The sequence below is a fragment of the Aliifodinibius sp. S!AR15-10 genome (assembly GCF_031569985.1).
Taxonomy (GTDB): Bacteria; Bacteroidota; Rhodothermia; order Balneolales; family Balneolaceae; genus JAMQKA01.
Map to the genome: position 1 here is coordinate 1 of NZ_JAMQKA010000039.1, position 57,671 is coordinate 57,671.

Annotated in this window: 35 protein-coding genes and 1 pseudogene (1 of these 36 running past the window's edge); all 36 read right to left on the reverse strand. The window is 47.4% G+C overall.

Translation table 11 applies throughout. The features are described from left to right. Positions 1-100: 100 nt before the first annotated feature. The gene (locus tag NC796_RS19560; RefSeq protein WP_310686923.1) at positions 101-343 is read right to left on the reverse strand and encodes a hypothetical protein; all 243 of its coding nucleotides are present in this window, start codon (positions 341-343) and stop codon (positions 101-103) included. After that, complete coding sequence (locus tag NC796_RS19565) at positions 336-1,448, reverse strand: FecR domain-containing protein (protein ID WP_310686925.1); 1,113 nt, start codon at positions 1,446-1,448, stop codon at positions 336-338. The genes NC796_RS19560 and NC796_RS19565 overlap by 8 nt, the downstream gene beginning before the upstream one ends. Before the next feature lie 228 nt (positions 1,449-1,676). Then, positions 1,677-2,303, reverse strand: a complete 627-nt coding sequence (locus tag NC796_RS19570; RefSeq protein ID WP_310686927.1) for an RNA polymerase sigma-70 factor — start codon at positions 2,301-2,303, stop codon at positions 1,677-1,679. A 371-nt stretch (positions 2,304-2,674) separates the two neighbouring features. Next, positions 2,675-2,860, reverse strand: a complete 186-nt coding sequence (locus NC796_RS19575) for a hypothetical protein (protein WP_310686928.1) — start codon at positions 2,858-2,860, stop codon at positions 2,675-2,677. A gap of 386 nt (positions 2,861-3,246) precedes the next feature. After that, on the reverse strand, positions 3,247-4,269 hold the full coding sequence (locus NC796_RS19580; protein ID WP_310686930.1) for a zinc-binding alcohol dehydrogenase family protein: 1,023 nt from the start codon (positions 4,267-4,269) through the stop codon (positions 3,247-3,249). Between the two features lie 195 nt (positions 4,270-4,464). Further along, positions 4,465-5,427, reverse strand: coding sequence for a pectinesterase family protein (locus tag NC796_RS19585; protein ID WP_310686931.1), 963 nt, complete (start codon positions 5,425-5,427; stop codon positions 4,465-4,467). A 160-nt stretch (positions 5,428-5,587) separates the two neighbouring features. Beyond that, positions 5,588-6,560, reverse strand: a pseudogene (locus NC796_RS19590) (pectinesterase family protein). 124 nt (positions 6,561-6,684) lie between these two features. After that, positions 6,685-8,307 carry a glycoside hydrolase family 28 protein gene (locus NC796_RS19600; RefSeq protein ID WP_310686936.1) on the reverse strand — a complete coding sequence of 541 codons (1,623 nt, stop codon included), beginning with the start codon at positions 8,305-8,307 and terminating at the stop codon, positions 6,685-6,687. A gap of 253 nt (positions 8,308-8,560) precedes the next feature. Beyond that, positions 8,561-10,225 carry a glycoside hydrolase 43 family protein gene (locus NC796_RS19605; RefSeq protein ID WP_310686938.1) on the reverse strand — a complete coding sequence of 555 codons (1,665 nt, stop codon included), beginning with the start codon at positions 10,223-10,225 and terminating at the stop codon, positions 8,561-8,563. A 56-nt stretch (positions 10,226-10,281) separates the two neighbouring features. Then, entirely contained in the window at positions 10,282-11,652 is a 1,371-nt protein-coding gene (locus NC796_RS19610) for a hypothetical protein (RefSeq protein ID WP_310686939.1), read from the reverse strand. Beyond that, positions 11,636-14,134 (reverse strand): glycoside hydrolase family 95 protein, encoded by a 2,499-nt coding sequence (locus NC796_RS19615; protein ID WP_310686941.1) that lies wholly within the window; start codon positions 14,132-14,134, stop codon positions 11,636-11,638. The genes NC796_RS19610 and NC796_RS19615 overlap by 17 nt, the downstream gene beginning before the upstream one ends. A 282-nt stretch (positions 14,135-14,416) precedes the next feature. Continuing rightward, positions 14,417-16,420 (reverse strand): alpha/beta hydrolase family protein, encoded by a 2,004-nt coding sequence (locus NC796_RS19620; protein ID WP_310686942.1) that lies wholly within the window; start codon positions 16,418-16,420, stop codon positions 14,417-14,419. Positions 16,421-16,512: 92 nt separating this feature from the next. After that, positions 16,513-17,931 carry a glycoside hydrolase family 28 protein gene (locus NC796_RS19625; RefSeq protein ID WP_310686944.1) on the reverse strand — a complete coding sequence of 473 codons (1,419 nt, stop codon included), beginning with the start codon at positions 17,929-17,931 and terminating at the stop codon, positions 16,513-16,515. A 423-nt stretch (positions 17,932-18,354) separates the two neighbouring features. Then, positions 18,355-20,049, reverse strand: a complete 1,695-nt coding sequence (locus NC796_RS19630; protein ID WP_310686946.1) for a RagB/SusD family nutrient uptake outer membrane protein — start codon at positions 20,047-20,049, stop codon at positions 18,355-18,357. A gap of 31 nt (positions 20,050-20,080) precedes the next feature. Then, positions 20,081-23,518, reverse strand: a complete 3,438-nt coding sequence (locus NC796_RS19635) for a TonB-dependent receptor (RefSeq protein WP_310686957.1) — start codon at positions 23,516-23,518, stop codon at positions 20,081-20,083. A 25-nt stretch (positions 23,519-23,543) separates the two neighbouring features. Further along, positions 23,544-24,632, reverse strand: a complete 1,089-nt coding sequence (locus NC796_RS19640; protein ID WP_310686959.1) for a FecR domain-containing protein — start codon at positions 24,630-24,632, stop codon at positions 23,544-23,546. A gap of 277 nt (positions 24,633-24,909) precedes the next feature. Beyond that, the gene (locus NC796_RS19645) at positions 24,910-25,518 is read right to left on the reverse strand and encodes an RNA polymerase sigma-70 factor (RefSeq protein ID WP_310686961.1); all 609 of its coding nucleotides are present in this window, start codon (positions 25,516-25,518) and stop codon (positions 24,910-24,912) included. 283 nt (positions 25,519-25,801) lie between these two features. Next, positions 25,802-26,836, reverse strand: a complete 1,035-nt coding sequence (locus NC796_RS19650) for a LacI family DNA-binding transcriptional regulator (protein ID WP_310686962.1) — start codon at positions 26,834-26,836, stop codon at positions 25,802-25,804. 268 nt (positions 26,837-27,104) lie between these two features. Continuing rightward, positions 27,105-27,269, reverse strand: coding sequence for a hypothetical protein (locus NC796_RS19655; protein ID WP_310686964.1), 165 nt, complete (start codon positions 27,267-27,269; stop codon positions 27,105-27,107). Positions 27,270-27,916: 647 nt separating this feature from the next. After that, the gene (locus tag NC796_RS26875) at positions 27,917-28,144 is read right to left on the reverse strand and encodes a DUF4469 domain-containing protein (RefSeq protein ID WP_409070397.1); all 228 of its coding nucleotides are present in this window, start codon (positions 28,142-28,144) and stop codon (positions 27,917-27,919) included. 67 nt (positions 28,145-28,211) lie between these two features. After that, positions 28,212-29,306, reverse strand: coding sequence for an SGNH/GDSL hydrolase family protein (locus tag NC796_RS19665; RefSeq protein WP_310686968.1), 1,095 nt, complete (start codon positions 29,304-29,306; stop codon positions 28,212-28,214). A 254-nt stretch (positions 29,307-29,560) separates the two neighbouring features. Continuing rightward, on the reverse strand, positions 29,561-30,796 hold the full coding sequence (locus NC796_RS19670) for a hypothetical protein (protein WP_310686969.1): 1,236 nt from the start codon (positions 30,794-30,796) through the stop codon (positions 29,561-29,563). Between the two features lie 117 nt (positions 30,797-30,913). After that, the gene (locus NC796_RS19675) at positions 30,914-31,336 is read right to left on the reverse strand and encodes a hypothetical protein (protein WP_310686971.1); all 423 of its coding nucleotides are present in this window, start codon (positions 31,334-31,336) and stop codon (positions 30,914-30,916) included. A gap of 46 nt (positions 31,337-31,382) precedes the next feature. Continuing rightward, a complete protein-coding gene (locus NC796_RS19680) occupies positions 31,383-32,243 on the reverse strand; it encodes an alpha/beta hydrolase-fold protein (protein WP_310686972.1) in 861 nt (286 codons plus the stop codon). 336 nt (positions 32,244-32,579) lie between these two features. After that, complete coding sequence (locus NC796_RS19685) at positions 32,580-34,220, reverse strand: glycoside hydrolase family 43 protein (protein WP_310686974.1); 1,641 nt, start codon at positions 34,218-34,220, stop codon at positions 32,580-32,582. A gap of 545 nt (positions 34,221-34,765) precedes the next feature. After that, positions 34,766-37,345, reverse strand: coding sequence for a glycosyl hydrolase 115 family protein (locus tag NC796_RS19690; RefSeq protein WP_310686975.1), 2,580 nt, complete (start codon positions 37,343-37,345; stop codon positions 34,766-34,768). 40 nt (positions 37,346-37,385) lie between these two features. Further along, entirely contained in the window at positions 37,386-38,792 is a 1,407-nt protein-coding gene (locus NC796_RS19695) for a nucleoside hydrolase-like domain-containing protein (RefSeq protein WP_310686977.1), read from the reverse strand. Between the two features lie 145 nt (positions 38,793-38,937). Then, positions 38,938-40,149, reverse strand: a complete 1,212-nt coding sequence (locus NC796_RS19700) for an endo-1,4-beta-xylanase (RefSeq protein WP_310686978.1) — start codon at positions 40,147-40,149, stop codon at positions 38,938-38,940. Between the two features lie 155 nt (positions 40,150-40,304). Beyond that, complete coding sequence (locus tag NC796_RS19705; protein ID WP_310686980.1) at positions 40,305-44,048, reverse strand: FG-GAP-like repeat-containing protein; 3,744 nt, start codon at positions 44,046-44,048, stop codon at positions 40,305-40,307. 291 nt (positions 44,049-44,339) lie between these two features. Further along, positions 44,340-46,043: an endo-1,4-beta-xylanase gene (locus tag NC796_RS19710; protein ID WP_310686981.1), complete on the reverse strand. Its 1,704-nt coding sequence runs from the start codon at positions 46,041-46,043 to the stop codon at positions 44,340-44,342. Positions 46,044-46,074: 31 nt separating this feature from the next. Then, positions 46,075-47,127, reverse strand: coding sequence for a DUF5627 domain-containing protein (locus tag NC796_RS19715; protein WP_310686983.1), 1,053 nt, complete (start codon positions 47,125-47,127; stop codon positions 46,075-46,077). A 49-nt stretch (positions 47,128-47,176) separates the two neighbouring features. Next, positions 47,177-48,949 (reverse strand): RagB/SusD family nutrient uptake outer membrane protein, encoded by a 1,773-nt coding sequence (locus NC796_RS19720; protein ID WP_310686989.1) that lies wholly within the window; start codon positions 48,947-48,949, stop codon positions 47,177-47,179. Positions 48,950-48,974: 25 nt separating this feature from the next. Then, a complete protein-coding gene (locus tag NC796_RS19725) occupies positions 48,975-51,806 on the reverse strand; it encodes a SusC/RagA family TonB-linked outer membrane protein (RefSeq protein ID WP_310686999.1) in 2,832 nt (943 codons plus the stop codon). An 87-nt stretch (positions 51,807-51,893) separates the two neighbouring features. After that, positions 51,894-53,777, reverse strand: a complete 1,884-nt coding sequence (locus NC796_RS19730; RefSeq protein ID WP_310687001.1) for a RagB/SusD family nutrient uptake outer membrane protein — start codon at positions 53,775-53,777, stop codon at positions 51,894-51,896. A gap of 10 nt (positions 53,778-53,787) precedes the next feature. Further along, a complete protein-coding gene (locus NC796_RS19735; RefSeq protein WP_310687005.1) occupies positions 53,788-57,225 on the reverse strand; it encodes a TonB-dependent receptor in 3,438 nt (1,145 codons plus the stop codon). Positions 57,226-57,281: 56 nt separating this feature from the next. Continuing rightward, a protein-coding gene (locus NC796_RS19740) for a FecR domain-containing protein (RefSeq protein ID WP_310687007.1) crosses the window boundary here: on the reverse strand, positions 57,282-57,671 show its final stretch. It continues 687 nt past the right edge of the window; 390 of the gene's 1,077 nt are visible here — the last part of the coding sequence; the start codon falls outside the window, past its right edge; its stop codon occupies positions 57,282-57,284.

The window sequence follows — 57,671 nt, forward strand, 5'->3', positions numbered from 1 at the left end:
CACTCCCGGCAGCAGCTGGTCGATCAACTCATGAGCTACATCAAAGACTATAACCAGAAGAACGCAAAACCATTCAACTGGACCTATGGAAAAGAGTACCTCACGAATTAAGTGGTAATGACACTAGGTGAAATTTCAGCGTGACCTTTTTAGAGCTTAAATCCACATCTGTTGCCTGGAGCCCCAGGTCACTGATCTCGGCATTAGCCAACGACCCCAATGCGGCATTAGATTGCGCCTTGGCTTCCAGCGAACTGCCGGTTGCCATTAAGACAAAGATCAAAAGCAGAGCTCTTGAAACCTTCCAGCATGTTTCCCTAACGTGTTTGTGTCGATTATTCATTGCGAGTTCCCTTAGTTTTGGATTTGAAAATTACGGTATCTCCTTGCAGCTCATAGTCTATCCCCAGAGAAAAGGAGATAATCCCCAACACTTTCTCTGGTGTCTCTCTTTTAAATGAAGCTTTCAAACGTTCAGAAAGCAGTGTTGAATCTTGTACTTCGATATTCAGATCATAGACCCTTTCAAGTCGTTGAATAACATCTCGCATAGGCGTGCCTTCAAAAATCATGCGACCGTTAACCCACGCCAAGTACGGCGACAACGAGACATTTTGGGGATTTGTCGGCAATTGGCCCTCCTTAACGAGTGTTTGCTGACCTTTTGTTAGAATAACTTCAGATGGGCGATCTTCTTTATCTTCATTTCCTCTATTCCCATGTTCATTTAGCTTATTTTGCTTGACAGCGACCTTGCCGTCCCGGACTACGACTTCGACAGCCTCATCTTCTTTATATCCGTTTACATTGAATTCAGTACCCAGAACCTGCACTGCCACCCCGTTTGAATGCACGATGAACGGGGCATCCTCATTATGTTCTACTTTAAAAAAGGCCTCCCCCTCCAGATATATCTCACGGGTGGCACCTTTAAACTGCTCGGGAAACCGAACGGAACTCATGGAGTTAAGGGTAATCTGGCTGCCGTCACTGAACTCCATGCTGGCCCGTTCTCCCCTGGCGGTCTCAATTTTTTTCATCACCATTTCAACAGTGGTCGTTTCTTCCGAACTATTACCTAAATCGGAAAAGTAGAACGCCGGCACTGCTACAATCAGAACAACGGCCGCCACACGAAGCAAATAGGCAAGTGTGTTTCCACTTGAAGTTTTTGCCGTACCATGTTTTGCAAAGACTGGCTGAGGTTTTGAAGTAGGAGATTCATCCATCTCAATACCCAATCGCCGACTAATGCGCTTCCACTCCTCTTCAAAGTCCACTTCCACATCGTGACCGGGCGCTACATCCCACACTTTCTTTACCGCATTAAAATACTCCCGGTGATCGGCATCCTCAGCCAACCATTTCTCAAGTGTTTGCTCTTCCTGCGGCGTACACTCTTCGGAAAGGTATCGACGAATTAGATTTAACATTTTATGTTCTTCCATATTCTTATATAGCTCTTTTCAGATTTTTTGAAGTTGTGAGATCGTATGTGATAAAACTTCCCGAAATAATAAATTTCCCTTACAAAATCTTCTTCACCCATATAGATCCACGCCAAAACGGGTACCCTGTAATTTTTTTGAGAAAAATTTTACAGGTAGGGAATACCAGGTGGAAAAGGGAGTATCAAAGGCTCAATAACGACCGTATACACCGTCCTATGGCACTTTTTAATGTAAAACCGGTTCTAAAAGAATATATAAAATCAGTATGGGAAGGAAGGAGGATAGCTGATCTCGCAGTATTTTCAGGGCCCGGCCAATCTGAGATTCCACGGTTTTGTGCGAGATCTCCATCACCTGCGCAATCTCTTTGTAGGTCAGGCCATCCCGGCGGTGCAGTTTATAGGCCATTCGGGCTCGTTCGGGCAACTCCTGGATAGCACGTTGAACGGCTTGCTTGAATTTTTCTGGTTCGTCCATCTCTTTTGGAACAATCTTTCTTTTCTCCTGCTCTTCAATATAAGCTTCTATATATTTTTGCTCTGTTTTTTGATCCCGTACGTGTTTCAGCGCCTCATTTTTAACCGACTGGTACAGGTACATTTTTAGTGACTGGGTGGGATTCCAAGAGGATCTCCTCTCCCAGATATTGGCAAACACATCTTGCACTACATCTTTTGCCGTATGAGAGGACTTGACGTATTGATAGGCGAAGCCGGCTAGCTCCTTAAAGTACTCTCTCATGAGGTGTTTAAAAGCGCGGGGATCTCCGCCTTGTATTTCTTGAATAAGTTGCTCTTCCTTTTCAAATGGATTGCTTCCATTTTCAAAGAAATCGCTTGTGTTATTATTCATTATTTATGTTGCTCAAACCAATCCCCTGTTTAAATGACTTTACAAGAAAATCAATACTATCATTAAAACCAATTGCAGTTAATTTAACCTCAGTTCGAGATAAATAAATAGGGCTTCCTCAGACAGACTCTAAGTCATGATTTACCAGTCCCATACAAGGCTAAATTAGCGATTCAAATGCAAGGTTTTCCGTTAATTTCTCCAAAGACCTTGCATTTGCTACGGTTGTGGCAGACACCTTGAATCCCACCGTAAGATAACACCTCATAACCAGCGAAATGGGTGTTCATTTTTTCGGTGAGGAAAATCTGCCGGTGGGCGGACTGAAGAACTTCCACCGCAACACTCACCAGAGCATCCCAGATATTGTGCTATCTTGCTGCCAACCAGTCGGTTGCTTTGGAACGGTCCTCCCTTTTGGGCAAGCCGGCTGCAGGGGTGCTCTGGACTCGGGGGCAGCGACCATAGTTATCCTGGATCGCCCACTCCTCCGGCCTTGGATTTGTTCGCCGCCCGGGCAAACGAAGCGAAGGCGTGAAGAAAGAAATCTTGCTCAACTATTTCTTTAGGATCATGAATGTGGAAACCCTCTTTAACTAAAAAAGCACAAACCGTGAATATCTTGATTTCTTTTAGCCAGAGCGGAGGGCAGCCAGGCGAAGAAATCCCCCGACGGTGATTTTTTGGGTTCTTTTTTGTTCACACAAAAAGGAACACCTCTGACCACGAAAAAGGTTAACGGGACTTTTTGAGCAAGCCCTAAATAACTGTCACCAGTAGGGATTCAGCGACCATCGGGATCCCGACAGCTGAACAGAAAACGGACGGGGAGATCGCCACGTCGACCTCATCGTTGAGTCCAAAAGTATCAACAAAAGCCTCCTCGCGATGACAGCTATGTTTATGGATAGTCTTTATGTCGAACTGACGTTAGATTAGATTATCAGGTCAGCTCCACCATCGCTTTAATCACCCCGGACTCCGGCTTCAACCAGCTATCAAATTCCCCGATCATCTCATCGAAGCGGGCCCGGTGGGTAATCCAGGGATCGGTATCGATGGCCCCCTGTTCCACGAAGCGGATAATCTGCCGGAAATCTTCTGCCAGGGCGTTGCGGCTTGCCATAAGGGTCAGCTCCTTTTTGTGGAAGTCCGGGTCATGGAAAGTCACGTCTCCCTGAAAGAGTCCTACATAAACCAACCGCCCGCCGTGAGCCACCAGGTCGAATGCGTTCTCCATTGACTGCTTGTTGCCGGTGGCGTCCAGCACCACCGAGGGCAGGTTGCCACCAAACAGAGCGCGCAGCTGTTCTTTGGCATCTTCCTGGAGTGGATTCACTCCACCGGCCAGGTCAAATGACTCCCGGCAGAATGCCATCCGCCCCTCATCGATCTCCATAACGGCCACCTCGGCGTCGGCCGCGAGGGCAAACTGCAGGGCTCCAAGCCCAATCGGTCCGGCCCCAACAACAAGTACTCGGTCTTCTGAGGTAATATTTGCACGGTTTACCGCGTGGCAACCGATACCCAACGGTTCCATCAGCGCAAGCTGATCGTAGGTTAGCTCTTCTGAGGGGTGTAAGAATTTGGCCGGGAACTTGAAATACTCTCGCATTCCCCCATCCTCATGGACGCCCAGTACCGACATTCGTTCGGCGCAATTGGGCTTTCCACTTTTAACGGCCTGGTCTTCGGGGTAATACCGGTAGGGCTCGACCGAGCAGCGGTCGCCGACCGATACATTTTCCACTTTCGACCCGGTTTCGACCACCTCCACTCCCAGCTCATGGCCCAGGATGCGTGGGTAACTAAAAAACGGTTGCTCACCGGCATAGGCGTGCAGGTCGGTTCCACAAATGCCAATCCGGTGAACCTTCAGAAGAGCTTCGCCCGGTTCAAGGTTCAAATCAAACTCTTTTTGAGTTTGCTTAAAATCACCTGGTTCCTGTAAAATAATTGTATTCATTTACTTACTTGGTTTGAAAAGATTCTTATAAAAACTCAGCATAAAGAAGAACTGCCGAGAGCCATTAATTATCTCTTTTGCAATGGCTGTGGAGTGTATCAAATATAACCTATGTTTTCCAGCGGTATAAGGGATAAGCGCAGTCTCATAAAACAACTGCTTAGGGTACCTAGAAATACGAGAAATAAAGTGATGTTATCTGTTTGTTATTTCCCAATCTCCAAAAACGGACTCCAAACTATAGTTTTTGGCCTGCTCAGGGGTTAAAATGTGGGTCCATTCGGCCCGTTTGCCCGGCTGGTAGCCCGGACCCTTGTTACCATACTCCCCGTAAAATACCGTCTGTTCTGCTTCTGGCTTGCCCCAGTTGTTCCAGCCTACCGGACGAATATGGTCGCCCATGTAGCAGTTCAGAAAGACTGTGCGGGCAAAGTTGCGCCATGGTCGGCCCAGGTAAACTTCGGTCACATCCTCAGCAGCTGTTAATCTGCAATTTTTGAAGATAAAACCGTGCTCAACGCTCTTGGCTGTGGAAGCGGCCGTGATGTAGGAGTTACTCTTGGAATGGATGGTGCAATCTTCGAATACCGCTGTGGCTTCCCCAAAAATAAAGTCGGTGGTTCCCTCGATGTAACACTCCTTAAAATACTGGCGGTCTCCTTCCCCGGCGGCATATATCGTATCCTGGTCACCCAGAATCCGGCAGCTTTCAAACGAGGCGCGGTCAGCTTCTACATGCAGAGCCACCGCCTGTCCCACAGGACCGGCCGTATTACGTATCGTCAGGTTTTCCGCGTGGAAATCGTTGCCATCCACCAGCAGGGTGTAGGTATGAAAGGTACTGTTACGCCCGCGGTCAATCTTGTCAAAATAGTCATCGTAAGTGATGATGGTGTTTTCTTTGCTTTCTCCCACCAATGAGAGCTTTGTATTCCAGGAGTGCACCTTTACCTTCTCGCGGTACACCCCATCTTTGATCTGGATCGTAATGCGCTCGTAGGGAAACGACTTGCTGGCATCGATCGCCGCCTGGATGCTGGTAAAATCACCACTCCCGTCCTTGGCGACTACGAATTCAGTTTCGTAATCCTGGGCGGTGGCGCCGACGGCGAACACTCCCAATAACAACAAAAATACTCCGATAACCTTGCTTGACATATTATTTTGATTATGTGATATAATTTGAATGGTTTGGCGACAGATTCACACAAGTAAACCAGATTTAATCCGCTCACTTTCGTGTAAATCTGCGGCTCAGTTACGTTACAAATTACTGGCATGCACTCTGGACACTACCCCACAAATTGTTAAATCCGATTTACTCGATACGCTCCAGGGGATTCCAGCCATCAAAAATGTTTTCCAGTGTGTATTTGGCCGCTTTTTCTTCCGTAAGCTGCTGCGACCAAGATACCCGTTCGCTCGGCTGGTAGCCCGGTCCCTTGTTGTCGTATTCTGCATACAAAACGGTCTCTTCTCGCTCAGGCTCACCCCAGTTGTGCCACCCTTCGGGCTTGATGACACTTTCCAGGTAGCTGTTCATCACAACCACCTGTGCGTATGATCGCCAAGGGCGTCCGAAGTAAAATGAACCTTTGGGCGCATCGCCCGTAATGCGGCTATTCATGATTACGTATCCGAACTCCTTCTCTTCGGGGGTAGAGGCTGCCGTGAGATAGCTCCCGCCCTTTTTGCAGTAAATTTCACAGTTATCAAACACAGCTGTTGAGGAACCGAAAATGAAATCCGTAGCCCCTTCGATGTAGCTGTCTTTATAATATTGGCGGCTGTCATCGGCGTGCGTATACAGGGTGTCCTGGAATCCCAGGAACCGACAGTTCACAAATACGGCTTTGTCACCATCTACCCGGAGGGCTACGGCCTGCCCGACATCTCCCGCCGAGTTTTCAAACGTGATATTGCGGGCCGTAAAATTATCTCCGAACAGGAAAAAGCTGGAGGAACCCGTCGTACCCAACTCTTCCCCGAACCGGTTCTTTTTGGATGCGTAGTCATCATAGGTCAGGATCGTCTCCTCAACATCTTCCCCAACAAGGGTGACGTTGGTTTTAGACTGTGGCAGCACGAGCTTCTCCTTATAGACGCCTTTCTTTATAAATATTGTTAGTTTCCTTATCCCGGAAATCAGGCACGGACAGGATCGCTTCCTGGACGGTGGTAAAATCACCGCTTCCGTCTTTGGCAACAACAAAATCGTAGCTTTCCTGCCCGTAACAGTTGGTAACAAGTAAAAGCAATAAGAGGTAACCGATAGACTTAACTTTGATCATAACGTTGGTGGTTAATAGTTTGAAAAATCATTGAATAATCTTGCCATTATCCGAGGTTATATCATTCAAGTCATCCCCCTAAATCCCCCTTCAAAGGGAGATTCCTTAAGCTTTTTAATTTGTTTTACTTTACAATTTCTGTTTCCTCTACATTGGGACCGACGCTCAGGTTTTCGCTCGTGTTTGTAAATGAAATGCCAGACAGATCCAGGGCTTCGGTGAAGGGGCCTACAATTCTGAGTCCGGTGCCAGCATCTGCTGACTCTTCATATCCCAGGGTTACCTCTTCCAGACCCAGGTTATGAACATTATTGAGGTACAGGATCGGCCCATGACTTACACGCACATCCACATTCTTCATACTGATCTGATCCGCATCCATAATCATACCGCCACGATCGGAGGTAAATTCCACGTTTTCTATGCTGACATTTTGCACGTTCATCTCGGGCAATCCCTGGATCCAGAGAGCCGTTTCCGAATCGTAAGAGTAGATATTCCTGATGCGAATATTTCGAAATTGCGGCGTTTCCTCAGTTACTTCCGGGAGTTGCTTGCGTATCGCTTCCTTATCTACTACTTCCGCATTCTGATCGGGAGAAGGAGCCTCCCCGCCATAATACAGGTTAAACCGCAGCGGCTCGGTGACGATATCCTGCATGTAGATGTTGTGGATATCAATATTTTCAACTACTCCACCACGACCGCGCGTGCTTTTAAAACGAATGCCGGTATCCGTACCAATAAAATTCATGTCTGATACCGCAATATTGCGAACACCACCGGACATCTCGCTGCCGACCACAAACCCGCCGTGGGCCTTATACACCGTGTTTTCCCGTATAATCACATTTTCAGTGGGTATCCCACGCCGGCGACCATCTTCATTCTTGCCCGATTTAATGCAGATCGCATCATCGCCAACGTCAAAGCTGTTGTTGTAGATCACCGCATTCTTAGAGGATTCCAGGTCGACGCCGTCCCCATTCCAGGAATACTCCGGGTTCCTGACTGTAAGGTTACGGATGATCACATTTTCACTCATCAGCGGGTGCAACATCCAGGCCGGTGAGTTTTGAAAAGTCGGCCCGTCGAACAGTACATTTTTACTTTCCCGGATGCTGACCATCACGGGACGCAGAAAATCTTTGTAGGGCTGGTGATCTTCCCTGGTCTCCAGGTCAGCCGGTACATTGGAGTCAAACTTTTGATGAGACAGGCGATATTCTTCGCTGGGATACCACGTTTCCCCATCTTCTGAGAGCACACCACCGGAGACTACTTGCTCCTCCCATTGATATTCATTCATATCTGATTTATTGACGCCCCGCCAGGTATGACCGGAACCATCGAAAATGCCCTCCCCGGTAATAGCCACATTCGTCAACCCTTTACCGTAGATCGGAGACATCACCCGCCAGGTATCGAGTCCCTCGAAACTGGTATCGACCAGCGGATACAGCTCCTTATCGCCACTGAATATGACCAGCGCTCCTTTTTCCGCATGCAGGTTAATGTTGCTCTGTAATGTGATGGGCCCGGTCTTCCAGATACCCTGGGGAATAACCACACGTCCGCCCCCCTGCTCCGCCACATGCGCGATAGCTTTGCGGAATGCCTCCGTGTTGAGCGTGTTTCCATCCGGTACGGCCCCAAACTCTTCGATATTTACAGAATAATCGGGAAATTCCGGTACCGGAACTTTGGGCATATCAAAAGAGATGCCCTCATAAAACGAATCAGGCACCGGTTTAAAATAGTCCGATTCTTTTGGCGGCTTTTCTGCCGAGCAACTGATGAAAATTGCAGTTAAAAGCAGTAAAGAAAAAACTTTTGCGGAAGGTGATATCATTTATTGAAGCATCTATTAATTTGAACAGTAACTGTAGGTGCGACGCACTTCAAAAGTGCGTCGCACCTTTGGGAATTAGACCTCTTATTAACCTACCTTGATTCTTTAGATATTTTGAGTCGTTAACTTCTTCACCGATCCAGCTCGGTTACTCATTTTCTGTTACACGGAACCAGTCAAAATCGGCAAAGCCGGAATCGTAATTTTCATATGGACGGGAGGCAAACAGTCCCACCTTTGCCCCAATCCAGCCGCCGGGCCGGGCCTGGAATTCTTCTCCGATTTCGGTAAAGTTTTCACCATCCGTACTGTAACTGAAGCGGCACTGCACGTCGCCCTTTTCGCCGCTCACTTCCACTCGAAACCAAAGCTGGTTACTGTCGACAAACTCACCAGTTATTTCTTGCTCGTGACCTCCACCATCTGCCTCATGGGCTACGGTTTGCGATACGTAGAGACCTTCCTCGTCCCGGTCTGTCACCGACAAGTAGGAGTAGTCGCGGCCCATAACAATGAGCCCCGTCTGTTCACCGATCTCTTCATTCGAGGGATGGAACTCCAGCTTCGTGGTAGCCGTAAAGTTTTGAGCCGGCAGCTTCTGCAGCAGCAGGTGTGGTACGTCCCAATAGTTGGTAAAATCTTCCGGCACCCTGGTGGAATAGAGGCGCAAAACGTCTTCATTGCCATGCGGAAAGCCCCAGAACACTTCCGGGTTGGCATGCCACTGCCACTGTAGGCCAAGCGTATTTGAATCAAACTCGTCAGATTCTATCGGCGTTTGTACAGGATAGCCTTGCCCCACATCCGGTTTCTTGTGGGTAATAACCGGCTCACCAATGCCATCATTATTTTTGTCTTCGCCCATCATCGGCCAGCCATCTTCCCAATGGATCGGGTTCAGGTGCACGATACGCCCGTAGGCGCCCTGGTCACTAAAGTGCACGAACCAGGATTCCCCGGTCTGCGTCTCCACCATCCCACCCTGGTGCGGGCCATTGATGTCGGTATTGCCCTGGTGCATTACGACCTTTTCTTCATACGGGCCCAGCGGATTCTTTGAACGCATCGCCAATTGCCAGCCGAACTCCACACCCCCGGCCGGTGCCAGGATATAATAGTAGTCGCCCCGCTTGTAAAACTTCGGACCTTCCACCGTAGGATGCTCTTCGTGTCCGTCAAAAACAATTACCGGCTCATCAAGCAGCTCAGTTCCGTTGGGACTCATCGGCTGGGCTACCAAAATACTGTTGATGCCGGCCCGGCTGCGTGCAAAGGCGTGCACCAGGTAGGCCTTTCCGTCGGAGTCCCACAGCGGGGAGGGATCGATCAGGCCCTTGCCTTCCTTGACCAGGGTCGGTTTGCTCCACGGGCCGGCCGGGTCGGTAGCCTTCACCATGTAAATGCCAAAATCCGGGTCACCCCAGTAGATGTAAAACTCACCATCGTGGTAGCGAAAGCTCGGGGCCCACACGCCCTCCTCATGCCGGGGCTCCTTAAAATGTTCTTTCGGATAGAGTCGCGGCAGGGCGTGGCCGATCAGCTCCCAGTTGACGAGGTCTTTGGAGTGAAGAATCGGCAGGCCCGGCACGGTGTTGAAGCTGGAGGAGGTCATGTAATAATCATCACCAACGCGTACCACATCCGGGTCGGAATAGTCAGCGTGGATAATCGGGTTGGTGTAGGTGCCGTCCCCATTGTCGCCCACCCAGACATCAGAGACGTAGCTACCAGCTGACTGATCCTGCGACTGGGCCAGCGAAGTTGCTGCCATCAGCAGTAACAACATTGAAAATGTAGCTGTAAAACGTATCATAAACTTTTTCAAGTGGAACATAAATAGTCCTGGTGTTAAGTAGGGATTATGGCAATTCATTTGCTTAAACTGGGTTCTGTTATCGGGTTAACTAATTCATTTAGATAGACTTCTACATTGGTGTAGTCCTTATGGAGTGTAAATTCTTTGCCGTCGGAAGTGTCGGTCGCATCCAGACCATGCTTTCTCTCCCACTTGTCCGGCATGCCATCGCGGTCGCTATCTTTGGGAGCAGGTTCTGATTGAAGTTTGGGCCACCCGCCCACTTCATCCTGGGAGTCTATGATCCCCGGTTTTTGACTCCGAGAACCATGGTATCTAGCTGTTCCCGTGCGCACTTCCCTAATGACTCTGGTATCCAGCGGGTCTCGCTGCAGGCTGGCACCTGCATATTCGAGTACTTTATTGAAAACGACTTCAGGCTCATGTTCAGTGATAGGGGCATAGTCGAACGGGGTGGCATGATAGGCGGAATCGGGATGTTCGCATTGCACACCGCCTGCCCAGTTGTCTTCCGTGACTTCAGGGTATCCTTCCACAAAATTATCGGCCACATAAAACTTGCCATAGGGTCGGGATGGATTTACTATTCGATCGGCAACATCTTCTTGCGTAGCCGGACCGGGTTTAAAATAATTTTTCACCATGTTATGCTCGCCATCTTCTCCCCCATAAATACTATTGTCTCCCCAGTTATATATCACATTGTTACGAAAATCGACCTGTCGGTTTGGAATGTCACTCTCATAATTGGAACCAGAAAAACGGGGATTCCGGCTGGTGTGATGGGCAATCAGGTTATGGTGAAAACTGCCTCTCACCGCCCCCCAGATGCCGCCGTACCCGTGATCTCCCTTTTCGTGATGGGAATAGTTCAGGCTCTCAGAGATGATGTTCCATTGCAGGGTCACATCTTCGTTGGTATAGAATGAGGCGGCCTCATCAATGGCCCAGCTGACAGAGCAGTGATCCAAGATAAAATTTTTGATTCCCCGGCCTCCGATGGCGTCGCTCTCCAGCTGGTTCACATCGCCAAGACGAAACCGCATGTACCTTATTATGACATTATCTGCATCCACAATCACGGGGTAATCTTTGACGGTTATGCCATCACCCGGGGCAGACTGACCAGCCAGGGTCAAATCTCCGTGCTCAATTTGCAGCTCGGACTTAAGCGCAATATTCCCGGATACCCCAAAGACGACGATCCGTGGCCCTTCGGTTTCGATGGCAGCCCGCAGGCTACCGGGACCACTGTCATTAAGATTTGTCACGTAGATGACCTCACCTCCTCGCCCCCCAGTGGTAAACCTCCCGTAGCCTTCTGCACCAGGGAAAGCCAGCGACTGAGCATTTCCAACTTGGCTCAGCAGCACCATTAAACTGGCCAACGCTGCCGAAAATGTTATCTTAGAAACTGATCTCATAGGTATTCCCTGCTTCCGTTTGAATATCATATTCATAGACTTTGCGAAGATCTAGATCCTCAAGATCAGCCTCCGGAGATACCAGCGGTTCTTTGATATCGGTTGGATTGTTCAGATCATTGGGATTTTCTCCTTTTGCTAACGTCAGTTTTGCATTTGAGACAGATGCCGGCTTCCAGTATGAACGAATGCGTAAATTACCGCCCAGCCTGGAATGGATCACCGCTTTAGTGGGCTTGCTGTCTTCCCAGTGCAGGTTGATCTCAAATCCACCCCGTGCTACCAAGCCATGAATCTTTCCTTCCGGCCACGCATCGGGCAGTGCCGGCAGTAGGTGGATAGCTCCATCATGGCTCTGCATCAACATCTCTGCGATCCCGGCAGTGGCCCCGAAGTTGCCATCGATCTGGAACGGGGGATGCGCATCAAACAGGTTGGGATAGGTGCCGCCGCGTTCCTCCCCGTCTGGCAATATGGCAGGCTTGATCTGATCCTCAAGAAGTTTATAAGCGTGATTACCATCGAGCAGCCGGGCCCACCAGTTCACCTTCCAGCCCATCGACCAGCCGGTGGACTCGTCGCCGCGGGCTATCAGCGAAGTACGTGCCGCCTGGAACAGCTCCGGATTCCGGTAGGGTGATATCTGGTTGCTGGGATGCAGTCCATACAAGTGCGAAACATGACGATGATTGTTCTCCGGGTCATCCCAGTCTTTGAGCCACTCCTGCAGTTGCCCCCAATGACCGATCTGCATCGGGGGGATGCGCTCTTTCTTGGCTTTAACCGTATCTATAAATGCCTGGTCCCGTTTCAAGATATCCGCGGCCTTGATAATGTTGGAAAACACGTCATTGACCAGCTGGTTGTCCATGGTAGTACCGGCGGCCATAGAAACGCCTTTTACATGCGAATTTTCCGGTGACATGGAGGGAGCCACGACCAGCCAATTGTTTTCCGGATATTCCTGCAGCACATCCACATAGAAAAGAGCGGCTCCTTTAAGTACCGGGTAAACCTCGGCCAGAAATTCTTCATCCCCGGTGTGCAGGTAATGCTGCCAGAGATGCTGTGACAGCCATGCACCACCCATCGGCCACATGCCGTAATGAGCACCATCAATAGGCCCTGTCATCCGCCATATATCGGTATTATGATGGGTATTCCAGCCACGCGCACCGTACATTTTAGTTGCACTTTCCTGCCCGGTTTTGGACAGGTCCTTCAACATGGAAAACAGCGGTTGGTGCATCTCGGAGAGATTGGTGAGCTCCGCCGGCCAGTAGTTCATTTCGGTGTTAATGTTGATCGTGTATTTGCTATCCCAAGGGGGAGCTGTCTCTCTGTTCCAAATACCCTGCAGGTTGGCTGGTTGTCCACCGGGCTGCGAACTGGAGATCAGCAGGTAGCGGCCATACTGGAAAAACAGTTCTGCCATCTGTGGATCATCTGATGTTTTAAACTCCTCAACACGAACATCGGTTGTTTTAAGAGCTTGGGCGGTCCCCCCAAGGTCAAGTGAAACCCGGTCAAAATATTTTTGGTAATTCTTAATATGATCCGCTTTGAGCTCTTCGTAGGTTTTATATTTAGCTTTTTCCAAATACTGTTCGGCTCGCAGCGACTCGTTGCCTGTCAGATCTTTGTAGCTGTTAAAATTAGTACCTATCGAAATATACAGGATTACCCTGTCTGCTCCCTGAACGCTTACCGTGCTGTCGTTGGGAACTACCTTGCCCCCCTTAACCTCAGGTTCGACGATGGTATGGAATTCTACTTTCCCGTCTTTGTTCTCCCGGTCTCCAGATCTTCCCGAAAATATCAACTGGTTGTTTTTGGGATGCACCCGGAACGTCTCCATCGGGCTGTCAGCACCCATGGTGAACGTTATACTCCCTGGTTTGTCGGCGGAGAGTCGAACTACCATCACATCATCGGTCAGGGAGGAGAATATTTCTCGCTGGAAGGTGACGCCTCCTTTCTTATAAGAGACCGATGCAACAGCTCGGTCGATATCCAGATCACGGTAGTAATCGCTCACATCCTGGTGACCCGGAAATTCCAGGAACAGGCTCCCCACGGTTTGATACGGCATACCGTAATTATTACCCTCAGGCGCGTGCCGCGGCAAGTATTCGAATGTAAGTTCAGACGCCTCCTCATTTTTACCGGCAAATAGCAACTCGCGAATTTTCGGTAGGGCTTCTTTCAGGCCGTTTTTAACATTATTGCCCGGCTCCCCGGCCCAGACCGTCTCTTCATTAAGCTGTATCTCCTCGCGATGGGGCTTTCCGTAAATCATTGCGCCAAGTTGACCGTTGCCGACGGGCAGTGCTTCATCCCAAATTTCAGCCGCTTCATCATACCACAGTTTGAGATCATCCGAGGGTTGGGCCCATGAAACCTGGACAGAACCAAAAAATAGAAACAGGATAACTACTGTTATCCACAACTGAATATTATTACTATATCCTTTGAATTGCATATCTGTTGGTTGATTTGAAATTGATGCCAATAATCGGTCAATCTCCCTAAATCCCTCTTACCGCCAGTGGTCGGTCACGGCTCCAAGAGTGACTAAGAAGAGATACTCCAATCTTTAATTCGCTTCTAATGTTCTCTATAAGTTCCTGCTTGGAGAAGAGCCTGTCCGCCCACTGGCGGAAGGACTGGAGGATTGAGCCAGTTATTTAAAAATTCATAGTTCATTATCAGTTTATAACCCGCAAACATGTTTGTTTTCTACATTATTAATTGTTGAATAACATTATTGAATACCATTCGAAACATACTTCACCTTTCCTGTCCCTAGAATCTCAATCAAATCGGGCAGGTCATAGTATTTAAGGGCATTGGGGATGACGTATCCATAGCTGTTTTTCGTGGTCGGAGTTTCAAGAATCTGCATATATGACCGGAGCGTGTTGGAAAGGATCAACCGGTCGATTCCATTATCGAAAACTGCTGCATGCAGCGCCGGTGCCCCTGCCAGGCCGGTTGCGTGAATTTCTAGCTGATCGGCATCAAGTGCTTCATCCTGTCTAACAAAATCAAGCACCGTCATCACATCACCTGTCCGCTGGCCCACCACTGGTTTGCCGATGTGCAGGGAGATCATATCGTTGCGGTATTGGCTGTCATAATATTTATCGTCATTGAACCGTGCAGGATCTTCGGTTTCTCCCATCCCGCGCTGGTCAGCCAAAATGATAGCGTGCCCGGAATCTGCCTCTGCTCTCCAGCGACTGGCATCTTCGACGATAGATCCCTTCCCTTCTTCCGAAAACCAAAGAATCGTTTTACCAGAGACTTTCTTTTCAGGGGGATATAGCACCAGTGCCGGTACAGGAAGCCGACCATCTTTGCGGAGAATAACTTTTTCCCAATGGTATCCATCCTGCTGAAGTGAACCCCCGAATTCCGGCTGAACAGGGTTGTTATTACGTTGAAAGCCGAGCAATGATCTCAACTTCTCCTTGATTTCGACCGGGCCGTGTGTTTGTTGAAATGCTTCCCGCTGGGATTCCATCTCTTTGGCCAGATCCAGATTGCGCTGTTGAATGGTATATTCATCTTCAAAACTGCTGTTTACCTGGCCGGTCTCAGTAACCTGCAACTGATCTTCCGAGAGTACCGGTATTTCTCCCTCCTCTACGTTACTGCTGTCATCATAAAACCAATGGTTAAACCACTCGACGGCCACTTCCCGCTTGGGCTTGGAGATACCGTGCCCATCCGCCCGGCTAAAGAGTTTTACCTTATCGGGCTGCTCCAGGATTGAATGAAATTTTTCGATCTCCTCAAAAGCATTGTGTGTCCCCACGTAATCAAAAAAATCGTACTTACCGGCCAGCGCCAGTATAGGGATTGGGGCATTCATCAACAGGAAATCATTAATCTCCAACCGCTCCCGACCCTCGAAGGGAATCCACTGGCAGCCATCCTGCGGACCCAGAATTTCGAGCGAACGCTTTCGCGTAGTATAAAAGCTGGCCACTGCCGCCGCTTTTACCTTCTTATTCAGGCTGGTAAAATAGGTTGTCATCGTCCCGCCCCCCGAGTTGCCGATTGCGGCGATTCGGGTGGAATCCACCTCAGGACGTGTAACCAGGTAATCGAGTCCGCGCTTGTTATCCCAGTACTGGTAATTCATCACATTTGTGCCGACGAGGTTGGATCCGGCATTCAGCAGCGTATGCTCGGTGGTTCCACCACGTGTTAATGGCTTACCATTTTTATCGGTCAGCTGGAAGCGCTCGGCCTGCGATATCGGGTCGATCACCAGCGTTACAAAGCCATGCCTTGCCAGCTGGATCGCCGTTCGCTGGTATGAAGGCGTGGCTTTAGCTTCCCGCTCGTGCCCGCAAAACAACAGCACGCCTGGGAACTGACCTTCTCCTTCCGGCACGTACAGGTTAGCGGTCACATGGTGGTTGGAAAAGCTTTCGTAAACGATCTTCTCAATATGGTATCCCTCTTGTTGAATAGTGCCGGCCACCTGTGCATTCAGAGGTGACGTTCCGGGAAAACTTCCCAAGATATCCTGGTAGCGGTTTCGGATCTCCCGTTGATAGGCTTTGGCCTCTTTTTCAGAGCTGAAGGCTTCCTTAATTTCTTCTTCGCGCTGGTCATACTGCCAGTGCATCTGTTGTATCAAATGCTTGTGCCAAGTGAGTTCGCTCTGCCAGCCCAGCACTTCCGTATTTACCTGCGTATAGCCCAAAACAGGAAGCAGAAGCATCAATGATATCCATACAGTGTATCTAATCATAAATTCATTGAAGGTTAAATTTGAACGTTGAAGGTTGTCTGGCAGCTTGAAACGGTTAACCTGTAACCTTCAACATTCTAAACTCATTGCTTTCACGGTGTGACCGCTGTCCCGTTAATCTGAAAGTTCTCGAAATGGAGACCGATGGCGTGGTTGATCTTGGTCGGAGTTTCGACTCCGTTGATAGAGCTGTTGATAACCTTCAGGTTGGCCACTGGCGATTCTTCGTAGGCCTCGATCAGGATGCCGTATTCACCGCCATCTTCCACCTGCAGGTTTTCGACCACAATATTGCGAATCGTTGGCATGAAATCCCCGGGCGGCTCGTAAAACATGTTGGCGCGTATGGCTGCCTCTTTGTACTGGCCGACCTCAATATCTTTCAGGTAGATGTTCTCAGTAGTCCCCCCGCGCCGGGAGCTGGTCTTGATCCGCAGCACACGATCAAGGTTGGGGCTGTCCATTTGAAGGTTTCTGGCAAACACATTTCTCACCCCGCCAGAAATTTCACTGCCCATCACGATGCCGCCGTGTCCGTCCTTCATCACAGAGTTTTCTATTACGATATTCTCCGACGGCACCCCGATGCGCCGCCCGTCTTGGTTGCGGCCCGATTTGATAGCAATACAGTCGTCGCCGGTGTCAAAGTAGGTATTTGTAATCAGCACATTTTTAGAGGATTCCGGGTCGATGCCGTCATTATTCGGTCCCAGCGTCTCGATGCGTATCCCGTCGATGGTGATGTTTTCGCTCAGTACCGGGTGGATGTTCCACATCGGGGAACGCACCAGTGTGACTCCGGAGACCAGGATATTCTTGCTGTTGTAGAATTGCACGAAGTTGGGCCGCAGATAATGACCTTCCCCAAATATACGCTCCTCCGGCGGGACTTGATCGGCGTTCATCTGGTGCAGGGAATCGCGGTCGGCGTCCTGGTTGGGCATGCCTTCTTCCCAGCCATCTTCCTTGTCTCCCTTCCAGGGCCACCAGTGCTCGAGCGTGGCATTTCCATCTAAAGTGCCATTTCCAGTTATGGCGATATTTTCTTCCCCATTAGCGTAGATGAAGGGCGAATAGTTCATCAGTTCCATACCTTCCCACCGGGTGAAGACCACCGGCAAGTAGTCCGCAGGGTCCCGGCTGAACAGGATCGTTGCCCCTTCGGCCAGGTGCAGGTTCACGTTGCTTTGCAGGTGGATCGCGCCGGTCAGGAATGTTCCCTCAGGGACCAACACCTTTCCCCCGCCGGCCTCGTGTGCGGCAGCAATAGCCTTACGGAAAGCTTCGGTGTTTTTGGTCTCCCCACCTTCCACCGCCCCATAATCAGCTATATTGAATGTCGTGTCAGGAAACTCTGGAACTGTAATGGCGGCTTTGATCTGCTCGGCTTGCTGCCAGGGATTGGCAGTACTTTGCTCACCTTTCTCAGCACAACCCAATATTACAGATGAGGCTATAATCGAAAGGAAGAATAAGCGATTAAAATTAAGCATGCATATTTTTTTGTTCATAACTACTTCGCTCAATATTTCCAATTTGTTTGTCGGCCGTGCATAATCATCAATAATGATTTTCGTGCGTAAATAAGAAGGATGACCATCTTGGTCAAAAATGCACGACATATTCTATGTCAGCTCCATACTACTATACCCAAAATTAACCTCTTACCCTGACACTCTTAATACTTTTAATAGTAGAACGACTTTCTAATATAACCGGTAGTAGCTCTGAGAAAAATCGAGCAATAGCTATAATTTGGAACAAGCTACATACAGTAAATCTGCATGTAGCTGTTCCAGGGATAATAGTAAGTACCTTAGCAAGGGGAACATTACCAAGGAATATTACTATGGGATTATTGGTAAGAATTTTCCCACCTGTACTGTTTCGTTTATACAGGTGGGAAATATGGGTTGGGTTAGAACCTTAAATTACTAGTTATAACCTTCTGTTTGTTCTACACTGCTTTTGTTAATCTCGTCCCGTGGTATGGGAAGTTTATAGTACTTTGTATCCCACTGTTCCGGGCGATCCAAGACTCTCTTTCTTTCAAATACGATCTCGCCATTTGATTTTTTTCTATAGATATCAATCCCCTCTATATCGTGAGTCTCAACTTCTGGAGCTATTTCCCATCGGCGAATATCCCAGAATCTGTGACCTTCGAACACCAGTTCTATTCGTCTTTCATGACGAATTCTTTCAAGCAGTTCCTGCCCGGTTAGGGTGTCATCCAAGTCTGGCATACCCGCACGATTTCTAACCATATCTACATAATCCCTGGCCTCATCTGGATTGCCCAGGTGGTACTGTGCCTCGGCATAATTCAGATAGATCTCGGCAAGACGAAACAGAGGCCATGGCTGAGTATAATTCTGGCTCCGGCTGATGGGCACACTCATATTCTGCTCAATGAATTTCTTCATATTATAACCGGTTACTGAGTTATCTCCAGTCACCTTATAGTTGGCGTTACCCCGTACCCCGGTGAATGTGGTGTCACCACCAGCAATTTCAATTTCCTCGGAATAATCAAGTTCTACTTCACGGAATGTAGTTCCATGGTGCAGGATACTTGCGTAAAACCGGGGATCTCTGTCCACATAGGGATTTTGGGGATCGTAGCCAGAAGATTGATTGATCGTTCCGTCATCGTTAAAAATCATCTCGCCATTGGCCATTTCATAAGCATCGACCAAATTTTGGGAAGGACAGTTTGAACCACCCCATCCGCCATAACCACCATATGGTCTTGGGAGATTGAGGAATGAGGCATTATGGCCATTTGTGGAGCTGAAGTTTCGCGCAAAAATCAACTCATTGTTCACACTCTGAAATACCTGCCCATAATCAGGTTCCAGGGAATAGGCCTGCTCATCAATGAGCGCCTTCGCAGCATCAGATGCTTGTTGCCATTTGGCCTGATCATTATTTGGATTATTCAGTGCACTGGCATCATAGAGATAGACCCTCGATTTCAACGCCATGGCTGCATGCTTGGTTGCTCGACCATAGTTTGAGTCGCTTGTCTCATATTTTTCTGCCAGTTCAGGCATTGCTTCATCAAGGAGCGTGATGATATGGTTGAAGGTCTCCTGGTAACTGGCCCGGCTGAACTCATTATCAGCCCCATCCAGTTCATAAACCTCTTCAACAATAGGCACACCACCATATCTCCACAATAAGTTGGCATAGGTGTATGCCCTTAAAAACTTGACCTCAGCTGTCAGAGAAGCTTTTTCAGCATCTGATAGCGGAGCAGAATCGATATTACTCATGAATACATTGTACCTTCTGATATACTGGAAGGCCTCCTGGTAATAATCCAGGTAATTGAAGTCTTCGCCATAGTTGCCAATATCATCGGCACCTACTTCGCCTTCCAGCCAGTCACCATTACCATAGGCTTCATCAGTCAGCTTATTCCACATATGCCTGTTAAGGCCGTGCGGAATACCCTTGTACAGGTCATTGACATACAGTTTCACCAAATTGGCATCGGTCCATACCTGGTTTTCGGTTATCCTATCCTGCGGAGTGATTGACAAAAAGTTGTCTTGGCATCCGCTTAACCAGATAGTACAGGTCAGTACTACAGAAGCCGTGAATATTCTTATGTATTTCCTCATAATAAAATTCCTCACTTAATTTCTTTTTTATTTAAAAGGTAACTTCAATACCCGCATTAACAGATGTCAATTGAGGATAGTAGTTTGCATCGGTCCGGGTAGAATTGGGATCGCTTCCATCGCCGCGACCTTCCGGATCTAAACCTTTCAATTCACTTATTGTAAAGAGATTATATCCACTCAAATACAAGCGCAGGTTGTCTACATTTAACCTGGAAAGCAGCCTATTGGGGACATTATAACTCAGTTCAAGCGTCTTGAGCCGTACCCAGGGATTATCATACATATTCATTTCACTGAATTGCTCGAAATCTGCACCTGCTTTGGGCATTGAGCCATCCCTGTTATCGGGCGTCCAACGATCCTCAGCTCGTACTTTGGCAAAGTTTCCACCGCCACCAAGGTCCGTAATCCCGGGGAAGTAGGCCGAATTCGCTGCACCCTGGAAGAAAGAGGTAAGCGTAAAATTCTTATACGCCACACTCAGGTTCAGACCGAATACATATTCTGGAGTTGAGGATTTGTCCAGCCTGTACTGATCATCCAGGTTAATGGCTCCGTCCCCATTTTTGTCAACGTACCTGACGTCGCCGGGCTCGGCGGGCTCACCATCCTTGAATGGCCGGCCATCAGCAATGGCTTGGTCAATCTCTTCCTGTGATCTCCAGATGCCGTCGGTTGGCCATACCAAAGGAGCGCCAATGGGGTGTCCCGTTTGATTCTGGTAGGCTTCCGCTTCTGGCACCTCATCGAAGAATACATACTTGTTTTTGGCGTATGACACATTACCTCGAACATTATATGAGAAATCGCCACGTGTGTCTCTATGCGATAATACCAGCTCAAACCCTTTATTTTCTACTTTACCAATATTCTCAGGTGGCAGGCCGGGGAATCCGAAGGTGTTGGATATGCTCAGGTTTCGTTGCGCCAGGATACTTGATCGATCTTGCTTAAACAGGTCAAAGGTTATACCCAGCTGGTCGTCCCAGAGAGAAGCATCCAATCCAATATTGGCAGACTTAAGTACCTCCCAAGTGTAATTTGAGTTGGGCAAGACGCCTGGCTGCAGGCCAAGAACATCGGTTCCTCCGATATTGTATCCGTAACCGATATAGTAGGTGCTTAAGTACGCATACTCATTTGACACATTATCATTCCCCAGCTCACCATAAGAAGCTCTTAACTTCAAATCATCCAGGAAATCCACATCCTGCATAAAAGCCTCTTCTGAGATCCTCCAGCCAATAGAACCTCCGGGAAAGAATCCGTATCGCTTACCCTCGGGGAAAATGGGTGAGCCATCATACCTGAACTGAACTTCTGCCAGGTATCTCTCGTCGAAATTGTAGCTCAGTCTACCGAAGTAATTATCCCTGCGGAACATACTGGAAGATCCCGAATTTGCCTGGTCTTCCGGAGCGGAACTACCAAAATTGAGATCCGTCAGAGAACTGGTTGGAAAGTTTTTACGGAACGCTTCAAGGTAATTGCTCTTTGTTTCCGTACGCTCAGCTCCCAGCATCAAGTCAAAGTTGTGACTGGCAAGTTGCTTCTGGTAATTGGCCCGCAAGTTATAGGTACTACTTCTGTACCGATTGAAATAATCTTCCACACTGAGACTGGAATAAAACCGGGATTGCTGCTCCATATACTCACCAGTTTGGACATCATAGTCTGTGTAAGTGTATGGCCTCTGAATTGTTTTGTTGAAATCAAAGGTCATATCATAATTATAGGATCCGTTAAAAGACAGACCTGATATAAATGTGGGTTCATACTTAATGTTCAGCCCGGTCCGGATAGGATAACTCGTCTGATTATCCGTTCCCACCCTGTCTCTCAAGAGCGGATTTTCTTCCAGGCGACCGGGAGCAATACTTCCGTTGGGCCACCGGGCTACCAGGGTCGGATTGGCATCCAGAATGTTTAACATATTCACCCAGGTACCCGTTGAAGGATAGGTCCTGTCTTCAATTCTACCTGATGCTTTTAACCCAACCGTAAGGTTATCGGTTATATAGGCATCCACATTTGCGCGCATATTAAACTGCCGGTAGTGGGTAGGATTATTTTTAAAGTGACCATCCTGGTTCTGCATACCGAATAGCAGGAAGTAACGCACACTTTCGCTACCCGCACTTACTGACAGATTCATTTTGTTCTGCGGGGCCCAGGGCTTAACCGTCTCTTCCACCCAATCGGTACTGGCGTATCCATCCAGGGGATCACCGTCTGCAAATTCCTGGAGCTCCTGTTCAGAATAGGTTGGATCAAAGCCATCAAGAACGCGCGATTCGTTATTAATTTGCGCCCACTCATACCCATTCATGACATCCATCATTCTTGTGGGACGCGTATAACTCTGGTTAAAGGTGAAGTTGAATTCCGGGTCACCCAGCACGCCCTGCTTTGTCTCAACGAGGATCACACCGTTTGCGGCCCGGGCTCCATAAATGGCGGCAGATGCATCCTTGAGTACCGTAATATTAGCAATTGCTTTGGGATCAATTCTACCCAAGTCGGCATTTGGACGCGGAACTCCATCCACAACAATAAGTGGATTACTGTTGCCAAACGTACTTTTACCGCGAATCAAGATCTCAGAGTCATCGCGGCCCGGCTCACCCGTCCTGCTCGGAGCGATAATGCCCGGAATTTGACCCTGAAGTGTCTTTGTAACGTTTGTGACCGGTGCTTTTTCAATATCTTCGCCACTGGTACTTGCAATTGACCCCGTAAGTGTCTCTTTACGCTTTTCTCCGTATCCTACAACAACAAGCTCTTCACCTTCAATAGCTTGCGACTGCATTGTGACATCAATATTGGTTCTTCCATTTATCGGCACTTCTGTTGTTTCGTAGCCAATAAAGGAAAACATCAATGTATCATTTAATGAAGGGACGGTTAAAGAGTATTGCCCCTGGCCATTGCTTGATGTTCCCCGGGTCGTACCCTTTACCGAGATGTTTACTCCCGGAAGCACATCACCACTCTCAGCATCTGTCACGACTCCTTCGACAGTTTCCATCACAGTGGAACGCTTCTTCTCATGTCTTTCCATAAAGAACAGTTGCCCACTTGGCGATATACCAAAACGGTAACCGGTACCCTCTAAAACCTTCCAAAGGGCGGCTTTTACTGTAATTTCTGCCTCCTTTACATTAATCTTTTTTTCCAAGGGGATAAGCTGCTCACTGTAGGATAGCTCAAGACCAGCCTGGGAGGCTATGTTCTCGAGCGCTGCCTTCAGCTGCATCTGTCCTCCCTGAAGCTTAATTATCTTCATTAGCTTTTGGGAGGAAGCATTTGCGTCTTGCAGGTGCTCTGACTTTGTCTCATCCAGCCCGACCAACAAGCCATTACTGTTCTGTGCTAATCCACTGCTTATATTGTAACTAACTACCAGTAACAGCGCCCCTAAGAACTTCAGAAACTGCTGCTGTAGTATCTTTTTCCCTTCCATCATATTTCTCCTTATTTGGTTGATTAACTCAGTGATTTATTTTTTCCCTAGTATCATTGAAAATTATATCTCGTCCCTGACGGGTATATGATACATCCATTGAAACAGATAAAACCTTTAACACCTCACTCATGGGCATACCATCGTAGGTAGCCGTCAAAGTTCGTTTATTAAGCATATTGACAGGCCCTTTTATCTCGCACTCTATATCATACCACCGCTCCAAACGTTCTATGACTTCCTGAAAAGGAGTATTTCGGAATACGAGTTTTCCTTCCGCCCATCCAAAGTGTGTATCCATATACTCCACATCGGAAACGGTAAGCCCGCCGACCTCTTTTAAAACCCCCAGCTTCCCGGGAGTTAACTCAACAATCTCTTTTTGAGGACTGCCTTCTACTACTTTACCCATAGAAACCAGGCCTTCCCTTACAGCTACTTCTATACTGCTGGAATCATATGCTGTCACATTGAACTGGGTCCCCAGATCTTTGGTATAGGTTTGATGAGAAACGACAAGGAATGGATTCTCTTCATCGTGCCTTACCTCAAAAAAGGCTTCTCCCTCCAGGTATAACGTGCGGGTTCCCTTCCCATAGTTTTCAGGTATTCGCAACGTACTGCTGGAATTCAGAACAACCTTTGAGCCATCACTCAATTTTAGATTGGTTCGTTGTCCTCTTACCGTTGTTATCTCCTGGTAGGACTCTTGTTGCTTTGGAGTGGTACTATCAGAAAAATTGAACTGGCGAACAACAAAAACCAGTGCGATAAGCAGCAACACTACAGCGGCCGAAGCATATGACCAATACAAAACGTTGGTCCTGTTAGATCTTCTATTGGCTTCAGGAGTTCCAATCACCTGGCCCAAAAAATCTGAGGAGTCTCCACCGGACTCATTTCCCGAATCCGTTTCCAAATTTTTTTCCCGAAATTTGTCCCACTCAGCCCGTGCGTCAGTATCAAACTCGATAGCTTCCTTTTCTCCCCACTCTTCGACAAAAGAGATGAAAAAGTCTTCATTAGCCTGATTCTTATTAAGCCAAACTCCCAACTGGCGGAGCTCTTCTTCATCACATTTACCTTCGATGTAGTTATATAATATTTTCCAATTCATAGACTTTTCTGACTTTATTTAGGGTGGGTTACAACTGAGAATTCGGCTACCCTTACATTTTTTTCAAAAAAATATTTATAAGGATAAAACGACCTGGAAATCTTTTGGAGTTAGATAAATTCCAAACCTTAAAATGGAGAGATACTTCTTGGAAAAGCGATATTTACAGGACATTCAGTTTTACAAGGGCTTCTTAATGCGTTGTAGAAATGAAACTATATTTCAGGATTCCTTGACTTAATCTAACAGGGGAAGGACAATTGCTTTTAAAACACTATTACCCAATGATATCCAAAAACTTCCATATTATTCCGCTTAGGATAACTGTGGATACATATTTTGAGAGGCTGTCTCTTAGTTTTTGGAATGTTCTCCTCATATGGGTCTCCACTGTTTTTATAGAGATATCCAAATATTCTGATATTTCTGCGTAGGTAAGACCCTCGTTTCTGTTTAGCTCAAATATTTGGCGTCCACGAGGAGGGAGATTGCTTATGGACTCTTCAATCGCCCCACTGAAGTCTTTATAATTTTTCTCTTCATGATGTTTATCTATATATAACTCCTGCTTTTTTTGCTCTCTTGCCTCCGCTATGTACTGATCTGCAATTTCTTGATGTTTAATGCGATTCAATGCCTTATTCCGGGCAACTTCATATATAAAACCACGAAGGTGGCCCGAAGGATCTAAATTTTCCCTGTTTTCCCAAATATCTGCGAATACTTCTTGAGCAATCTCTTTTGCCAATTCTTCAGACCGAACATACTGCCATAAATATCGACACAAAGGAGTGTGATACTTGAGGAACGTAATTTCAAAGGCATATTCTTCCCCTTCTCTTATCCTTTGAATTAATAACAATTCACCTTCTGATCCCCTACCCATGGCAGATATCAACTAAATTTTTGAGACTGGATAACTCATGCTCCGATTAAAACCAAACCTACATCAGCTTTAAAGTATTGGGGATGGCAGTCAACAAGCTAATCGACTCATGCCTTGGCACGAGGTTCCTTCTAAATGCAAACTTTCCCTACCCATTTTTACTATGAACCAAAGCTATTACTGCAACCCCACTGTTTGAATGAATACTTTAAATATAAAAATACTCTCATTAATGCAAGCGCTTGCACAAATAATTTTACCCTTGGAATTGATTAGGCAGGAATCATATCCCTTTCCTTAGGGAGGACTCTCTGATCATAAGTTTAGGAGTAAGCACAATTTTTTGGGGCACGGTTTCACCCTCCTCCTTATCACCGACCTGTTTAAGAAACAGATCTGATGCAATGCGTCCCATACGGGTACTATACTGCTCCACGCTGGTCAATGAAGGAGTTACAAACGAGGCAAATGCTTCGTTACTAAAGCCAACAAGTGCCACCTGCCCTGGTATCTCAATATCATTTCCCTTCAATGTTTGCATCGCACCCATCGCAACATGATCACTGGCACAAAATATGGCGTCAGGCAAAGTATCGCGCTCCAGGAGCTGCTCTGCCAGCTCCCGGCCTTGCTCCAGTTTCATATTACTTTCAAAGACCAAATCGGGATTATAGGCAATGCCATTATCTTCAAGAGCTTGCTTATACCCCCTCAAGCGTTCACTGTATATTTTGACATGCTTTAAACCGGAAAAATGGGCAATTTCCTCACACCCCTGTTTTATCAGATGCTCAACGGCGCGGTAAGCTCCCAAATAATCATCAATAGCAACAACATCTGCTTCCAAAGCCTCATCATACCGGTCAAAAAGCACCAGCGGAATATTTTTGTCTATAATTTTTTGATAGTGCTCAAATCTTCTTGTCTCCATAGCCAGGGAAGCCAGTATTCCATCCACATGTGTTTCAAGAAGGGTTTTTATATTGTCTTCTTCATCAGAAATGGAATCATTCGATTGGGATATAAGTATCTTGTACCCATTGTCTTTAGCTGTTTTTTCAATTCCTTTGATGACGGATGCAAAAAAGTTTTCTCCCGTACTTGGAACGATCACTCCAATCACATTGGTTTTTCCTCTGGCCAAAGCGGAAGCGATGCTATTGGGATAGTAGTTCAGCTTTTTAGCTGTTTTAATGACTTTCTCTTTGGTTGCATCACTGATTCCCGGATGATCTTTTAACGCCCTGGAGACGGTTGAAATATTTATATCCAGCTCCTCGGCGATATCCGAAATCGTTGTATTCTTTTTTTCACTCATTTCTTGGTTTTTCCCTTTGGTAATCTATTCTATGTAAAACGGCTACTTCACAGCAGTAAATGATTAAAACCCATCTGTTTGGTACCGCTTGAACCATACCTCATATTTGGCATTATAAAATATATAGGAATGCAAGCGCTTGCAATATTTTTAGGTATGCAGTGAAATTTAGTTAAAAAATGTGGTGGCGTTGGGCTTTGACGGTTCTTTGCAAACACTCTGTTGTAGATCAATCCAAATATTACCTATTTGCCTGTTTTGATATGATTTACCCGTTGGGGGACCCGCCCCTGTCCCCTCCCTCAACAAAAACCCGCTGTCGCAGGCAGGGGAACCCTTTGATTAAGTTTAGAGGCACGAAAATAAAACTGTGCTTTTCAATCTCATTCTGCAGCAACAGCTCATCACTCATCAAGGCCTCGATTGTGCTCAAAGAATTTCCCTCCCTGATTCATTGGGAGCCTGTTTCGAAGGCTTTCGGAAAGGGATTCAAGCTTGCTCTACAAAACATGCCTTCGCATAAAGCCTCGGTATGTAAACCTTGGACGTAGTAGAGGATGGGTCAATGGAGGGCAAAAACCTAAACAAAACACTCCACCTGTTTTTTACATTAGCTGCCCCTGCGGGGACCCACTCTTGCTCTCTCCCTACCGGTAGGGAGAGAGACGCGTTTATTGAGTTTAGAGGTAGAAATTCAAACTGTTCTTTTCAAACTCATTCAGTCCTAACAGCAATAACTCATCATCAAGGCCTCGATTTAGTTCAAGGAGTTTCCCTCCCTGATTATTAGGAGCCTGTTCCGACCACTGTCGGAAAGGGATTCAAGGGTGGGTCAACAAAGGGCTATACACCAAATCAAAACGAATCATATTCCTCATATTCTTGGCTTTTAGCCCTTTATTTCGAGAACATCGGACTGCCACCTTGTCGCCGCTCTTAGCCCCTTATAGGGCCTATATAGTAAAGTAGACCACTTCAGGGTCGTGAAACAGGGTACTTCAGGAAGGTAAAGTCACCTACTTCAGGGTAGTGAAATGGCCTACTTCAGGAAGGAGAATTAATGCGACAAAATGTCGCTCTTTATTCCACCGTCAATTCGGTGGTAAAGAGGCCGCTTCGCAGCGTATCGCTGTTATAGGCTGTATTACGTACCTCAATACGGTAGGGACCAGCGGCCAGGCTTTCCGGGATACGCAGGGTCAGCGTCTTTGGCTCGTTGGTGCGGACCTGCTCCGCTTTGGCCTCGGGATCATCGGACTGGCTGACAAAGTAGACGCCCTCCTCTTCCAGGGTACCGTTGAGCTTCAGGTGGCATCGAAGTCTCCCGCGTTAGCAATAGAAGCCTTTTCGCCACTCGTAACTTCAAAGATATATCTCAGGAATTTTCTTTTTCTATGATAAATAGCGATAAATCAACCGCCTCCGCTATCAACCGGTGTCCCGTTTCATTGGGATGCAGGTGGTCACCGGTATCAGCGGCCGGTAGCAACTGGGATGGATTATCCGGATCGCGCAGCGCCTTGTCCAGATCTATCACCGCATCGAACGCCCCGCTGTTGCGAATCCACTCATTGACTTTTTGCCGGGCCTGTTCTCGTTCCGGGCCATCATAGAATGAGCCACCGAACGGCATCAGGGTGGCTCCGTATACCTTGATATTTTGACTGTGGGCCTGGTTAATCATCTTTTGATACGCATTGATCAGATCCTGCGCCACTTGTTCTGCCGCTTTAGCTCCCTTTGCCTGACCGATATCATTGATGCCCTCCAGGATAATCAGCCAGCTTACCCCGGTTTGGTTCAAGACGTCCCGCTGGAATCTAGACAGGCCCGCCGGTCCCAGGCAATCCCGAAGCACACAGTTGCCCCCGATACCCTGGTTTAGCACAGCCACGTGTTGCGTGTGTGGATTGTTCTGCAGGCGTCGAGCAAGTTCGTCCGGCCAGCGATTTTGCTGATTGGTGCCAGAGCCGCGTCCGTCTGTAATGGAATTCCCCAGGGTGGCAACAGCGGCAGCGGAATCCGGTGCCATTACGTCAATGGCATCAATAATGTACCAATGTTCGGTCTGTGCGGCATCGGGCATTTCAGGTGCAGAAACATGATTCCCGGTTTGAATGTACGAAGTAGTTCTGGAACCCGGGTGCCCAGTGACATCCGACGATATTTTACTGATATGCAAGGTAAGGGCTACGTTGGACAGCGGCTCAAGGTTGAACGAAAAGGGATCCGATAGTACGGCTTCTCCCGGCGGTATGGTTATGGCGGATTCACCGTCAAATTCAAGCGCCTGATCGGTATCAGGTTTGATAGCACTTCCCCCGTCTGAGGCAGCAATTTGTGCAGCAGTTATTGAGACCGGCTCTGTGCCAAATTCATTGGACAACCGCACCCGCAATCGGTCACCCCCCAAGGAAACATGTACCACCTGGCGGAGCGTGTTACCATTCAAACCCGGTTCAGGTGGCATATTACGGGGTTCTGTTAGTTGTTGCGATGTACTCCAGGTGCCCTGCCATTCCGTCTCCACCCGAGGCTTTTCGCCTGATCCAGATCTGCCGCATGCTATTATCAACAATGCAAAATATAAAGTAGCTATTACAGGTACAGTTAAAGTTGATCGGAGAGACAGGCGTATAAAATTGAAAGAATACATGTAATTGTAATTGAGATTTTCAAAGTGACCGAACAGTTTCGTTTTTGGAATTAAACTATGCCATTGGGCTACATGGCAAGCTCCGGAGTTTGCCATGTAATCCACGGTGAGAGATCGGTATTGTATGGACTCCTTGCGATGTTCGTATCAGCGCTTTCATTGCCGAGCAGAAACTTTTCCACAAAGGCTGCCACTTCCGGCACCTGGTTTTCTGGCAGCTGGCAGTGCTTATGTCCGCCAACCTTGGAAAAGCCGAATCGGTCGGACACCCCCAGCGCATTCCATACCTCCTGTGCAGCCTTGCATGCCACATGACCTGACTCTTCAGCCAGCCATTCATAATCGGGATTCCCAAGAACCAGCAGTGCTCTTGGGGCAATCATATCCATTAACTCGTGATGGTCGTACGGCAGCTTTGTGACCGCATCGTTGAACCGGCTCAGATTCTCGCGATACCAGGGGGCGCCCTGGGCGTTGCCCAGGGTTTCCCGTTTACCTTCCAGGGTTTCCGTTACGCGCCAAGCGGCGTCACCACCACCGCCCGGCTCCTGGGCAATCGTCAGGGCTATACGCTCGTCAAAAGCACCAGAAAACAGTGCAATTTTCCCAGCGAATGAACAACCGGTTAACGCGAGTCTCGATGTGTCAATATTATGGCCCGAAGCCTTCTCCAATCCATCGATAATGCGGCTTACACCCCAAGCCCACGCTGCAAAGAAGCCTGCTTTTGAGTTCGGGTAGAGGTCATAAAATCCTCCGGCTCCCCGCTCTACATCAAATCCCCACGGGGCCAACTCCCCGAAATTGTATTGGACAGTTGCGATTCCCCGGCTGGTAAAAATATCGGGTGGCAGGCTGCCCGCACCTGAGAATCCCACTCCGATGACGGCCGGAAAGGGGCCTTCGCCCTCAGGAATAGTTATAGAGGCAGTCATGGCGAGTGTGTCATCACCAACTTCAACTGTCACCTTCAGGGTAGTATCACCAGTAAAACTGGCATCCAGGTTGGTGGGCGGGGCCGGTTTACTTCCCAATTCATACCGCTGGATCTCGGCGCCAATCTCGGCTCGGCGGCACCGCCAGTCAGAGCGACTTGTAATACGGCCGCGGGTAGTGTCGGACCACGCAAACGGGTTGGGCAGGGCGTTGATGGTCGGAAGTTCGCTGAACGAAGGAAGCGGTGGCTCCGGGCAGTCCGCGCCTGTATTCTCCACATCATAGACTAGCGGTATATCCTGTGCGGATACTTTGACAAATCCACTTGTGATCAACAATAACACTATCAGGATTATCTGTTTTTCCATTTTGACACTCTTTTAAATTTGAAGAGGCATCTGGATCTATAGGAGTCTTTTGTTTCCTTTTAAAACAACAACTACTCTCGAGATACCCATTATTTATGTATTCGGTAAAATAACAGATCATTCAAGCAACTTGTCTATCTCTGCAAACAGCAATTTAGCGTAGTCTATTCTCTGGTCAGTGGGGGTACCATAATTATAATCCGGGTTATCCACTCTTATTGCTACAGCATCAGCGGTGTCCACCTTTGCCAAATGAACGTACGTTTGCATGGAGCTCACCATCTGTTGTCCGGCAGTCGATCTATTTACAAAAGTAATGGTCGTCCTTCGGCTTGACTCTCGCCTCTGTTGAATATTGGTTACGCTATACCCCTTGTTATGGATCGCATCCCGGGATATTTCAACCATTTTGTCAATGCTCTCGTAGTAAATTCTGACGTCATCTCCTCTCATGCCACCCATCCCGGCGCAGGCTTGCATAGTGATGAATACAGTAATGGCTAATAAAAGTCCAAAAAATGGATTGTTCGTAATATTCATAATTATTGGATTTCAGAGTTAAATTGAATGTCACATTTGTCTATACTCAATCGTAATTTCCTCTTTTCTTTGCTGGTTTAAACAGAAGCTGTGAAAATATATACAGATCGTTCTTCCAGACTTCGAAGTCGTGCCCACCCGGCTCTGTATGAAAAATATGGGGTACGCTGTGCTGTTCCAGGTATTCGTGAGTGCGTTTACTAATGCGCATCAGGTCGTCCTCGTCTCCACAGGAAATCCAGAGCAGCTTTAATTGATCTTTCGCTTGTTGGGGATCGGGCAGGAGCTGCTGAGGCTCTTTGGTGTTGGGTGCCGAAGAAAATCCACCCACCCAAGCGAAGGCATCGAGATTTGCCAGCCCAAAATTCAGCGATTGCCCGCCGCCCATCGACAACCCGGCCAGCGCGCGGTGCTCACGATCTTCAATAGCGGGATAGTTACGCTCGATAAATGGAATCAAGTCATTCAACAGATCCTGCTCAAAGGTGGCAAAGGCCTCTATTTTATCATCGGCAAAAACATTACCGACAGCACGGTCATCCTTCATGGCCCGGCCGTTAGGCATGACAACAATCATGGGCTCTATTTTATCCCTGGCATAAAGGTTATTTAATACCACATTTGCTCTCCCATTTTTAAGCCATGCGTATTCATCACCACCAATCCCATGCAGCAGGTACAGGACCGGATATGTGTTGTTTTCGGAATAGCCCGGTGGGGTATAGATGGTGGCGGCCCGTTCGGTACCAACGGTTTCAGAGGCATAGGTTACCGTATCAACCGTTCCCCGCTGAATGCCAGGCTTTTTAACATCAAAGCCTTCCGGGGCTTGTTTCTCTAAATTTTGTGCATTGGCGTATATGCTCAACACCAAGAGACCGAATATTATCAGTGGTAGTTTCTTCATAGGGGTTATTTTGGGATTTTGTTTGAGGTTTTAAGGAAACCGCTGACTTCCTCAAAACTTATAAAGGTGAATTCGAGATAAACGAAACTGATATTAGTTTCTAATTTAATATTGAACTTGTAGCTATGGCCTATTTTTGACCCACTCCTGTCCTCTCTCTGATAATTAAGGAGAGGAACTTTTTAACAGATTTAGCTGCCAAATCAACGAGTTTCTTCCCCTAAGGCCTTAGGGGAAGAACAAGAAGGGGTCAAACAGTAGGCAGTATGTAGAAAGTAAAGATTCATTTGTGAAGACATTTTATCCAGCAAGGTTCTTTAGTCGAGCTCAAGTTAACTATTCAGAAGTGTAAGCATACATGCCGATGACGGTGCCTACAAAGCCACCGGCTTTGGTGGTGCTGAGAATCGTTCCGTCGGCTCCCTGGAACAAGGGTTGCCAGTCATCTTCGCTGAGCCCGTAAAAGAAATCATAGTCGGCGCCCCGGGCCTGAATTTTCAGGTAATATTCATTGTCCGGGTTGTCTTCGATCACCTCAGAAGCAATGATCTCTTTTTGATTGCCTTCTGATTTCTCCAGGTAGATCTCTTTTTGGCCTCCTTCATTTGCCGTTACGCCAAGCAGGTAGTAGTAATTTTCTCCCTGGAAAGCCACCAGACCAGCCACATTGCCTTCTACTTCAGGGTCGAATGTCATTTTTGTGGATACCGTAGCATAAGCGTTTTTTTGCCGTTTCCCGATAAACGAAGGATTCCCACGACCACTGATTATTTCCGACCGAGACTCAATCTCAAGCTGTCCATCCTCCGAAATATTCCACCATTCTGATTGCGGAGTACGGATCATGGTCCAATAGTCGGCCAGTTCCGGGCTGTCAAAGTCATCGGTGTAAGTAAAGTTGCCATTGTTTGGCGGTACGGGTTCTTCACTCAGCGGCAGGTCCGGCCGCTCCAGTTTTACCGGTACGGTTTCATCACCTTCCAGAATGGTTGGCCAGTTGTCTTCCGTCCAGGTAACAGGCAGTAGGAACGTCTCGCGACCTGTGTTAAAATTGGACCCATCATAGGGACGTACACCCAAAAATATGGTCCACCACTCGTCGTTTTGGGTTTTCACCATGTCGGCGTGACCAACATATTCCACGGGAAATTCACGGTTGGGTGAAATGTGGCGCTGGGTCAGAATCGGATTCTGATCCCACGGCGTAAAGGGCCCCATCGGATCATCGCCCTTGAAGACCACCTGGGAATGCTGTGGACCAGTTCCCCCTTCGGCGTTGTGGAGGATATATTCCCCGTTCACTTTCATCATATGCGGCCCCTCAATCCAGATCGGTTGTTCACTGATATCTACCCCGCCATTCACAATGACCTTGGCTTCCCCGGCTGGCTGATTGGCTTCAAGATCATACGGACGAATCCATATGGCACGGTGCCCTTGGTAGAGCGGTTCACCTTCGGGCGCATCATTGTTCAGGATGTAGGTGGTCCCGTCATCATCAAAAAACAGGGACGGATCGATACCGCCTACACCGTTCAGCCACATAGGGTCAGACCATTCTCCAGCCGGATCGTCCGTGGTTACGATAAAATTACCGCCCCCACCAACGATGGTGTTGACCACATAAAACGTCCCCTCATGGTATTCGATCGTCGGGGCAAAAATCCCTTCTGATATGCCCAGCCCGTCCACCTGCAGTTGAGAGGGACGGTTGAGCACATGACCAATCTGCTCCCAGTTGATCAGGTCTTTACTGTGGAAGATTGGGATACCCGGGTAATAACTAAATGAAGAATGAACCATATAGTAATCGTCGCCAGCCCGGATGATGCTTGGATCAGGATAAAAACCGGAATTGATCGGGTTGATATATTCATCCTGACCTACGGAGAGATCCCGATAAATCGGATCGTTGCCTTCATATTTGTACCAGTCGAATTGCGGATCCGAGACCGTTGCCTCAGATTGATCTGACACATTCGAATCAGGAGGCGAGACAGGAGCAGTTGACTCTTGCGAACACGCCTGACCAGCTGTTAACAGTAAGATGGGTAGGAGTATCCAGGTTTTATTTAAAATGTGAAAAGACATAGCTAGAAAGTGGCATTAAGGGTTTAGTTAAATGACTTCAGTTTAATGACGAATTAAATATTTGCCTGCTAAAATCTCTTTAGACTTCTCTTAATCCATAATGTTTAGGTCAATCCTCCTGACCTCCTTCTCCAAGAGCCTGCACCGACTGCTGTCGGTGAGGAACTCTTTCAGCTAACCATAAGCGAATTTAATCAAACAGCAATGAATACCAGGAAGTCCCTCTTGGAGCCGTGACCGACTACCGGCGGTAAGAGGGATTTAGGGAGATTGACCTACTTTTCGAAGTAACATGATCTCGTTTGATCGGTAAAAGTACTGATGATTAAGTTTATAGAGAGCTTCCAAAAATTTGCATCTATTGGATTTAATGAGCCACTCTTCGGACGACAAAAACAGTTGGCCGACGAGTATTTCCAAGCCTTTTATAATCATTCTCTTTCATACGGGCTTTCCGGCATTTTGAGGTGCGTTTCCTCGTAGCCACCGTCATCCACAATCACCTTGTGGAATACCACGCCCGGGTTCAGCGGTCGTATTGTCAAAGTGTGGCTGCCATCTGCATTGTCGGGCAGGGGCAGTGTTTTTACAGTTTCGATAATGCGTGCGGCGGCTGTGGGGTACATAAGCGAGTAATTATTCTCCCAGGTCAAATCTTCGTTGATGTTCCAAACAACTTCTTCGCCGCCATCAATAGAAGCGGCCACCCGATGGCCCTCGCCATTAAATGGCAACGTCGTACCGAAAATCGTTCGCAGTTCCACACTGTCCGCCTCGGTGTCGAGGGTGAATTTGTAGGTTAGCTCGGCTCCGTCTGTCGGCTCTGTATAGGGCATCAGCGCCAGCCCGGAGAGGGTGCGTCCCATATCCAGAATGACGGTCCATTCGGTATTTTTGGCGGACTTGCTTTCGTAATAGTGTTCGGCTTCCATCACGACGACGTCGTTTTTCTCATCAAATACGTACCCGCTGCCCCTGTTCGCCTGGTCGGGATCCACGCGGGTTACCTCAGGCATTTGATCACCGCCTCGCGGAGCATCCCAGGAGGTGTACCCGATATGGGCTTTATCCATCATGTGATTCCATTTGCCCCCGGCGATATTGTGATACTCATCGGTCAGTTTGTCATCGCGTACAAAGCTATCCTCGGCACGGTCGGCCCAGTAGTTGGCCCGCAGATCATTCTCCGCAGCTAATTTCCGGTTCATCGCCACTGAATAATACAGGTCGTACAAATTCGCCATCGCCTGCACGGGGAACTGGATGAGCTGGTAATAGGTATCGCGATACCGTTCCGGAATATCACGAGCCAGGCGCAGTACCCGGGCTTCGATCGCCATGTAGGCATCACGGGCCTGGCGGAATTCACCGCTCTCCAGGTTATAGGTGTTTTCGTCCAGCATTTCGGCGGTAACGCGGCTGTTGTACTTGGTGGAGGTTGTCAAAATATCGGCTGCTTCTTTGGCTTCATCAGCACCAACTTTCTCCTGCAGGAACTTTTGCGCATACGCTTTCAGGTTATGGGCGTTGAAGGAGTCCGGGTTCCAGGCCATATCCAAGAAGAAAGTCATCGGGTATTCCATCGGTTTGAGATCGCCCACATTCAGGACCCAGACTTTATCCACGCCATAATCGTAGGTGAGCTGCAGTTGCTCCCACATGTGCGGCAGCTGATTCATGTTCAACCACTCATAGGAACGGGGCGCGCCGTGATAATCCACATGATAATACATGCCGTAGCCGCCGGGGTGTTTCTCCTCACCAAGATCGGGGAGGCGCCGCACGTCACCCCAGTTATCGTCACACAGCAGGATGATGACGTCGTCAGGCACTTCCATTCCGTGTTCATAATATTCCAGCACCTCTTTATAGAGCGCCCACACCTGCGGCGTTTCCGAGGCAGGCTCACCCGTAACATCTTCAATAATATTGCGCTGGTCAGTAATAATTCGCTCCATAAGAGCGATGTTCTTCTGCATGCTGCCTGCACCTTCCATCGCCATGTCGCCATCGCCGCGCATACCCAGGGTAACCAGGTTTTCATACTCGTGATTGCGCTCATATCCATCGCGCCAGAACTGTTTAAGTCCTACTTCGTTGGTCAGGTAGTTCCACTCTCCATTGCCATATTCATGGCCGTGTGCGCTCCACTCGGCCTGGGCTCGCACCATCGGCTCGTGATGAGAGGTACCCATCACAATGCCATACTCATCGGCCAGTTTCGGGTTCTTTGGATCATCCTCGTTAAACGCTTTGCCCCACATGGCCGGCCACAGGTAATTGCCCCGCAGACGGAGAATCAGCTCAAACATATGGGTGTACATGTCGCTGTTGATACCGCCAAACTTTTCGCGCGCCCACCCACCGAATGCCGGTTCTTCATCATTAATAAAGATGCCACGATATTTTACGGCGGGCTCACCGGATGCATGATACCCCGCAGAAGCATAGGCTGACGGGAGTTGCTTGACCGGTACATCGGCCCACCAGTACCATGGTGAGACGCCCAGTTGCCGGGATATCTCGTAAATGCCGTAAATGGTACCACGCATGTCGCTGCCGGCTACAACCAGATATTGGTCCACTCCCGGCCGGGGATTTTCTACAGTTGTGATGACAAAACTTTCCCACTTCCCTTCCAGGTCTGCATCATCAAGTTTGCCCTCCGACACCAGCTGGTCGATCAGGGTGCTTTTGCCAAGTGTTCCGATGACAATTTCATAGTCGGACGGATCCCCTGAGGTTTTCAATTCAGGCTGGACGCCAGTGACCGTATCGATATCGGACTGCAGGTCGCCGATGGCGCGGATTACTCCTTTGTGGTCATTGGGATCATAACGGAGAGGAGCCGCTTGTTGATCTTCGTTGACGATGGGGAAATCCGCTTCAGATTCAGGCTGCGTAGTGATAATGTCCGATGTAAGCCCGCTTGTTTGCTGGGCAAGGACAGGCAAAAAGAGACTGAAAACCAGCAGGCAGGATAAACTTAGATTTCTGAAAAAGGTCAACATGATTACTTGTTTATTTTGGTCCGTTTCCTACTTCGAATATTTATTTGGCCGGTTCAATTATGATTCTGCGATAACTGGTAAGATTCGGGCTTCCGTTATCGGTTACCTCCAGTATCACGTGGAAGCTCTTGCCGGCCGCATTGACGGGAACTTGCACAGTTGCCTGCTCAGAGTTTGCACCGGCTAGCGTTACTTCCTGCTGGTAGGTCTCCGCTGCCGACATTATCCACCATGAGTAGGTCAGATTGTCTCCATCGGGATCGGTCGTTCCAGAAGCATCGAGGGTAACGGAGGTTCCAGGTTTAGGTGTAAGCTTGATATTGCTTAGTCCAGGGTCACCGTTGACCACCACAATCGGATTACGGTTACCGGTTCCCTCTGCAGCCCAGTCCATCCGGGCGACAAAGTTGTTGAAGGTAGCCGGGTAGAAATGCTCCAGCTGCTCTCGGCATACCGAATGCGCCTGCATATCGCTGTGGTTTGTATAGGCATAGGTTTCCTCATCCGGCCCCATCGCCCATTCAAAATAACCGCCCCAACCGCCCCAGCTGGGGTGCTCAGAATTGTTTAATCCATTTGGCAGTACATACAGAAATGAGGGTGTATCTCCTTCTACACCGTATTTATACTTGGGATAAATTTTGCCAAACGTTCCGTGGCCTTGAATATGGGTGGCATACTGGTCCCAGTTCTCCCGGCCAGTACCGTTCTGAAATCTCCACGCGCATTCATCCCAAATGAAAAACAGATCCTTTTTGAACTCCCGGCGCATCCACTGATGGGAGCTGATATCGTAGGGCGTGCCATCTTTATAGCTGCGATCCTGATCGGTAATGGTATAAGTGCGGATTTTGCCCAGAAAGGCCTCCAGCTGCCGGACGGTCCGCTCCTGCTGTACCTGCCAGATGGCCTGGGCCAGCGTGTTGCCGCCACCCCACACAAGAACCCAGAGCGGGCGACTATCCCCCTGGTCAGCCATTTCAATAATCAGGTTGCTGCCGGGTGAATTGTTGCCTTCACTGATATGTTTCATCCCTCTTACCTGGCTGCCCACAACGGTTCGTGAACGCAAATAGTCCGGGCTTGGCCAGTAGCCGATCTTTTGTTCAGTTTCATCTTTATTAAACTCTTCCTGCCCAGACCGTTTGCGCAGGTTGGGCAGATCCTGCTCGTAGCCATCAATCGCATCGTGAATCAGGCGTACCCAATCGGCATTGCCGCCGCTGCTACTCCAGCCGGTAGTGGCTACCAAGCCTTCAATCTCAAACAGGTCGGCATGGACAAACAGCCGGATCATCGACTCCATGTCATCGGGCTCCACATCGTTGGGAGAGATGTCGGTCAACACAATGATACGCGGCTTGAGAGAATCGGCCGGGGATGTAGCAGATAGTGTAAATGGAAGCAGAAGTATAAGTAGTATTGTCCGTATCAGATACGATTTCATGAATTTATCTTTTCATTGGTTGTATGTTAGCGTCAATCTTGTTTCGCACCATTTGGGGCGAACCGACAACCTACACAGCTTATATTACCTCTGCATATCCCGATACTATGATTCTTCATCAAGGTTGTAGTGCAATTTGCAAAGATTATTTAATACCTTCTTTTCTTCCCGCCCCTTCTAAAACACCCTGAAATGCCGGTTTTGGCTCGTTGTTGCGGTTGAAAAGCAGAGGATAGTCCGTTCTACCTGGGATGGGGAAATTATTGAGCCAGGATTGTCTGTCATTCAATCCCCAAAATGTGACCCGATCAATTTTATCCTGGTGTTTTTTGAACAGCTCAAACAGTTCCACATATCGATCCCTGAGTTGCTGTTGAACGGAATCGGATAACTCCTCCTTGTAGGGATTTAACTCCTCCGGGACGTCACCATATGATCCCTGACCTTCATCAGGGTTGTAACTTACATTCACGTCATCTCGCGAGGGCAATACACTTACATCCAGCTCCGTGATCATCACTTTTACACCTAACTCGGAAAATGCCTTGATACTCGCTTCAATATCATCAAGTGATGGGCTATCCAGGCCTAAATGAGCCTGCATGCCCACTCCGTGGATTGGTACATCATTTTGCTGAAGTCGCCTGACCATCTTAACCACCGTCTCCCGCTTATCGGGCGCCCACAAGTTGTAATCGTTGTAATACAATTCAGCCCCGGGATCCGCTTCATGGGCGTATTCAAATGCTTTATTAATGTATTCTTCGCCAATAATTTCGAGCCATTTTGATTTACGCAACCCATCTGACCAGGTCGCTGCTTCGTTTAATACATCCCAAGCATCAACGCGTCCCTTGTAGCGACCTACCACCGTGGAAATATGATCTTTCATGCGTTGCAGCAGAGCCTCGCGGCTAAGGTCGTCTCCATTCTCATCTTCAAAAGTCCAATCGGGAATTTGTGAATGCCACACCAGGGTATGTCCGACGATAAACATGTCATGCTTTTCGCCAAACTCAACAAAGCGGTCGGCGGCCTCAAAACTATATTCATTGGGCTGGGGATGAATCCGCGACCACTTCATCAGGTTTTCGGGCGTTATAGTATTGAAATGTTTAGCAATGAGGGGTGTAGATTGTGAATTTTCTTCCCCGATCTGCCAGCGGTTTAAAGCAACTCCTATTTTAAACATACCCTCATAGGCCTCCGATAATAATTCAGGTTCACTTCCCTCGGCCTTTTTCTTGTTTGTCTGGGCTTGTCCTACAGTAATTGAAGTAAGTAGAAAAAAAGCGATTGCCGTTAAAATGTACCCAGTTAATAAAGGTTTGATGTTTACTTTAATCACAAGTTTCATTTAATCTCTATTTTTAAGTCTGCCGTAAATAAAAACTTCTCTGCGAACCGGCGTCATTGCCTTTCCCGTTTTTTAATTTGATCCCGCATTTACTTTTTACAACCTATCAACGGAGTTACTTGACAGGGTAACAAGGCCAACTAGTACGGGGCTATTCACTTACGTGTACTTGCACCATTTGACTTGTCATGGGTAATCACGTAATCCCACTTTTTGGGCTGAAGAGGCCTCTTCTGGGTGCTTCCGTCGGGCCATCGTATTGCTATTGCTTCCGGTTGGGTATCTCCCTGATATCCCATCACCTGTACTGCACTATTCTGTGACCAATAGCCTGTACCCGCTTGAATCACCCGTTCCGGTCCCATCCGATCGTTTTCATACACCAGCCGGATACCAGCACCAATCGCATCCAGGTTATTCGGTGGTCCCACCAGCTGTATCCTGAGACCTCGCTTGTTTGCCTGGTTCTGATAGAGTTTGGTACGGTTCCCATTCTGGGCTACTACCAAGTCTACCCGGCCGTCATTGTTGAAATCGCCTAGCGAGGTTCCCTGCTGCTCGCCGTAGATTTTTACCCCGCTGCGTTGACCTGGAACTGCCGTGAATTGTCCACTACCACCCCCACGAAGCCACAATCCCCGGCCACCGTCCAGGCGGGTATCGCCCGGGGGTAGATCAAAAAAGTTCTGGCCCAGAAAAATATCTTCGTTGCCATCGTTGTTATAATCACCCACACTTGCACCAAAACCGGCCGTCAGCTGTGCTGCTTCGGGTAAAGGATGCGGCTCATACTTCTGTCCGCCCTCATTGATAAACACCATGCTCTGGAGGGTATTTATTTCTTTATAAGGAGCATTCTGTATCCTTGAGCCAAGGATATCATGTAAAGTAGATTCGGCATAATCCTGGTACGAACGCAGGTTTGAATACATTGGCATAAAACCCGAGTAGAACTTTAGCCGGCGGATGGGGACATAGGCTCCCATTTCAGTATTGTAATTGGCCTGGATAATATCGGGAGCCCTATCGCCATCCAGGTTGCCGTAATACATGCGCAATGGGTGACCCTCCACAAGCTGATAGCGGCTGTTGGTTCCCCAGTTGGTAGCCACAATGTCCGGCCGACCGTCTCCATTAAAATCACCAGTAGCTATTCCATTCCACCAGCCCTTGTAATCGGTTAATCCCAATTTTTGGGTTACCTCCCGGAACTGGGCACGTTCGTTTTCAAAGAGTTTCAGACTCCCCCACTCGGTACTTAACAACAGGTCCGGCCAGTCATCGCCGTTATAGTCCATAAATACTGCTCCGGTGACCATCCCGATATCCTGCAGTAACTTGGTATTGGCAATATCTGTGGCAAACCCTCCAGCTTCCTGCCTGAATAGAGCCGAACTGGCAGATTCGGGATAGTTGCCCGGGATGACGCGTCCGCCCACAAACAGGTCAATGGTTCCGTCCTTGTTATAATCAGCCGCAGCAAGTGGACCAGTGCTTGATCCAATGTCCGGGAGCTCTTGAGTTTCAATAACCTGCCCGTCATTGATCAGATAATGGTAGGCCGATGGTCCACCAGGCGTAGATTGTTCGTAGGATGACCGCCCAACCACGATATTTGTGCCCTTGTTAGTATGCCAGCCAACTACTGATGTTTGGTCACCTTCCTGTATCCCTTTCATCTCGGGAATATTATCCTTGCGAAATTGCCCCTCGTCTTCATTCCTGAAGACTTCCAACTGACCGTCTTCCCCGGAGGTCTGCAACAGATCCAACCGGTTGTCCCCGTTATAATCAAGCCAGGCGACCCCCGGCCCAAGCTGACTTAGTTTTAAAGGGATGAAAGGCTGACGCTGGTAATCTTTATAGTCATTCTCTGGATCAGTAAAATCGATTCGATCTGACACATCTTTAAATACTGGCTTGGGCGGGGCCGATGGGGGCGATGTATTGGTTTGGGCAGCAATGCTATCCTGGTAAATTTCATAGATTCGGTTGGCCCTAACGCTGTCAATAATACTTTTGGAGCCATCGGGCCACGTTATGTGTAATGCCTGATGCTGGTTGTCACCGCTTGCTGCAAACATTAACTGTGAGTCGGAGCCCGACATATAATTCCCACCTGAAACCACTTGTTTAGCTTGCAAGCGTTTTTCTCCCTGCAGCGTTACCCGCGCCCCGATGGCCTGGGTGTTGGGTGAAGAACCAATCAGCCGAACGCCGATTCGCGGAGCTTCGCTGGTGTTTTTATAAATCCCTGCCAAATCGTTCATCCGGCTGGTGACTATATCCAAGGCCCCGTCCCCGTTTAGATCAGCAAGGGCCATTCCCTGGGAGACATCCTCTTGGTTAAATCCCCACGAATTGCTCACATCGCTGAACTTAAGACCGCCCTCATTTCTATAAGCCTTATTGACAAGGTTAAGGGGTGGGTATTCAAGTTTTCCTCTTCGATACTGCTCAAGATTGTAGGGCTTCTCCTGGCTGCGACGACTCAACCGAGCACTGGTATCCAGATCCTGCGCATCATATAAATATCCGGTAGTGATTAAAAGATCCTGCCAACCATCCAAATCTGCATCCATAAATGTGGTGGCCCACGACCAGCCGCTGGCTTCCACCCCGCTATAGTTTGCTGTTTCTACAAAGCTGTTATCACCTCGGTTAATATAAAGTGTATTCTGAGTATACTGAGGTTGATTCCGAATTTCTCCCACTTCAACCGGGAATGGGTCCAAACTTTTAATTTGACGTAGACGGCGGGTGTGAACGGGACTCAACATATCTGAGACAAAGAAATCGGAATTCCCGTCATTATTCACATCCCCGACAGCCACACCCATAGCTGAAAGACTCATATGTCGAAATTTCAACGGGTCGATCTTTTTAAATATCCCATCGCCCTGGTTTATCCAGAACTGATCCAACGTCCAGTAATCATTACATACATACAGATCAGGAAGACCGTCTCCATTGATATCTTCAAACCGTGCCGTAAGTCCCCACCCTTCGCCTACACCAAGCGGCTCCCCATTTTCATTTAAAAAATGGTCCTTTACGTTTTCTACCTTTTCAAATCCTTTCCAGCTATTGCCAATTCCGCCCTCATTCAAATACAACTCGTCTATAGTGCCTCTCTCCCGGAGCGTGGGTCCTTTGACACTCTGAATATTTGTGTAATATTCACGAAACTCCTCTTTTATGTTATAGTGATCTCCTTCTCTCACCGCAACATTAGTCCCGGAACGTTCCGCCGGAGCATAAAGATCTCTTACTCTTTTATTATTATAGTGCGTAATGTACAGATCCAGATCACCATCTCTCTCAATATCGGCCAGGCTCATTGTTGTTCCCCCTACAGCCGTGGAATCCAGCCCGCTGTTTTTGTCGCGCGTAAAATGGCCTCCCCCCTGATTTAGAAACAAGATAGTCCCGCGGTGGTAAGTGGTTACCAACAGATCCATGTTCCGGTCCCCATTCACATCGGCAAATACGGTTCCAGCAGATTTATATCCACTTAGCCCTACTCCGGCGGATTCCGTAATATCTCTAAATGTGAAATTACCTTCGTTTAGATAGAGCTTGTTGGGACCATCGATTTGGGTAAAATACAGATCAGGCCAGTTGTCCCCGTTTACATCTCCGGCAGTGACACCTGACCCATTGAGCAGCACCTGGTTTTTAACATAACTTTTCTCTGCCAGGTAATTTTCAAAGGCAATCCCGGTTTCTTCATCTGATAACTGCTCAAATCCCGTTTCTCCCAGCCAAGGCAATTCCAGCTTGGCCCAGCGGTAACCCTTTTCATGGTGCCAGTCTCGTTGAACGTTGCGCGATCCTGGAGAACAATGCAAGAACAGAAGAAGCAAAAAAAGGAGACCAAATAGATTTCCAAGCTTCATGTAGGATTTATTTTAGTCGATAAAGAGTAGGTTCATCACGGCATCTTTATATGAGAATATACTTTCTACTACCGTCAAATACCCTTGTGCAATAGATAGCTTGGGTGCCTGATAATAACACGACGGCGTATTTATTGGTTCAACCAGATTATTCAGACCTGGTAACAAATACCAAACTATTAGCGCGGGAATAATTCCCGCGCTAACAATAAGGCAAGATCTAACCAATGAACATTGGATGCAGATCTTTTAGGGGGAAAATGTAATGATGGTAATCAAGTACATACGTTATTAATTATCGCTGCCCAATGCATTCATTAGCCCAACAGCAAAACCGGCGTAGGCTCTTTTTCGCTCATATTCGAGCGTCCAAAGTCCTATCGGTTCACCGGCTCGCCATGAAGAACCTTGCGGACTGTCGAGGGGACTCCACACTGTAATGCCATAGCGCTGTTCCTCAGGTATAATTTCAAAGTACTTCTCTACTACATACTTATACATTTCTGATTGCTGCTCGTAGAGCTCGGCGGTAGCATTTTCAGTAGTGACACCACCAAGTCCGATATCCAGTTCAGATACTTTAACCAGTTTACCGGTTTCCGCCAGCAAGCTAAACATTTCTGCAATGTTTTCTTTGTCAGAATTAATGCTAAGATGCATTTGTGTTCCTATACCATCAACCGTAGCGCCATTATCTTCTATATACTCCATGTAATTTATAAGAGCACGACATTTATCTAGGTTGTATTCCAAGTTATAATCATTTATAAACAAGAGATCATTTTCATCGCCATACTCGCGGGCCAACTGAAAGGCTTGTACTCCGTAGTCTTCACCAATATAGTCTTGCCAGAAAAAATGATCGGAAGGAGGGCTCTCACCGGCTGTTTTTAATTGAAATCCTTGTTCTCCCGCCATTGGGTTCCCATCCGTTATCGGTTCGTTCACGACATCCCAGGCATCCACATAAGAAGCACTAGACATCATCCCTGAAATCCATCTTTCCAGTTCATCGGAAAGAATTTGTTTCTTCTCTTCTGGTGTTTTTTCTTCATATTGTTTGCCGCCATCCTCATTGTACTTCCTGATCTCTATGTTATCAAAGTAATACGTGGTGGCTGTATTACCGAGATTAAACGCTACCGTTCCTGTCCCCGCCGTGTTTTCACTTACTGTAATTTCCGCGCTAAAAGTGGACCATTCCGTGGTAGCGGTAATGGAACCAAAAAAGTCCCAATAGATATATTGATAAGGTTCATTATGGGCTTGCGTTGCAAAAGTGGCTTGGTCATCGGCCCGGACGTCCATCGTAAGCCTATACTTCTCGCCAACTTCCATATGCGGATTAAATGTTACAAAGAATTGGCTGTCCCATTCGTTTGCACGCACTTCTTCGTTGATAATCTGCAATGCCCGTCCTTCGCCGTTAGCTCCTTCACCATCAGCAGTAAACGAGGTTATTGCATTAGTATTAGACTCATAATTTGATGCATCATCCGTTTCAAAGTCTGCGCCGGAAACCAGGTCCCAGGTTGGCCCGTCCGACTCTACTACTGTTGGTGCAATCGTACTATTCAGATATTCAGCATTTTGGTTAGCATGCCAGGCAAGGGTATGACCATACACTGAAATTCCAGCCTCTTCAGCAGCAGCCAGGAAATTGTTCACCCCTTCTAACGCCAAGCTTCCGTCCGCCTGGACCACGGCTCCATGCTTCATGCCGTAACCGGCCGTAATTTCCTGGAAATTACTGTTTACCAACCGGTATATTACCCCTTGCTCATTATATGCCGACAGGGAAACTCCTGCCCCCAGCGTAAAGTTGGCATCTGAGCCAATATAGCTTTTCAAAAGGTCGTACCCATTATCAATCGAATCCTGCAGGACAATACTTTGCGGCTTTTCCATATTAAAATTAGCCGGGTTATCCTCAGTGCAGGAAGCCAAGATTGTTAAGGCCGCCAGAAAAAGTCCTACCTTATGTAACTGTCTCATAATATTTCTTCTACTGTATATTAATATGAAATTACTGGAGTGCTGGAGTAAACGTTTCCATTCCGACTCCACGGTCTCGTAATACCAATGTATCAGCCGTTTCGACAAATCTTTGCGAACTATCCCAATCTATTTCATAATCGAGATAGATTGCATTACGGCTTTTGTCGCCCCAGCTTTCTGTGGATTCGCTTTTGTTTATGAAGGTACCACTACCGGTTGCTGAATAATCGGTGGCATTATCTGAAACCGTGATATTGCCCTGATCATCAAAATCGAGCAAAATCGTAACATTTATGTCATTTCCCTGGTTGTCCTGAATAGCGATCGGAAATTCTACCTGAGTTAACGTCTGCGTGTTTAACTCCACGACTTCATCCTTTACAACATGTTCTGCCCGTCGTACCCTGGTCTCAGTATTGCCGTTTGGCCCTGTAAAAAGGTCTTCACCCCTGCGCAAGTAAAATCCATCCAGGCGGTTTATATATTTCACAGCATAGAAGGTATAATCCTTGGGAACAACATCCCAGTCCCCGGAAACGCCCCTTCTTGGGTTACTTACTGCATCTTTCGGGTCACCAGATAAAATGGTATCAGCATTTGCAACATCCACCATTTTTATTGGCAGGACATAGGTTGTGTTAAAAGCATTCGGATCATCAAAAAATGCATCCGTGAGTTGCACGGTAATGCCCCCCGCCAATTCTCCTTTAGGGATAGTCAATTGATCAGAGTCTCCGGTAAAGTTGTAATAATTGTCGGGCAGAGCCTGAATCGGATTCCCACTTGAGCTAAACTGGAAGCCATTAATCATCGACGCATCTACCTCAAAATCAACCATCACGTGGTTCTCATTTTCATAAACACCCGCTGTAGTGGCCATGACTTTAAACTGATGATTATTATCCAGTTCATTATCAAATTTACTTTCCCCCAATACGATGGTCCTTACCGGGTACTGGTAGGCGAAATACACCGATTGGTATTCATAATCCGGGAAATTCCAACCTTCATTTTGACATGAAGTCAACGTCAAGACTGCCGATAGCATTAAAAACGTGGCAAAAAGGCTCTTCCTTTTCATCTTTCCCAATCCTTTAATTAAAGTGTTGTTAAATATCATCCTGTAGGTACTACCATCCATAATTTTGCTCTAAACCAAATTTTAAAACTTCGTTGTACGGAACCGGTCCAAACCGCTGGTAGGGCTGATAATCCCTGGGTTCAACGGTAATGATATTATGGTTCCCGTTAGAAATACTGACTCCATCAGCCGACTCTGCCAGTTCCATATTCCACCGGCGCAGATCCCAGAACCGGAAGTTCTCAAATGCCAGCTCAATGCGGCGTACATTCCTGATGAGTTCCCGCATATCCTCGGTAGAAGCAACTTCATTCTGTAAATACTGATCATTAGTAATCCCCTGACGCGCCCTTATAGCCTCAATTACACCACGCGCGGAGAAGCTAAAATTACCCATTCCATCAGGTCCCCATGCTTCATTGGCAGCCTCTGCGTAAGCAAGGTAGATTTCTGTGTAGCGAATTCGTGGGTAATAGTGCACCTGGGAGTTGGTACTTGTAGGATCCAGGTTTACATCCTGGCGGAGTAGCTTTTTCATGTAGTAGCCAGTGCGTGTGGAGGTTTCCACCGCGTTAAGAGCATCGTTGGTATTCCCGTCTGCAGCCGTGGTGATTTGAGTGCTATTCACACCTGCGGTCCCTCCATTTACCAAGATATACTCTTCCAAGAGTGGAACACGATCTTGATAGGGGTTTGAAGAATCATAATTGCTATTCGGGTGACCTATCGGGTACCCATTTTGCATGGGAAACGCATCTACCAAATCCTGGGTCGGGTTCATCCAGCCGTTACCATAAAGCGTGGGAGGAAAATGTTGTTGCTCCAAGCCTGTGCTCCCTCCATCAAGATTGCCTCTCCATATCATCTCCGGGGGATTTGATCCGGAACCCAAATTACTAATCTGTGATGCATTGTCGTACCAGGTCGCCCCTTCCGGAGCCAGCCCTGCAACTCCATTGTTGAGCGCAAGGAGTTCACCGGCGTAGTTGGCAGCGTCCTCCCAGCTGGTGTTGGTGCCAGCACTGTAGGCAGGACTTGCAGCCAACAAAGCGGCCTTGGCTTTTATGGCCATGGCAATACGACCGCTCATACGCTGTCTCCCATCATTACCGAATACGCGGTTAAATCTACCCAGATCGTTTTCGTCATCGCCATAACCTTCTGGCAATTGAGAAGGGTCGCTCACATTGCCATAATCAACGGGAAGAAGCTCTCTTGCTTTTTCAACATCACTGTATATCTGCTGCATACATTCTTCAAATGTATTGCGTGGTTGCTGGAAGTCCGAATCCTTGTCCTGCGGTTCCGTCACAATTGGTACCCCCAATAACTGACCACCTTGGTCGCCTCCGGTCCAGCCTGCATGATTACGCAGCAGATGGTACATAAAGTAGGCGCGCAAACCATAGGCTTCTCCCTTCATACGCTGACTAAACAACTCCCTGGTTGCTTCGTCTTCAGCCCATTGCACAGAATCGGCATTTGCAATCATAATATTTACAAATTGGATGCCAGCCCGGCTGTCACTCCATTCATTCAGCGGATAATTATCTGCTGTCCACTGACCGGTTGCCATCTGTCGAAAAGCGTTACTGTTATCATTGGTAACGGCATTATCCGTAGCCACATCCGTGAAGGTCCATCCATTGCCAGGCATCAGATTATAGGCATTAGACAGGAACCCCTCAGCGTAGGAAGCATCAGTGTACATATCTTCGAGCTCATTAATATTCTCATTAGCAGGACTCAAAACATCACTGCAACTGCTAACAAGAAGAACAGCAGGTATGAGCAACAAGTATACTAGTATCCTCTTATACATAATCTCTTTCTTATTTAATTCTTAGTTAAAAATTCGCTTTAATTCCCACGTTATAGAACCGGATTTGTGGCGCCCCTCCAACATTCAGCTCCATAATATCACTGTTTGGCGAAATTGTGAGTAGATTGGCTCCGCTCACATATACCTGCAATTGCCGGATAGATGAATTCTGCAGTATTTTTTCCGGCAGATTATATGTTACCTGTACTTTTTCCAGGTCAACGCGGTCGGTACTATACATCCAGAAGCTGGAGGTGCGGTAATTATTGCTGCCGCTCTGGGTTGTAAGCCGTGGATACGATGCGGTGTTCTTGGTTTCTTCGGTCCAGCGATCACGGACAACGGCCGAATATTTATCATCGCCGTTTACCCAGTAGTAATCCCCATTTTTAACACCATGCGCACCAAACTGTCCGGTACCCAGGGCAAAAACGGTTAAATTGTTCCATCGTGCCGTTAGGTTCACGCCAAATTCCATCGGGGCTCCATTCCATCCTGCCTTACCGAGGTACACTTGATCTTGTGAATTTACAAGATTGTCATCGTTTGAATTCTGATTTACATACTTAATGTAACCGGGCTGTACCGTACCGAATTGCTGCGTAGCATGATCAGCTATCTCCTGTTCGCTCATAAAAAGTCCGCTGCTTTGTAGTCCCCAAATACCATCAAGCGGTGTACCTTCTGCATCCTGATAGGCATATTTGTTATTTTCTGCTCGTCTGACTGCCTTGCTGTCAAAATAGGTTCCGGCCATACCCAGGGTCCAGTCTATTCCCCCCAGTTCTTCATTAATCCTGACGTTAAAATCAATACCGCGTCGTTGATCAATGTTATAATTGACATAGGGAATGAATGAATTCTCGGGGTAAAAGGTAGAAAAGTAACTCGGAAACAAGGCTGATGCCTGAATAACTCCCCCATCCATTCTATTTAAAAAGACCGATCCATTTACCGTAAGCAAGTTATTGAAGAACGAACCCTCTACACCTGCATTTATCTCTTTACGCTTAACATACGTCAGGTCAGGATTAGACCCTCTGTAGGAGTGTGTAGTTACCCTGGAGAGGCCATCTGCCCAATCGAACCATGCGCCATCCGCTTGTGAATAATTGCTTTCATACAAATAATAACCCGGTATAGGCATATCAGTATTTACAATCCCCCCGGAAACGTACAGTTTCAGATTGTTTATTGCGGAGATACCTGACATGAAATCTTCCTGGCCAATTCTCCACCCGAGTGTAGCCGTAGGGGAGAATGCCCTGCGGTTACTCTCCGGCAGTTTAGCCGAATGTGGTACGGCGGCACTGAAGTCCACATAATACGTTTGCTGATAATTATACCCGATTTGCACCCCTAAATTCAGGTTGGCGGTCCGGTGATACTCTCCAGAATTAGTTATCTGGTGCACATTTGCAATCAACATAGACGAAATTTGATGATCCTCATCAAACGTGCGCCGGTAATTAAATTGTCCCGAAAAAGCCAGCGTTTGTTGAAATGCACTGGAACTCACGTTCTGAACCCCCGTTTTAGCATCCTCACCAAATTGGTCAAGGCTGCTAATCTGATTCTCCCCATTGTAGGCAGTCCAGTTGGGCTCGTAAACAGCATATTCATTATTATATGCCTGGTTAAATGAAGACTGATAATCAACCCCAAACTGGCCGCGGAATTCTAATCCTTTCAACAGTCCCTTCAGGTCCATATTAAGGGCCGTGTTAAACTGGAATTGGCGACCAACCGATTCACTTGTTCCACCCGCATAAATACCCGCTATAGGATTTGAGGAAACCAACTGATTGCCTCCCAAAAGGTACTCATCATTTATCACGTAATTACTGGTTTCGACCATTTGCTGCAGATTCGGGTTGTTTTCCACAAACATACTTATCGGGATAAGCGGGGTATATCGATGTGGGCGAAGTGAGGCAGCTTCTCCCCAAAAGTTGGTATTTACCCCGTTCTGGTCATCATAAATAACGCCGGCACCTACTGATGCAGTAATATTCTCATTCAATTCGAAGTCGACATTCCCGCGAATATTGAAGTTATTGCCCCTGATATCTTTTGCTTCCCCAAAGTCCAATAGCGAACCTGATGAGGCAAAATTTATGTTGGTATAATAACGGGCTGTCTCGCTTCCCCCGGAAATTTCCACATTGCCATGATAGCGATTCGTGAACTCTTTCAGGTATTGCGGGGAATAATAGTCTACATCGGGGTACCGGTACGGATCCTCACCAGTAGAATGTCTGTAAATGCTCTCCATACTGTACAATTGTGACAATCCATCATTTTGACGTGCCTCATTATACAGGGTCATATACTCCGCGGAGCCCAAATAATTGGGATACCTGATAGGCACATTTATGCCACCATCAACCCGGCCGTTGATCCGGAGGTCATGATTGCCTCCTCTTTTGGTGGTGATGTAGATAACACCATTGGCTGCCCGGCTTCCATACAGCACATTGGCGGAAATTCCCTTAAGAAAACTTATCTGCTTTATTGCAGCTGGATTTATACTTGCAGGGTCGCGGGGTATTCCATCTACCAATACTAAGTAGTTGCCCATTCCCCACATGCTGCCGTTAAACCCACCAACAAAGGCCTGCATGTTTTCCAGGCTAAAGGTCATATAGTTTTTTTCCATTATCCCCGGCACATCAACTACCGAGATACCTCCCATGAGATCCTCATCAGGAACTTTACGGAAGGCAGTTTGTACAGTAGTGGAACCTACCGTCCTAAAACTATCCCCTTCGTTTGCAACGGAATCTTCAACCGACTGTTCAAGATTCCCACTACCAGCATCCTGAGCAATTAATGTGGCCGGGAGAAGGAAAATCACAGTACACAGTACTATTTTGAATCGTAAATATTTCATCATTTCTACGTCTTTTAACTCGTGTAATTTTTTAAACTCCATAAGTAAATATTACCACCCGGGATTTTGTGTAAAGCTACTACTGATATTTACGTCCGCCCTTTTCAAAGGCAACCAGTAGTGACGTTGGCTATAGTTACGCTCTACAATAACCTCTTCTCGCAGGTTCAATACCTCATTATCCCTGGGATTATCAGGGTCAAAACCAGGGGCGCGGTCGAAGTGAATTGCTGTTTTATTGGCATAACGGTCGTCCGTCAATAGTAACCAGCGGCGTAGGTTTGTAAAACGATGTTTCTCAAAGGCCAATTCGACAGCCCATTCTCGCCTTACTTCACCCAGGAAATCATTAACATCGTCCAAATATCGACTGTCGACGGGAGGTACACCGGCCCGGTCGCGCACCTTGTTTATAGCTTCTTCGGCTGTCATATTAAAATTACCGACAGATCCGGTAGCAGATTGATTGGCTACTGCAGCAGCTTCGGCATACATGATATAGACCTCGGCTAACCGCATCCAGGGAAGATGAACATTTAAGTTGGCACCGAAACTGTATCCATTGTCATATTTATTGGCTGTCAATGGGATAAATTTTCTCAAGACGTACCCCGTTTGGCTTCCTCCCGGACTGTTACCGTTGGCAAATCTATAGTTGCCACCCGTGAATAGGTTGGCATAGCGATTTTGTTCTTCATTACCAGGCATGGTTCCCTGCACCACCTGTAGCCCATCATAGACGAATGTTTTATAAAAACGGGGATCCCGATCTTGCCAGGGATGTGACTCTGAATATCCTGACCCCTGGGCATCAAGGGGCAGCCCATTAGCCATGCCAAAATTTTCCGCATAATTAGCAGTCGGATAGATATTACTGCCATCGCCTATCACTGTTGGCATATACTGCTTACTTGTCCCCCAATTTGATCCGTTTGCATCCCAATACGGTCCCCGAAAAATGGCCTCGTTGCCTCCTGGCATTTGCCAATTCTGACCCGTTGTATAGAACAGCGTATGAAATTCAGAGAAATCAACGAGCTCATAATTGGCCTGACCTGACTCGACAAGATTCAACAGTTCACCGAACGCATCGGCAGACCTTTGTGCAAACTCTTGGTTGTAGCTCCCGGCATTCTCGTCAGAGCCATTATTCATCAGGGGGCTTGCAGCCCAGAGCAGGTCCTTACCCAAGTACGCCAAGGCCATGACCTTATTGATGCGCAACTCATTATTTCCGGATGTGCGTGCCCCTGGAGCTGTATCATTCCAGTCGACCGGCAATAAATCGGCGGCTCTTCGAAAATCCTGCGCTACACTATCGGCCAGAGCCTGGTAATCAAGCCTCGTTTGATCAAACTGTGCATCGGCGGGAAGAGGCTCACTCATATAGGGTAACCCTCCAAAGTACTGCATAAACTGGAAGTGATACCATCCCCTGAAAAAGAGCAACTGACCTTCAATCAGGTCCTTTTCCTGTTCCGTGCCTTGAAACTTATCCAGGTTGTTAAGCCCAACATTTGCCTTGCGTAAGCCGTACCAACCATGGTTCCAAAGCTCATGGTCATGGCGATTTCCGCTGGACGGGTCGGCGTTTTGAGCAGCATCCATCCAAGAGGTATTCCAACCGTTATGCTCGGATTGCCATCCCCAAAAATTACCGTCGTCAAACATATCCACGACGTGGTAATTCATGTCCTCGCTTGTAACAACATCATCACCCCAATTCCAATTATTCGTCCAATATGCATTTGTAAAATCAGGAATGGTGCTGTAGAGTTCTTCAACATAGCCCTGAAAGTTGGCAAAATTTTCAAAAGCCTCTTCTTCAGAGATATTGGATTCCGGCGATTTGGTGAGGAAATCCTCACATGATACCAGCACTACAGCACAAAAAAGAATACTGAAACCCAAAAAAATATATTTCATCGTATTCATGAGACAAAAGTTAGAAATTAATATTAACACCAAAGTTATACCGTTTTACCGTTGGATAGGCCCCCTGGCTGGGCACACCTCCACCCGCAAAGTTGGATTCTCTGTCATCCGGCATATCGGTCCACACCAAGAGATTATTGCCATTCGCATAAATCCTGAGGCTACTTACGCCCAGGCTTTTTGCTACGCCGGAGTTAGAATCAAAAGTATACCCGATTTGAGCATTCTTTAACCGCAAGTAGGAGCCATCATACATCCATCCGGACCCATCAGAATAGCCACTGGTACTGGTATTCCAGCGAGGCATTACAGTTTCTGCACCAGTATTGTCCATGCTCCAGTACCCTCCGTCTACAGTGTATGCCAACTCATTTCCACCCAGGCTTCCAAAATTAATCCACCTGTTCACATTATTGACTGCATAAAACTGTACGAACCCGCTAAAACCAGCCCAATCAAAACCAATTGTTGCATTGTAGGTATTTTGCGGAGTGCCGGAATAGCCATACGGAACGCTGTCCTGAGAATCAATGACCCCATCCGAATTGAAATCGACTATATATTTTCCACCTGGTAGTTTACTGGCATCATTCGTGTTAAAAGGTGTGGTTGCGTAAAGCTCGTCCCACGAATCATAAAAACCATTATCTATGTGACTCCTGGCCTGGCCAACAGCATACCCTTCCTGCTTTTGATACTCTGGCAACAATTCGGGGTCATCCCGCTCGATGACTTCATTTTGAGCATGCGTATAATTCATTTCTGTCCACAGGCGCAACCCATTCCCGAATCTATGATCCAGATTAAGTGTTATTTCATACCCCTGGTTTTTTACCTCTCCCAAATTGGCTGCGGGAGCTGTCTGACCGAAATAAGAGGGGATAGCTCTATCGTTACTGGAGATAATGATGTCTTCCCGTCTATCTCTGAAAATATCCACAGTACCGGATACCAACCCGTCCAGGAAGCCAAAATCAAGGCCTATATTGGCTTTTGTTACCGTGGCCCAGTGCACGTCAGAGTTACCCAGAGACTCTACTTTATACCAGGTATATGGACTTTCTGGTGCAAACCAACCTCTCGTACCCAGCGGCGCCTGCCCTCCATAAGCCCATTCTGTCCTGTAAAGCCAGCGGCCGGTTGTATTGTCATCACCAATCTTACCATAAGAGGCCCGCAGCTTGAGATTATCCAGAAAATCAAGCGAGCTCATGAAATTTTCATTATGAATATTCCATCCGATACCTCCAGAAGAAAAGAATCCAAACCGGAAATCCTCATCAAATTTTTCCGAGCCGTTATACGAACCGTTGTATTCGAGTATATATCTCTGGTCGTAGTTATAAGTAGTTCGGAACACCCAATTTTCCCGTGCATGGGGAATAATACTACCCGTAGCATTTTGTGTACGGTTGAAGAGTCCCATCTCGCTGAAATTATGCTTTTCCCCCAGCGTAAAATCATAGTTGAGTTGCAGTTGATAATACACCCTGCGATATGTCGCACCATTCTGCACAGAACCTCCATCAGTGCTCCACAACTCACCAGACTGGAAATCGAACCTCGTACCAGAATCGTAAAGCGGCTCATACGTGACCTCGCCACTTATAGGATTGACATATTTATTTCGGGCGGCATTAAATAAGTCATTAATCCCCCGGCTGGCTTCAATAAAAGTGTTATCCACAGCAATCTGGCCATTAAAATTCAATCCTTCCACCAACATATCCAGGTCTTGATCCAGCTCGAAATTGGTGGTCAGCTGGGTATTGGTTGACCTTTCAATTCCACTTAATGCCAACGTTTGCAAGGAGTTACTACTCCCCCCGGTTTCATTCGGATTAAATCCATATGAACCATCGGGATACCGGGGTAAATACTGAGTGGGTGAGGCACTATAGGCGGCTACCCAGAAACCATAATCTCCCCCTGAAAAGCCCCAGGGTCTTTTTCGAACGCCATACGAGCCAGAAATTTTTGCTTTAAGCTCGGTAGAAGGACTAATTTGAAAATCTAAATTGGTACGTGCATTCAACCGCTGAAATCCAAACCCCGGCTGGTATCCACGATTATTCTCAAATTCTTTGAAAAGATCGCCCTCATTAAGGTAATTGGCACTGGCAAAAAAGTTCACAAATTCAGAACCACCTCTCACATTCAGGTTCGCATCATAGGATTGGGTGACATCCCTGAACAGCACGTTATCCCAATCGACATTTGCATAGCGGACCTGTTCCTCGGGCGTTTGCGGTTTCTGATAATGATCGACAAAATCCGGATTGTAATATTCACCCCAATTTGCACCCGGTGCAGTCAACTCATATTCAATGGCCTTATTACGCAGCTTAAGGGTTTCATAGGCATCTTTTATGCTAGGCAACCTTGAGGGTGCTTTAAGGGTACTTTTAAAGCTGCCCGAAATTTCAACCTGACCCTCATATCCACTTTTGGTTTGAATCAGGATAACTCCGTTTGCCCCCCGCACACCATAAACGGCTGTTGCCGATGCATCCTTCAACACGGTTACGGATTCCACTGAACTCATATCAACATTACTAATCGGGCGCTCAATCCCATCTACCAAAATAAGTGGAGAGGAGTCCTGCCAGGTACTTTGACCACGGATAAAAATTTGTGGATCTTCATCTCCGGGCAAACCTGTACTACTAACTGTAACAACACCGGGCAGCTTACCCGTTAACGCCATTCCCAAATTGGGCACATCGCCTGCCCTCTCCAGATCCTGTTCTGAAACTGTGGAAACACCGGCAACAATACTCTCTTTACGCTGCGTCCCATATCCTACAACTACAAGCTCCTCACCCGTTATTGTTGTAGGCTGCATTACAACATCAATTTGAGTGCGCCCCTGAATTGGCACCTCAGTTGTTTCATACCCTATAAAAGAAAATATGAGCGTATCACTAAGGGAGGGAACATTCAATGAAAATTCACCGTCAGCATTACTGGACGTACCACTCGAGGTTCCTTTAATTGCAATATTCACACCCGGCAACACATCATCTGTCTGGGCATCGGTAATAGTGCCTTCTACAGTTTCTAAAACTTTTGGCTGGTCTACGCTCTTTTTTTCCATTACTACATAACTGCTCTCGGCCAGCTTTCGAAATTTCATATTGAGCGGCTCTAACATACTGTTTAACCAAGGCTCAGCACCTTCTTGATCCAAATGAGTTTCTGCCTTGTGGACATATTTCCCATTGACAGCCTTGCTCATATAAAAAATTTGAACATCATACTTGTGCTCAATTTTTTGAAGCTCCTCATAAAGGGGAACTTTTTGACTTTCCACAGTACTTAACTGTTCACCCTTTGCCATAATCACATCTTTCACAATTATTTCCTGAGCCGATACAACCATTGGCACAATAACTGCAAAGAGAAGCATCAGTATCCCTTTTTTGTGTATCACATCCATATCATTCATCTCAAATTTTGGTTTAGTATTTATTGAATGAGGTATAACTTCGTCCACTATATTTGTTATTTACCGAAGATAATCGTGTCATTTTCGTTGGTAATTGGCATTCCAAGCAGGGTCCGCAACCCGTGCAAAAGCACTTCAAAATTCTTATTGGTTACTGAACCCGAAAATTCTACATCCTTGAGTTGCTCGTTACGAAATTCCACCTCTACCCCATAAAATTCCTTTACACGATCGGCAATCTCTTCAAGTGGTGTGTTGTGAAATTTAAACTCCAAATTCCGCCATGTCGTAAACAGGGAAGGATCAGTGGCTTGAACATTTATTCCTTTTCGCCGAGGAGAAAACAACGCCCTTTCGCCTGGCTTCATTGTGTAACTGTAGGTCGACTTAACTGCACTCAGGGTATCCGACATCTCCAAATGCACCTTTCCATCTTCGAGCACAAC

Excerpts from the sequence above, each read along its gene's own strand:
- NC796_RS19640 (WP_310686959.1), bottom strand. The coding sequence starts at position 24,632 with ATGAATTGGAAAATATTATATAACTACATCGAAGGTAAATGTGATGAA.
- NC796_RS19735 (WP_310687005.1), bottom strand. The coding sequence starts at position 57,225 with ATGAATGATATGGATGTGATACACAAAAAAGGGATACTGATGCTTCTC.
- NC796_RS19620 (WP_310686942.1), bottom strand. The coding sequence starts at position 16,420 with ATGATTAGATACACTGTATGGATATCATTGATGCTTCTGCTTCCTGTT.
- NC796_RS19675 (WP_310686971.1), bottom strand. The coding sequence starts at position 31,336 with ATGAATATTACGAACAATCCATTTTTTGGACTTTTATTAGCCATTACT.
- NC796_RS19730 (WP_310687001.1), bottom strand. The coding sequence starts at position 53,777 with ATGAATACGATGAAATATATTTTTTTGGGTTTCAGTATTCTTTTTTGT.
- NC796_RS19625 (WP_310686944.1), bottom strand. The coding sequence starts at position 17,931 with ATGAACAAAAAAATATGCATGCTTAATTTTAATCGCTTATTCTTCCTT.
- NC796_RS19630 (WP_310686946.1), bottom strand. The coding sequence starts at position 20,049 with ATGAGGAAATACATAAGAATATTCACGGCTTCTGTAGTACTGACCTGT.
- NC796_RS19580 (WP_310686930.1), bottom strand. The coding sequence starts at position 4,269 with ATGAATACAATTATTTTACAGGAACCAGGTGATTTTAAGCAAACTCAA.
- NC796_RS19680 (WP_310686972.1), bottom strand. The coding sequence starts at position 32,243 with ATGAAGAAACTACCACTGATAATATTCGGTCTCTTGGTGTTGAGCATA.
- NC796_RS19665 (WP_310686968.1), bottom strand. The coding sequence starts at position 29,306 with ATGCCACCTGAACCGGGTTTGAATGGTAACACGCTCCGCCAGGTGGTA.
- NC796_RS19690 (WP_310686975.1), bottom strand. The coding sequence starts at position 37,345 with ATGTTGACCTTTTTCAGAAATCTAAGTTTATCCTGCCTGCTGGTTTTC.
- NC796_RS19715 (WP_310686983.1), bottom strand. The coding sequence starts at position 47,127 with ATGAAAAGGAAGAGCCTTTTTGCCACGTTTTTAATGCTATCGGCAGTC.
- NC796_RS19700 (WP_310686978.1), bottom strand. The coding sequence starts at position 40,149 with ATGAAACTTGTGATTAAAGTAAACATCAAACCTTTATTAACTGGGTAC.
- NC796_RS19615 (WP_310686941.1), bottom strand. The coding sequence starts at position 14,134 with ATGCAATTCAAAGGATATAGTAATAATATTCAGTTGTGGATAACAGTA.
- NC796_RS19585 (WP_310686931.1), bottom strand. The coding sequence starts at position 5,427 with ATGTCAAGCAAGGTTATCGGAGTATTTTTGTTGTTATTGGGAGTGTTC.
- NC796_RS19565 (WP_310686925.1), bottom strand. The coding sequence starts at position 1,448 with ATGGAAGAACATAAAATGTTAAATCTAATTCGTCGATACCTTTCCGAA.
- NC796_RS19570 (WP_310686927.1), bottom strand. The coding sequence starts at position 2,303 with ATGAATAATAACACAAGCGATTTCTTTGAAAATGGAAGCAATCCATTT.
- NC796_RS19645 (WP_310686961.1), bottom strand. The coding sequence starts at position 25,518 with ATGGGTAGGGGATCAGAAGGTGAATTGTTATTAATTCAAAGGATAAGA.
- NC796_RS19605 (WP_310686938.1), bottom strand. The coding sequence starts at position 10,225 with ATGATACGTTTTACAGCTACATTTTCAATGTTGTTACTGCTGATGGCA.
- NC796_RS19720 (WP_310686989.1), bottom strand. The coding sequence starts at position 48,949 with ATGTATAAGAGGATACTAGTATACTTGTTGCTCATACCTGCTGTTCTT.
- NC796_RS19610 (WP_310686939.1), bottom strand. The coding sequence starts at position 11,652 with ATGAGATCAGTTTCTAAGATAACATTTTCGGCAGCGTTGGCCAGTTTA.
- NC796_RS19710 (WP_310686981.1), bottom strand. The coding sequence starts at position 46,043 with ATGAGACAGTTACATAAGGTAGGACTTTTTCTGGCGGCCTTAACAATC.
- NC796_RS19705 (WP_310686980.1), bottom strand. The coding sequence starts at position 44,048 with ATGAAGCTTGGAAATCTATTTGGTCTCCTTTTTTTGCTTCTTCTGTTC.
- NC796_RS19650 (WP_310686962.1), bottom strand. The coding sequence starts at position 26,836 with ATGAGTGAAAAAAAGAATACAACGATTTCGGATATCGCCGAGGAGCTG.
- NC796_RS19635 (WP_310686957.1), bottom strand. The coding sequence starts at position 23,518 with ATGATGGAAGGGAAAAAGATACTACAGCAGCAGTTTCTGAAGTTCTTA.
- NC796_RS19670 (WP_310686969.1), bottom strand. The coding sequence starts at position 30,796 with ATGGAAAAACAGATAATCCTGATAGTGTTATTGTTGATCACAAGTGGA.
- NC796_RS19560 (WP_310686923.1), bottom strand. The coding sequence starts at position 343 with ATGAATAATCGACACAAACACGTTAGGGAAACATGCTGGAAGGTTTCA.
- NC796_RS19695 (WP_310686977.1), bottom strand. The coding sequence starts at position 38,792 with ATGAAATCGTATCTGATACGGACAATACTACTTATACTTCTGCTTCCA.